The 57,671-nt window shown below is 45.9% G+C and carries 40 protein-coding genes and 1 pseudogene (1 of these 41 running past the window's edge); 17 read left to right on the top strand and 24 right to left on the bottom strand.

What is annotated here, in order from left to right; genetic code table 11:
* Positions 1-2,380, bottom strand: partial view of a T9SS type A sorting domain-containing protein gene (locus NT002_01095; GenBank protein ID MCX6827869.1) — the 5' portion only. 2,018 nt of this gene lie to the left of the window's left edge; 2,380 of the gene's 4,398 nt are visible here — the first part of the coding sequence; it begins with the start codon at positions 2,378-2,380; the stop codon falls past the left edge of the window.
* 1,200 nt (positions 2,381-3,580) lie between these two features.
* Between NT002_01095 and NT002_01090 the strand changes: the two genes are divergently transcribed.
* Together NT002_01090 and NT002_01085 are read left to right on the top strand one after the other, a co-directional pair.
* Positions 3,581-4,390, top strand: a complete 810-nt coding sequence (locus NT002_01090) for a glycyl-radical enzyme activating protein (protein MCX6827868.1) — start codon at positions 3,581-3,583, stop codon at positions 4,388-4,390.
* A gap of 6 nt (positions 4,391-4,396) precedes the next feature.
* Positions 4,397-6,760, top strand: a complete 2,364-nt coding sequence (locus NT002_01085; GenBank protein ID MCX6827867.1) for a glycyl radical protein — start codon at positions 4,397-4,399, stop codon at positions 6,758-6,760.
* A 433-nt stretch (positions 6,761-7,193) separates the two neighbouring features.
* Here the strand turns inward: NT002_01085 and NT002_01080 are convergent, their stop codons facing one another.
* The 15 genes and pseudogenes from NT002_01080 to NT002_01010 all read right to left on the bottom strand — a co-directional run bounded on the left by NT002_01080 (position 7,194) and on the right by NT002_01010 (position 22,519).
* Positions 7,194-8,384, bottom strand: a complete 1,191-nt coding sequence (locus NT002_01080; GenBank protein MCX6827866.1) for a hypothetical protein — start codon at positions 8,382-8,384, stop codon at positions 7,194-7,196.
* Between the two features lie 209 nt (positions 8,385-8,593).
* A complete protein-coding gene (locus tag NT002_01075; protein ID MCX6827865.1) occupies positions 8,594-9,052 on the bottom strand; it encodes a hypothetical protein in 459 nt (152 codons plus the stop codon).
* 721 nt (positions 9,053-9,773) lie between these two features.
* Complete coding sequence (locus NT002_01070) at positions 9,774-11,660, bottom strand: nitrite reductase (GenBank protein MCX6827864.1); 1,887 nt, start codon at positions 11,658-11,660, stop codon at positions 9,774-9,776.
* Between the two features lie 419 nt (positions 11,661-12,079).
* The gene (locus NT002_01065; GenBank protein ID MCX6827863.1) at positions 12,080-12,403 is read right to left on the bottom strand and encodes a hypothetical protein; all 324 of its coding nucleotides are present in this window, start codon (positions 12,401-12,403) and stop codon (positions 12,080-12,082) included.
* A complete protein-coding gene (locus NT002_01060; protein MCX6827862.1) occupies positions 12,369-12,887 on the bottom strand; it encodes a hydrogenase maturation protease in 519 nt (172 codons plus the stop codon). The genes NT002_01065 and NT002_01060 overlap by 35 nt, the downstream gene beginning before the upstream one ends.
* Positions 12,887-14,368 carry a Ni/Fe hydrogenase subunit alpha gene (locus tag NT002_01055; protein MCX6827861.1) on the bottom strand — a complete coding sequence of 494 codons (1,482 nt, stop codon included), beginning with the start codon at positions 14,366-14,368 and terminating at the stop codon, positions 12,887-12,889. Before NT002_01055 ends, NT002_01060 begins: the two co-directional genes overlap by 1 nt.
* Positions 14,365-15,336 carry an oxidoreductase gene (locus tag NT002_01050; GenBank protein ID MCX6827860.1) on the bottom strand — a complete coding sequence of 324 codons (972 nt, stop codon included), beginning with the start codon at positions 15,334-15,336 and terminating at the stop codon, positions 14,365-14,367. Before NT002_01050 ends, NT002_01055 begins: the two co-directional genes overlap by 4 nt.
* A gap of 2 nt (positions 15,337-15,338) precedes the next feature.
* Positions 15,339-15,797: a hydrogenase iron-sulfur subunit gene (locus NT002_01045; protein MCX6827859.1), complete on the bottom strand. Its 459-nt coding sequence runs from the start codon at positions 15,795-15,797 to the stop codon at positions 15,339-15,341.
* Positions 15,794-17,551: a 4Fe-4S dicluster domain-containing protein gene (locus NT002_01040; protein ID MCX6827858.1), complete on the bottom strand. Its 1,758-nt coding sequence runs from the start codon at positions 17,549-17,551 to the stop codon at positions 15,794-15,796. The genes NT002_01045 and NT002_01040 overlap by 4 nt, the downstream gene beginning before the upstream one ends.
* Positions 17,552-17,561: 10 nt before the next feature.
* A complete protein-coding gene (locus NT002_01035) occupies positions 17,562-19,574 on the bottom strand; it encodes a 4Fe-4S binding protein (protein ID MCX6827857.1) in 2,013 nt (670 codons plus the stop codon).
* Positions 19,571-20,089 carry an NAD(P)H-dependent oxidoreductase subunit E gene (locus NT002_01030; GenBank protein ID MCX6827856.1) on the bottom strand — a complete coding sequence of 173 codons (519 nt, stop codon included), beginning with the start codon at positions 20,087-20,089 and terminating at the stop codon, positions 19,571-19,573. Before NT002_01030 ends, NT002_01035 begins: the two co-directional genes overlap by 4 nt.
* Positions 20,090-20,259: 170 nt before the next feature.
* Positions 20,260-21,054: pseudogene (locus NT002_01025) on the bottom strand (FAD-dependent oxidoreductase).
* Positions 21,051-21,932 (bottom strand): CoB--CoM heterodisulfide reductase iron-sulfur subunit B family protein, encoded by an 882-nt coding sequence (locus NT002_01020; protein ID MCX6827855.1) that lies wholly within the window; start codon positions 21,930-21,932, stop codon positions 21,051-21,053. The pseudogene NT002_01025 and the gene NT002_01020 overlap by 4 nt, the downstream one beginning before the upstream one ends.
* Positions 21,932-22,084, bottom strand: coding sequence for a hypothetical protein (locus tag NT002_01015; protein MCX6827854.1), 153 nt, complete (start codon positions 22,082-22,084; stop codon positions 21,932-21,934). The genes NT002_01020 and NT002_01015 overlap by 1 nt, the downstream gene beginning before the upstream one ends.
* Before the next feature lie 69 nt (positions 22,085-22,153).
* Positions 22,154-22,519 carry a 4Fe-4S dicluster domain-containing protein gene (locus tag NT002_01010; protein MCX6827853.1) on the bottom strand — a complete coding sequence of 122 codons (366 nt, stop codon included), beginning with the start codon at positions 22,517-22,519 and terminating at the stop codon, positions 22,154-22,156.
* A 721-nt stretch (positions 22,520-23,240) separates the two neighbouring features.
* Here NT002_01010 and NT002_01005 point away from each other — a divergent pair.
* From NT002_01005 to NT002_00975, 7 genes are all read left to right on the top strand, one after another.
* Positions 23,241-23,885 (top strand): helix-turn-helix domain containing protein, encoded by a 645-nt coding sequence (locus NT002_01005; GenBank protein MCX6827852.1) that lies wholly within the window; start codon positions 23,241-23,243, stop codon positions 23,883-23,885.
* 1,125 nt (positions 23,886-25,010) lie between these two features.
* Positions 25,011-26,285 (top strand): HlyD family efflux transporter periplasmic adaptor subunit, encoded by a 1,275-nt coding sequence (locus NT002_01000; protein ID MCX6827851.1) that lies wholly within the window; start codon positions 25,011-25,013, stop codon positions 26,283-26,285.
* 10 nt (positions 26,286-26,295) lie between these two features.
* A complete protein-coding gene (locus NT002_00995; GenBank protein MCX6827850.1) occupies positions 26,296-26,961 on the top strand; it encodes an ABC transporter ATP-binding protein in 666 nt (221 codons plus the stop codon).
* A gap of 9 nt (positions 26,962-26,970) precedes the next feature.
* Positions 26,971-28,200, top strand: a complete 1,230-nt coding sequence (locus NT002_00990; protein MCX6827849.1) for an ABC transporter permease — start codon at positions 26,971-26,973, stop codon at positions 28,198-28,200.
* Positions 28,197-29,411, top strand: a complete 1,215-nt coding sequence (locus tag NT002_00985; GenBank protein MCX6827848.1) for an ABC transporter permease — start codon at positions 28,197-28,199, stop codon at positions 29,409-29,411. The genes NT002_00990 and NT002_00985 overlap by 4 nt, the downstream gene beginning before the upstream one ends.
* Before the next feature lie 42 nt (positions 29,412-29,453).
* Positions 29,454-30,836 (top strand): sigma-54 dependent transcriptional regulator, encoded by a 1,383-nt coding sequence (locus NT002_00980; protein ID MCX6827847.1) that lies wholly within the window; start codon positions 29,454-29,456, stop codon positions 30,834-30,836.
* Complete coding sequence (locus NT002_00975; protein ID MCX6827846.1) at positions 30,820-32,139, top strand: ATP-binding protein; 1,320 nt, start codon at positions 30,820-30,822, stop codon at positions 32,137-32,139. The genes NT002_00980 and NT002_00975 overlap by 17 nt, the downstream gene beginning before the upstream one ends.
* A gap of 916 nt (positions 32,140-33,055) precedes the next feature.
* Here NT002_00975 and NT002_00970 read toward each other — a convergent pair.
* Positions 33,056-34,795 carry a serine/threonine-protein kinase gene (locus NT002_00970; GenBank protein ID MCX6827845.1) on the bottom strand — a complete coding sequence of 580 codons (1,740 nt, stop codon included), beginning with the start codon at positions 34,793-34,795 and terminating at the stop codon, positions 33,056-33,058.
* 311 nt (positions 34,796-35,106) lie between these two features.
* On the opposite strand from NT002_00970, the gene NT002_00965 reads away from it, so the two are divergent.
* Entirely contained in the window at positions 35,107-36,078 is a 972-nt protein-coding gene (locus NT002_00965; protein ID MCX6827844.1) for a hypothetical protein, read from the top strand.
* Here NT002_00965 and NT002_00960 read toward each other — a convergent pair whose 3' ends face one another.
* On the bottom strand, positions 36,079-38,079 hold the full coding sequence (locus NT002_00960) for a PKD domain-containing protein (protein MCX6827843.1): 2,001 nt from the start codon (positions 38,077-38,079) through the stop codon (positions 36,079-36,081).
* Between the two features lie 682 nt (positions 38,080-38,761).
* Between NT002_00960 and NT002_00955 the strand changes: the two genes are divergently transcribed.
* The 3 genes from NT002_00955 (at position 38,762) to NT002_00945 (ending at position 42,390) form a co-directional block, all read left to right on the top strand.
* Positions 38,762-39,151 carry a hypothetical protein gene (locus tag NT002_00955; GenBank protein MCX6827842.1) on the top strand — a complete coding sequence of 130 codons (390 nt, stop codon included), beginning with the start codon at positions 38,762-38,764 and terminating at the stop codon, positions 39,149-39,151.
* A 313-nt stretch (positions 39,152-39,464) separates the two neighbouring features.
* On the top strand, positions 39,465-40,268 hold the full coding sequence (locus NT002_00950) for a hypothetical protein (protein MCX6827841.1): 804 nt from the start codon (positions 39,465-39,467) through the stop codon (positions 40,266-40,268).
* 520 nt (positions 40,269-40,788) lie between these two features.
* Entirely contained in the window at positions 40,789-42,390 is a 1,602-nt protein-coding gene (locus tag NT002_00945; protein ID MCX6827840.1) for a hypothetical protein, read from the top strand.
* Positions 42,391-43,432: 1,042 nt separating this feature from the next.
* Here the strand turns inward: NT002_00945 and NT002_00940 are convergent.
* The 6 genes from NT002_00940 to NT002_00915 form a co-directional block, all read right to left on the bottom strand.
* A complete protein-coding gene (locus NT002_00940; GenBank protein ID MCX6827839.1) occupies positions 43,433-45,307 on the bottom strand; it encodes a hypothetical protein in 1,875 nt (624 codons plus the stop codon).
* A gap of 1 nt (position 45,308) precedes the next feature.
* Positions 45,309-46,115, bottom strand: coding sequence for a hypothetical protein (locus NT002_00935; protein ID MCX6827838.1), 807 nt, complete (start codon positions 46,113-46,115; stop codon positions 45,309-45,311).
* Positions 46,112-47,431, bottom strand: coding sequence for a hypothetical protein (locus NT002_00930; GenBank protein MCX6827837.1), 1,320 nt, complete (start codon positions 47,429-47,431; stop codon positions 46,112-46,114). The genes NT002_00935 and NT002_00930 overlap by 4 nt, the downstream gene beginning before the upstream one ends.
* A gap of 44 nt (positions 47,432-47,475) precedes the next feature.
* Complete coding sequence (locus NT002_00925) at positions 47,476-48,618, bottom strand: hypothetical protein (GenBank protein MCX6827836.1); 1,143 nt, start codon at positions 48,616-48,618, stop codon at positions 47,476-47,478.
* A gap of 55 nt (positions 48,619-48,673) precedes the next feature.
* Positions 48,674-49,348: a hypothetical protein gene (locus NT002_00920; protein MCX6827835.1), complete on the bottom strand. Its 675-nt coding sequence runs from the start codon at positions 49,346-49,348 to the stop codon at positions 48,674-48,676.
* Between the two features lie 325 nt (positions 49,349-49,673).
* Positions 49,674-50,711, bottom strand: a complete 1,038-nt coding sequence (locus NT002_00915; protein ID MCX6827834.1) for a hypothetical protein — start codon at positions 50,709-50,711, stop codon at positions 49,674-49,676.
* 352 nt (positions 50,712-51,063) lie between these two features.
* Between NT002_00915 and NT002_00910 the strand changes: the two genes are divergently transcribed.
* From NT002_00910 to NT002_00895, 4 genes are all read left to right on the top strand, one after another.
* Complete coding sequence (locus NT002_00910; GenBank protein ID MCX6827833.1) at positions 51,064-51,489, top strand: hypothetical protein; 426 nt, start codon at positions 51,064-51,066, stop codon at positions 51,487-51,489.
* A 90-nt stretch (positions 51,490-51,579) separates the two neighbouring features.
* Positions 51,580-52,641: a hypothetical protein gene (locus tag NT002_00905; protein MCX6827832.1), complete on the top strand. Its 1,062-nt coding sequence runs from the start codon at positions 51,580-51,582 to the stop codon at positions 52,639-52,641.
* 81 nt (positions 52,642-52,722) lie between these two features.
* Entirely contained in the window at positions 52,723-55,881 is a 3,159-nt protein-coding gene (locus NT002_00900; GenBank protein MCX6827831.1) for a CHAT domain-containing protein, read from the top strand.
* Positions 55,882-56,005: 124 nt separating this feature from the next.
* Complete coding sequence (locus tag NT002_00895; GenBank protein MCX6827830.1) at positions 56,006-57,613, top strand: tetratricopeptide repeat protein; 1,608 nt, start codon at positions 56,006-56,008, stop codon at positions 57,611-57,613.
* Positions 57,614-57,671: the final 58 nt, after the last annotated feature.

Below are 57,671 nucleotides of genomic sequence, written 5' to 3'. Positions count from 1 at the left end.
TGATACCAATTGAATCAAACACAGTCCCGGCGGTTCTCCGAGCAACTATATAATGAGAGACTCCGGTTTTATCGTAAGCTTTCGCCCAATCAAGCTGAATCCGGCCGTCGCAATCGACATCGTTGCGGGCTATCAAGCGGGTTACCGGATCCGGAGGCGTAACATCCCTAATTACCGAGCAGGGATTTGACCAGGTGCTGACCGACCCATCCGGGAAAATCGCTCTGACCCGAACGACATAGGTTGTATCCTTTGTCAGCGGCACGCCCAAATATTCCAGAGCGGGATTATCCTGATAGTAAGCATTCCCGGCGACATCGACCAGATATTTCGAAACGCCGGTATTATCATAACCTTTCCAGGACACGACCACCGGATGATTCCCGACATAGCAGCGGCCGCTGATAATAGTATCACATTCAAGTGCGATAGTCGGACCGATCGGCGGTCGGGCGCATATCTCCCAGGCAGTATGATTCAGATCCCTTTCATTCCCGACAAAATCAACCGATCCGATCCGGTAACAGATTTGTTCACGCGAAGCAACACCGCGGCAGTTATCGCTGTAGAAGGTCGGATTGGATATTGAGGTCGGTATGGTTGCAATCATGACATACTCTCCCCCACCGATCTTTCTGTAAACATAATAGCTTTTCACGCCGCTGACCGGGTCAATGGCCGGTTCCCAACTCAGATCGATGAAAACGCTGTCGCCGGCCCTGTTGATTCTCGGCCGGGCCGTCAGATTCCTGATGTCGCTCGGCGGATAAGCATCCTGCCAGGCGCCAATCGGCGATGACCAGTATTGCACGACGCCGTTATTGATCCAATAACTTATATTGCCCAGGGAATCCTTGGCCTGGGCGCGATAGAGGTAGTTATGGCCGTGCACATATGCGGTATCATCATTACGGGGCAGTAGATTGATTTCCCATGAGACACTGTCGCCGGGATAAGGAAGCCACGAGCTCTCGAAGAAATCCGTCCCCGGCTGCCATTGCGAATCAAAATACTTCACGCTGTCCCTGACCGCCTGAAAACGAATAAAATGGGTTGTACTCATCAGGCCGGGGCAGTCGGCGCGGGCACGAGCCCAGACTTGGCATTCGACTCCCTTAACAAAGTACTTATTAATGAAACGCGAATCAAAATCGACCCTCTGTTCGGGAATGCAGGGAGGGGTGGAATCGGGCACCACCGGTCCGGCTTCGATCCCGCCGCCACGGTTGCCGACCACATCAATCGCAATGACCTTATAGAAATAAGGTAAACCCTCTATCAGGCCATTATTGTCGCCGAGCCGTTCCTCATGATGATATTCAGTGGCAATGCTATTATCGGGTTTTGCCGGAAAAGTCAAAATCGAATCATAGTCCTGACCATCCTGCTTCCGATAGAGTTTATAATAAGCCACATAACTGACCTTGTCCTGAACGCCATACCAGTCAATATTTATGACCCCGGCGGAGTCGGCGCGAACCACGGTGGAATTGACATCATCAGGCGGGCTGGCATCCTGCGTGGATGAAGTCGTATCGGATCGAACAATCGAATCCGACGCGAAATACGCCTTTATATAATACACATACCGGTGGCCATCGAGAAGGTTATCTACGACCCAGCTGAGAGTGTCGGAGGATGAAAGAGTTCGCTGCCAGGGAAGTTCCATACATCCCCGAATGGAATCCGGTGCATCATAATCAAAATAGCAGACCTCATGGGTATAAGCCCCGCAGGCCGGGATATAATATATAGTGTTCGAGGTCCCCGCCGTGAACCTCGGCTCGGGAATGATTATGGGGCGGGAACAATCTGTGCCGGTCGTATCGACCGTGATTTTGACCGAATCCAATGAGACACACATGCCGTGCGTTATCCGGAAATAAGCATAATGCACGCCCAGATCGGCGCGGGTCGGAGTCCATGCAAATCGTCCTTGCCATAAGCCCACTTCAAAAGCGGCGCCATGATTGAAGGGATATCCCCAGTATTCCCATTTCAGGATCTTGCCCGGGGCGCAAATCGTATCGGGGTCGATCGCATTGACATTGAACGCCAGTTCATTTCCTATGGCCACGCGGCGATCGGGACCGGCCTCAACCTGACACGGGCCGTCATTGTCCAGTACATGCAGAAAATAGTGCAGGGTGTCGCTGAGGCCCCGTTCATAATCGGCGGTTCCGATAAAGGCGATATCATAAACACCGGCATCGCAGATACTCGGATTGAAAGTAATAGTGTCGGAGAGAGTGCAGTTTCCGCAAGTAACCTGATTGCCCGACCACCCCGATGAAAACGCCGGGAGATCAAGAGCCAAAAGGCTGAGAATCCTCGGCGGGCCGTCATAAGAGACGTTGATAATAACCCTCAGAGATTTCATTTCCATCAGTGTTTGTGGCGATGATGGATTGGCACTCACAACAACTTTGCACGATGCCGTCTGACCGGATTGCGCGAAAGCCTGATTTGCATCAATAATAATCAAACAGGCTGATAAGAACACCATCAGACAACAACAGAACCGCGAATAATTTTTCAAGTACATATTTTCAACCCCTTGTTTATGCAAAGGTTGATTCCCGCCGCCGGGAATACGAAATTTGAAATAAAAGCTTAGGTCCGCACTAATGATGTCAAAATCAATGATGTCGCACAGAAAATAGAACGAAACCTATATCAATGGCTCATATCAATGGCTGCCGATTCCCTCCAGATTATTAAGGTCTCAATTTTTGGATATATTTCAATAATGCTTTGTCACCACCCGGAAATAATGTGTTGATAATTTCCTGTATGTACGGATTTAATTTATACCTTCTGCGGAAAATGTCAAGATATTTTTTGCATTAACTCTCGCAGCCAGAAGGGTGTAAAGCACTTTTGCCCGCCGCGGAATCAGAACCTGTTGCACACCTGCGGTCACATGGCACAAAGACCTATTATTGTGAAAATATTTGCATGGCCACCATTCGACCGAGACTATGGCTGCCGCTGATGCTGTCACCGGGCTATCTCGAACCTTATGTTGAGTGTTCTTAATCTAATTTGCACCAACGGATTACGCGGCATTAGACCGTCCTTGGCCGCACAAAAGACAATTCGACCGTCGTTCCAAAAAGCTCTTGGCTGCTGACAATGAAAAATCTGCCACCTTTAAAAAACATATCCTCGCGTCTCTATTCCGGACTGTCTTATATAATGAATGCAATATGTTTCCCGCAGAAAACAAGAGGAATTATGAAGAATCCCGTTTGATTTGCTTAGAATAAGGTCTTATGGCCTCTTGCCGAACCGGGCTGACAGGCGTATAATCAGCCCACACTTTCTGTTCCGCGTGGGCGCCGCCGGACCAGGCTTCAGCAATGACGGTAACCCCGGCATCCCCATGGATGACATTAAATTATGAGGCGGCCGAGGATTTTTATTCCGCCCGCCTGACTCCAATCCGCCCTGATTATCCGTGAAGCGGCAAGGCCACAAATATTGCATGGCCACTTGTCGTTAAACTATGGTCAGACTATATTGAATTGAAAATGAAACGGAATTATCTTTCTGCATAAAGAATGCAGGCGGAGAAACTGTGGCGGCCACAGGAACAATATTCGAAATTAGAAGATTCGCCATTCATGACGGCCCCGGGATCAGAACGACCGTTTTTTTAAAAGGTTGTCCCCTCGATTGCTGGTGGTGCCATAATCCGGAGGGACGATGTCCCGATGTGGAAAATTATAATCTGCGGGTGAGGGATGATGGTCGGGTTTCAGTTCCAAACGACGGAAAGGTCAGAATCGGCCGCACTGTCACGGTCGAAGAAACAATGGACGAGATAATAAGAGATGAAGCTTTCTACGACCAGTCCGGCGGCGGAGTGACATTTTCCGGCGGCGAACCGATGGCCCAGATAGAATTTCTTGAATCTCTATTGCTATCATGCAAAAGATACGGTTTGCATACTACCGTTGATACTTGCGGGTATGCGGCTTCCAACGATTTCATCCGCATTTACGATCTGGTCAGTCTTTTCCTGTTCGACTTGAAAATTATTGATCGTGCAGAGCACCTGAAATATACGGCGGTACCGAATGACCTTATTCTTTCCAACCTGATCTTACTTGCCGATAAGGGTGCTAAGGTGATCATACGGATTCCGATGATACCGGAAATTGCCGACACGGCAGCGAATCTTGCCGCGATAGTGTCTTTTCTCGAGCCGCTGAAGTCGATCAATCAGATAAGCCTCTTGCCTTACAACAAGCTCGGCGAGGATAAAATCGATCGCTATCAGCTGAATCGGCACCGGCTGCAACTGGAACCGCCATCCCCTGCCGGCATAGAAGAAAAGGCGGCCTGGCTTCGCGCACTCGGATATAATGTCAAAATTGGAGGATAGAAACCGATGAACGAGAGAATAAAGCGCCTCTGGGAACAGAGCCTTAATGCCGTTCCCACAATCTCACTGGAGCGCGCCCGATTGCTCACCGAATTCCACAGGAGTGGTATGCCCGAACGGGTTTCGGTGCCGGTCGCCCGGGCGTTATCCTTCCAATACATTCTGGAAAACATTACTATCTGCATTAATCCGGGGGAATTGATTGTCGGTGAGAGAGGCCCTATGCCCAAGGCCGCCCCGACTTATCCCGAGATATGCACCCATACCTTGAAAGATTTCGACATCCTCCATACCCGCGAGAAAATATCGTTCAAGGTTGATGATACAACACGGCAATTGCAGAAAGAGGAAATAATCCCCTTTTGGTCGGGGCGCTCAATCCGCAACAGAATATTCGACGCGGTTGATCCGGAATGGAAATCGGCCTATGAGGCGGGCATTTTCACCGAGTTTCTGGAGCAGCGGGCGCCGGGGCATACCGTGCTGGATGACAAGATATATTATCAGGGCTTCCTCGATTTCAAAGGCGCCATCCAGAAGAGCAAAGATAATCTTGATTTCTATTCCGACCCGGAGGCTTTCGATAAGCGGGAGGAATTGAAAGCGATGGCGATTGCGGCCGATGCAATCATACATCTGGCCGAACGCTATGCTCAAAGGCTCTCGGAATTGGCCTCGTTGGAATCAGATCCCATCAAAAAATCCGAATTGGAGGAGATGGCCGCAATCTGCCGCCGGGTTCCGGCCCATGCGCCCCGTACTTTCTGGGAGGCTTTGCAGTACTATTGGTTCGTCCACCTGGGTGTCATCATTGAACTCAACACCTGGGATTCGTTCAATCCGGGCCGTTTAGATCAGCACCTTATGCCGTTCTATCGGGCCGATATGGAAGAGGGGATATTGACCGGAGAACGTGCCACGGAACTGCTGCAGTCATTCTGGATTAAGTTCAACAATCAGCCGGCGCCCCCCAAGGTCGGGGTCACGGCGCAAGAAAGTAATACCTACACCGATTTCTGCCTTATTAATCTCGGCGGCGTGACCGTGACGGGCGAAGATGCCTCCAATGAAATGACCTATCTCCTGCTCGATATAATCGAGGAGATGCGCCTGCTGCAACCGAGCTCCATGGTGCAGGTCAGCAAGAAAAACCCCGATCGCATGCTCTTGCGGGCGCTCAAGATAATCCGCACCGGATACGGCCAGCCTTCGCTTTTCAACGCCGATGCCATTGTTGCCGAAATGCTCCGACAGGGAAAGTCAATCGAGGATGCCCGCAACGGCGGCGCCAGCGGCTGTGTCGAAACCGGTGCTTTCGGTAAGGAGAGTTATATTCTCACCGGTTATTTCAATCTGGTCAAAGTCTTCGAAATCACGCTCCATAACGGTGTCGACCCAAGAACCGGCCGGACCATAGGTATCCGGAGCGGGGACCCAACGACCTTTCAATCATTTGATGTATTCTTTGAAGCATTTCAGAAGCAGTTAAGGCATTTCATTGATATCAAAATCAAAGGCAACCTGATAATCGAACGTCTTTGGGCGAAATATCTTCCAGCCCCTTTCATGTCTCTGCTGATCGATGACTGCATTCTCAAAGGCAAAGATTATCACGAAGGCGGCGCCCGTTATAATTCATCTTATATTCAGGGGGTCGGGCTGGGGACCATCACCGATTCCTTGACCGCGATCAAATACCATGTTTTCGACCAACAGGATTTAACCATGGACACTCTGATCAAGGCTCTCGAGGCTGATTTCGAAGGATACGAATCGCTTCAGGAAATCTTCTCGAATCTGACGCCCAAATATGGCAATGATAATGATTATGCCGACGATATCCTCCGGCAGGTCTTCGAAAGCTATTTTGAAAACATCGACGGTCGTCCCAATACCAAAGGCGGCCATTTCCGGGTCAATCTTCTGCCCACGACGTGCCACATATATTTTGGGAGTGTGGTGGGCGCCACACCCGATGGGCGAGGATGCGGCGAACCGTTGTCGGAGGGAATTTCGCCGGTGCAGGGGGCCGATCGTAAGGGGCCGACCGCAGTGCTGAAATCAGCATCGAAAATCGATCATCTCCGCACCGGGGGGACGCTTCTCAATCAAAAATTCACGCCTCAGGTGCTGGCTGATGATGACGGCTTGCTGAAAGTGATGCAACTGATCAGGACTTATTTCAAAATGGACGGCCATCATATCCAATTCAATGTGGTAACCGCCGAGACCCTGCGCAAAGCGCAGGAGACTCCGGAAAAGTATCGCGATTTAATCGTCCGGGTTGCCGGTTACAGCGACTATTTTGTTGACCTCGGTACAAGCCTCCAGAATGAGATAATCAAGAGGACAGAACACAGCATTGACTGATTTGACCGCTCGGCGGTCTTCCCGGGTCTTCCCACTTTATCCCTGCGTTCAATGAGGCTGACGCGGATAGATTCAGATCGTATTCTCCGTTCAAGCCAAGAAAGACGACGGAAGTGTATGCGCCAGATATAGGAATGTGGCAAACAGTACAATGAGATTAGGAACCCGGCCGGGAATAACTGACTTCAAAAGAAGAGCGGCCAGGATGAGGACTGTGAAAATGGCATAGGAGTACCGCAAAGCCTCGTGTGTGATTTGCACCTCTCTTTCATCCAGTTGTTCGACACGGGCCTGAGCTACTTTCCATAATCATGTTCTGATATGATAAAGATACCATGTGAAAATGCCAACGGCCAGCGAGTAATCAGTAACTTGGGCAACAGCATTGATAATGGCCAGCCCCAATAGCGTTCTTAACAAAGCTCTAACGATTTTACTTGCTAATACCAACATTGATATATTCTAATTCTATTGAATTTGCATCAGGTTCGGCAAATCTAAATAGGTTGAAACTAATTGCCGAAGCGGATTGGAGAGGAAAGATGACACCATTTGCGCCCAGGATCATTCCATTTAGCATCGTGCTGTCTGGAATTTGAATTAGTGCACTTGTAAAGCGTAGAAGCGAGGATTGCGTCTGGTAATGATAATAAACAGTGACAGATGACCCCTCTACATCATATCTCGGATAAAACGGCATGTTTACGGCACCGAAGGGTAAATGCATCGACTTTGTAGCAATAATATATCCGGTGTCCACTTTCTTATAAATATCAAGAACTGGCCCTGAAGTATCAGTATCAAAGCAAATAATTGATTGACCCAGTTGTGAAATAATGGGACGAGTGAGAGTCGTTGAGCGTTGTTTCCTGATTACCCACTGTTTACCCGAAGATAATTCAATGACTGTCATGCAATATGAGATATTGGCAGTAGCCATGGATTTGTCAGGACTGACAGCCAACTTGACTTCAAAATCGGGTTCTTCCATCCCTTGGACGTTGATCGCTTTTAAGACTTTAAGGCCTGGATAAGAAATAAATTCAAGAGTATTGCCATCCAAAAAAAGAATTGTCGTGTCATCAATCCTGGTAATATCCCAGACCCAAGAACGATGAGGAATATCGCCCAGCTCTTTTCCGTCTTGTGAATAGATTGTGGGGTAATTAGGTTCAACAACATCAAATGCTGATGCGAAAAAATTCCAATCAGACTCAGCGACTATTGGCCGTCTGGTTTCAAAACATAGAATCTTTGATTGAGAGGCTATATCATATACTTCATTAAGGAATCGGCGTTCATTAATACAAGTCGTTATCAGTACCCTTGTCCCATTAGAAATCAACTGCGGGAACTTTGTATTAGAATCGCAGGGAGCTGTCAATAGAGTGTTACCCTGTCGGTCAATTACGTTAAGAAAAGTTTGGTTATTTATTCTTGATAGTGTGGCAATCTTCCCAGAACCCACACCGATTCCTTCAAAGGAGGAGGGTGACGCCGAGTTTGATACAATCTTTGATGAGTCAACCTGATATGAGATCACTTGGAGTTCGGCCGACAATGAGCCGAAGAAAGAAAAAAGCAATACCCAGAAAGCCTCAAAACAAATGATCTTGACCGACATAGCTGAATTTCCCTAGATTAAAATGCTATATAATTTTAATTCATTTTTCATTACTGTCAAGTGTTTTTTGCCTTTGAAAGTGAAATAATTCGCGCCCAGGTGAATTGGCCCCTGTTTCCTGATAGTTATTCAATTAACCTATTGAGCAACTGTAAATTATAAGATTAATAGGTTTTGGGATATTATAAGGCTGAAGATCGAACTCAGACTTATCGGGCAGTTTCCAGCTCTACTTCAAACCATAGGCCACTCCATATCAAAACCAGTATCCCACGCACATCCATAGGCCAGTCGGGTCCAAGCATAAATAGATAGCAAATCAGGGTCAATCCGAAGAAGAGTTTTACCATCGCCGTGCGGAAACGTGCCATCAGGAGGCTAAAAGCTCCGAACATCAGGTAAAGGACTATCAATGCCGGGGCCAGGAATTGAATCAGCCATTGCCAGAAGCCGATATTGATGGAAGGGGTTGCATCTTGCGGCAGGTTCCACAGGAGATACCCATGAACGGAAAGGAAAAATATGCCGATCAGAATATAGAGCAGTCCAAAAAAGTCCTCATGTCTCAATTCCCGAAAACCCACCATAAAGCAGAAAAGGGCGCTTGCCAGCAGGGCCGAAAGTTGAAAACTGGTCAGGTCAATAAAAGAAATGCTAATCAGATTCATTGCATTATCTCCAGGCAGTTTTCCCGCAATAGATATGCCAAACCGCGATTCGATATCACGGCACTCCATCTTCAAGTCTGACAATTACTTGACTCTGGATTTGATCTGGAACGCGGTCAGGAATGAAAGGCCGGGACAAAAAATATGCAAATTAATAGAACCTGCCTCTTTGAACTACGCAGACAGGAAAGGCAGAATCTTCTGAGCTGAAATAAAGAACCTGCAATGAAATTAAGAAAATGCAGATTGGATAAGTGAAAAGCGTATTTCGATCTGTTTTGTGGTGGAGTTGTCACAGGACAGACATGGGCTTGAGGATCGAGAGCGAATAAGATTTGTCTGTCACCGGCCTCTTTCATGTGCGGACATGTGAAGACCCGGTGCTCCAAGAAAATTATGGTGCTCTTGGAATATCATCAGCCACCTTTTCCCCGTGAAAAGCAGATACCGTAGAAGGAGTGTTGGCGAATTTTGCTATTGTTGCAGACAATCAGAGCTAATAATGCCAAATGCAAAGGTCTTTTCGGCCAGAGTAATTCTGGATTTAATTCGGAATTAATGGTTTTTGACTGCAGGTTAGCTTGCATGTAACAATTACTTTTAATAGATGGCGATATGATCGCAACCTGAAATAAGAACAGATAGTTGATTATCTGAATCAACCCCTCCTTGGTCAGGCAGCCATGAAACCGGAGAGGGAAAATTAAACCACCCGTGAAAGTCATTGCATCCGCGGTTCCTGTAAGGAGATAATTTCTTCCCGGTCATACCCCAGTGACTCAAAATCAAGGACACCTGACTGGGAGTGGCAATTGTTGCAAGAAAGGGCCCCGGTCTTTCGTATGGCGTGGCTGATCTCCAATGAAGCATCCTGCGGGATCCAGCGCGGTTCGACTTTCCGCAAATGACGCGCGTCATCGTACGCGGAACCATTCCATCCGGCAACGTCCATAAATGACATAAATTTGTCCATCATGTAATATTTGAAAAGCCACCCATACATCATCTTCATCATGGGATGGGCCATTTCGGCCGCCGCAGCGCTATCGGGATTGCCGGTAGTATAATAAGTGGGAAGATTGTATGGCAGATACATCCCGCCGAACGGCCCGATATTCTGCAAATCGATATGCTGGCGGCCGTTGAATAGTTTCATTGCATAGAGTTTCGACGGACGCCCTTTCTGGGCGATCGGTCGCATCACTTTCTCATACCATCCAGCATAATCAAAGTCATTGAATTCCGGCCAGGCATGCGTTGGGTTGTAAAAGCGATATAAGTTCTTGCCGTTGGGATTATCGCCGATCGGGTTGCCCAGGAAAGTGGCATCGCCGTTCCACCAGACATATACAATTCCTTTTCCCGGTTCAGTCTCCTTGGCAATATCGGTATAGACAAAAATACCGGGATTCTCTTCATATTCCGGTTGAGCAAAATCCCTCATGGTGGCATTATCCGGATTCAAGCTGGGAATATGGCAGGTAACGCAGGCGATTTTGTCGATATGGCCATTAAGATAGTCGGCCATATCGGGATTTGACTTATGCGGCGCATCGGAGTGGCATGTCTCGCAGGCGACTTCGACACTGGGCAGGTCATTGGCCATCATAGTCGTTGTATGCGTTCCTTTGGCGATATAATGTCCTTCGGTTATATGGCAATCGATGCATTCCAGACCGGCGGCGGCATGGACATCCCACGATGGGGAAAAAGGTGTCCCGCGTTTGCTCCCGGGGTGCAGAACCCGCGGCCGATTTGTACCGGTGTTCAGCATACTTTGAAAATAGGACGAATCGGTGGCATCAACATATATATCGCCGCCAAGATTATGTTGATGGCAGCGCAAACAGGCTTGCGCTGCAGGACGCCCGACACTCAGGGCGGCGCGGAGCGAACGATCCTGGCCCCAGTATTCGCGACCATCCTCATCAACTATCACCTGCTTGCGATTCATATCATAGGCGGTGGCATGACATATCAGACAATCAATAGTTTCCTCCTCAATATCGAGGGTCTTATACCCCGGCATCATTTCTCCCAGGGGCGGAGCCACCTGCCCCCCAATATGACATTGCCCACATCCTTCAGAAAGGGTATCGCCGTCTTTGAGAACGACCAGTGACGCCCAGGCAGTCATGGCAAACGACCCCGGCTTGGGACAAGGACGGTTGATTTTCCCCATCGCAAAATTATCGGCCAATTTCCCGTTGAATCCCCAGACATTAGGATGATGTTTGGTATAAAAACGGAAATGGGCGGAGGTTGTCAAATTAGCCATCAGGTCGACATTTTTCTTGAACTTCGTGGCAGGTTCTTCGACTTCAATGGTTTTGTGGCAGGATAGACAGGTTTTGGGTCCCTCATAGGCAAGAATTCCGGCCGCGCGAAATCGTTCCATATGGGGGAATACTTTCCCAAAATCTGCGGTCAATTTTGCGGCAATGGTGTCATATTGTTCTGAAGTAACGCCCTCTACCGGGAATGAAACCCTGGCCGGTCGGCTGTTTGCCGGCAACATCAGGTTAATTAGATTCGACCAATTAATATAGATTACTCCGGCAATAGCAATGATAAGGAAGTAAATAAGCGATGATTTTCTGGCTTTCATATTAGTTCCTCATTTACAAAGGCGCTACATCAATATATTCGTTAGATAAGAAATTCCAGATAATTATTCAACCGTTTTTAGTGCGAATGATAGGAAATTTCTATCTGTGGTTTATCAGAAAATTAGAGTCGAATGACTTGCTAAAAATAACCAGGGGCAGGACAATAGCATCAAATTTTCCAAATGGACGAGTGAAAAAGCCAAAAAAACCAGAAGTTCTGCCGACCTGCTGAATCTGTATAACTCAATTACATTGAAAGGAAAAACGAAGGGGTATCCGCTCTAAAAGGAAAACGGCGGATTATACAATAAAAGGCGGGCAGCTAAATGAGGGGGCAGGTGTTAGAAAGGATTGTGATTGATCACCTGCCCCTTGAAGGGAACGCTTGTATGATCGTTTCAGTCGTTTCTATTCATTATCAACTACCACCCAATTTGTGTTTCCCCCCCGGGCGATAGGCGAATTCTTTCATGGTCATTGATTCCGGCACAGGATAGACACCCGCTCCCGCACAAAGTGGACAGGGATTGATATCGACCTTGCGAATTTCAATCTGCCCCGTACCGTGACAAGCGTAGCAGGTATTCTCAAGCGCGTCAAATCCTTTGCCGTCGCAATATGTGCACTTGTGGGCATGATCAGGTGTAATACAGCGATTATCCACCCAGCCGCGCCCCTGACATTCCGGGCAAGTTTTCGGCTCTCCTTCAGGAGGAGGCGCTTTTCTTTTCTCCGTATCCATCTGATGATATCTCCTGATTTCCAATAATTGTCCACCCTTTAACATATGCAATTGCTTCCGGCAATGCTGCCTTCACCGGCTCGGTCATCTCTTCACTTAAGGTCTGAACATCCTGGGCCTCCACCGCCAAAACATCAATATCTTCCGGTGTTTCTATTTCCATCAACTGGGCAAGTTTAAGAGCCGTGGGAAGCGAGATCTCATGACTGCCGGTCAGGTTGCGCGATGGTATTAGTTTTCCCATAGGGAAGAAATGCATTGTCCCCGGTTCGGCACTTCCGGTAATAATCGTGTCAACAATCAAGACTTTCTTTCTTCCTTCGAGTAGATTTAAAAGATTAAATCCGGCCAGCGAGGCGTAGATTACCTCCACCTCTTTACCCAATTCATATTCCATCTCCCCCAACATTCCGGCCACTCGGAATCCAAAGGCATCGTCGGATAAAACTTCATTGCCAAGACAAAGAACTAACAAAGGCCTCATTAGTTCCTCCTTCTGGTTTGTATTATATCGCCGCCTTCAGCGTCATGGACAATTAATTCCATCGGCATCTGTCCCGGCAGAGAATGTGTGGCGCATCCAAAACATGGGTCATAGGCGCGGAAGGCCATTTCTATCCGATTGAGGATGCCGTCTGTAATTTCCTGCCCCTTCTTAATCAAGCCTTCAGCCGCTTTTTTAATCGACATGGATATGGCGGCATTATTATTGGTTGTGCCGACAATAAGGTTCGCCTCAGTTATAATTCCATTATTGTCGGTTTTATAATGATGAGTCAGCGTGCCGCGAGGGGCTTCGACAATCCCGACCCCTTCTCCGACAATGCCGGTCGGGGGGTCGAGGATATGATCGGACGTTATTTCCTCATCTTTGGCTTGCATCAGGGTCGCTTCGCACGCAAAGACAAGCTCCACGACGCGGGCCCAGTGTGTCGCCAGAGTGGCATGAACCGGGGTCTTCCCGGAACGATCGCCGGTCAGAGTCTCATAAAATCGTTCATATTCAGCCTGAGCCTGGGGAGTGGTCATACCATCGGAGACATTGAGGCGGGAAAGCGGACTGGCCTTATAAACACCGGAATCCTTACCATCCACAAATCCTTTCCATCCCACTTTTTTTAGGAATGGATATTTCAGATAACTGTAAGGCTCAACATGCTCGGCGACATAACTGAGATAATCTTTCGGCGCATATTTGGCATGCTCGCTTCCGTCGGGGCCGGTTACCCTGACCATGCCGTCATAGAAATTGACCTTTTTGTTGGCATCCACCAAACCCATATTGTAAGTTTTGTGAGCAAACGTATCGGAAAGGATAAGGTCAACATAAGCCTTATTGGCCAGGACAACATCATTCAAAACCTTAATGGTGAATTTGGCAAATTCAACCATCTCTTCGCCGATTTTAATCATTTCCTGTTGTTCTTCTTTGGTGATTCGCTTGGACATGCCACCCGGAAGCGATGTGACAGGATGAACCTTTTTCCCACCGATTATTTCGATTACTCTCTGGCCGCGGGCACGCTGGGCAATCACTTTCTTCCCGGCGTCAATTCCGACTTTGGCAATAACCCCCAGAATGTTTCTCTCAGCCGGGGGAGCATCTGGACCGCAAACAAAATCAGGCCCGCCGAGGGCATAGAAATGGGTTGTATGATCGCCCGCATAGAAGGCGTTATACATTAATTCGCGCAGTTTCCGTGCGGCCGACGGAATAGTTACTCCATAAACGGCATCCGCCGCTTTGGCCGCCGCCATATGATGGGCATCGGGGCATACTCCGCAAATTCGGGTGGTGATCCGGCACATCTCTTCAACGGGACGTCCCACGCAGAATTTCTCAAAGCCTCGCAGTTCCGGTACCTGAAAATAGGCGTTGGCCAAACTGCCGTCATCATTAACAAAAAGGTGAATTTTCCCGTGACCTTCCAGGCGGGTTATGGGGTCAATAAGAATCTGTTTCATCGTTGCGCCCTCCTTAAAAGGGAATCTGGGAGACTGAAACGGTAAAAAGTCCCGACCGGATCGGGAATGGTAGCGATAATCCTATCGATTTCTTCGGGATCGGTGGAGTCGATAACGCTGGCCAGGGCCGAAGCCATTTTGGCTCCCTGGTCTCTTATATTGGCGGGCAATCCATAACAGCCGCGACACGGGACACAGGCATTGACGCATTTGGCTCCGCAGCCGGAACGGGTGGCCGGTCCCATACAGACAATGCCCTGCTCCAGAAGACACAAATTGGGATCGGTGACCTTTTCGAAGGGCCGAATGAATTTCTTTATTTTCTTAATATTCCGGTCCCGTTTGCATTCATCGCAGCAACTCTTTTCGCTGGCACCCAGGACAGTCCCTTTGGGAGGCAGCGGCTTGCCGTGGCTGAGAATATCGATGACAGCCGCGACTACATCGGCAATCTGATTCGATTGCGGGGGACATCCCGGGATAATATAGTCAACATCGACCGTCTGCCCCAACGTTCGAACCGTGTTCCACATTTCGGGGATGGTCAGGATTCCTTCCGGCACCTTGTATTCGGTAGAAGGAATCACACCGTTCGGATTATCCACCGAAGGCGACTTCCTGTAAACATAATCTATTATGGATTCCTTGTCATACAGGTTGGCCAGCCCCGGAATACATCCTTCCGATGCACAACTCCCGAAAGCACAAAGGACGACCGATTTCTGCCTTAGCAGTTTGGCGATTTCATAGTTCTCCTCATTGCGGATGGCGCCATTAAAAAGAGTCAAAGTGATTGATTTATCCGGCATATTGCGGACATCGTTGTATTTGATGTCCATGGCGCACGGCCAGAAGACCAGTTCAAAGAAGTTGGCCACATCCAATATTTTCTCTTCAATATCCAGAGTGGCGATATCGCAGCCACCGCAGGAGGCGGCCCAATAAATGGCCAGTTTCGGCTTCACCATGACTATATCCTCCCTGCTTCGCCCGCATGTTCAGATTCATGGGGTTCAAAAACCATTTCCTTCAACTGAAGCGGGCCAAGAGATCGAATTTGCTCCGTGAATTCAGATACAATTTGCTGAAAACGGGCTCCTTCCGATGCCGAGACCCATTCCAGACGCAGGCGCTCCGGTGCAATTCCCATCTCCTGGAGTAATCTCTTTGTAAGCGGTATGCGGCGCATACATTTATAATTACCCTCGACATAATGACAATCGCCGGGATGGCATCCGCACACCAATACCCCGTCCGCCCCTTTGGCGAAAGCGCTGAGAATAAAACCAGGGTCGATTCGGCCGCTGCACATGACCCGAATACTCATCATATTGGGAGGATACTTCATGCGGGCCGTTCCGGCCAGATCGGCTCCGGTATAACTGCACCAGTTGCAAAGAAAACCGATTATCTTTGGTTCGAAACTCATAGCAGCATCCCTTCGATTTGGGCATATATTTGCTCATCGGTAAAGTGTCGGGCCACAATGGCACCGGATGGACATGCGGCCACACAGGTGCCGCAGGCTTTGCACATCGCCGAATTTATCGTGCTGACCTTTTTGTCACTGAGATAATTGATGGCGTTATACGAGCAGAGGTCATTGCAGATACGGCAGCCGCTGCAGAAGTCTTCGCGAATTTCGGCGTATGCGGCATCCATCATTATTTCTCCCAGACAAAGAAGTTTCATGGCGTGCGACGCGGCGGCGCCGCCCTGCGCGACAGTATCGGGAATATCTTTGGGCCCCTGACATGTTCCCGCCAGAAAAACCCCTTCAGTTGTGGTTGAAACCGGACCCAGCTTGGGATGAGCCTCGATAAACCAGCCGTCGGCGCCGGTCGAGATATTCAATTTGCGGGCCATTTCTTTGGCGTCTTGCCGTGCTTCCAGAGCGGTGCAGAGGATTACCATATCAACCGGTATTTCACGGAATTTCCCTATCAGAGTATCCTCACATTGCACCAGCAAATGCCCCTCTTCCCCTCGCCGATAGCCCGATGGCACCACTTCGGCGCCCTTGCCGCGAATAATATTCACATCTTCATCAAGAATCCGCTGATAGAATTCCTCATACCCCTTGCCGAAACTTCGAACATCAATATAGAGCTGATATACTTCGGCGCTGGTTTTTTCCTTGACCAGGTGAGAGAATTTAAGGGCATACATACAGCAGACCCGACTGCAGTACTTATGATAATTCTGGTCACGGCTTCCAATACAATGCAGGATGGCAATGGCGCGGGGCTCTTCGCCGTTTTCGAGAAGAATCTTGCCTCCGGTCGGCCCGGCGGCGTTATTCATCATCTCAAACTCCTCGGCCGTGATAACGTTCGGATATCGGCCATAGCCGTACTGCTTGAGAGGGGTCGGGTCGAAATTGTCAAATCCCGTCGCCATGATGACGGCGCCGATTTCAAACTCCTCCGTCTGCTCGGTATCATCATAATGAATGCATTCCTTGGGACAGACCTTCGAGCAGACCTTGCACCCCCCGGTATTGAAATGAATGCAGTGTTCGGGATTAATACGCGGCACATTGGGGACCGCCTGGCGGAATGGGAGAGAAATGGCGGCGTTGGGACCAAGGTTGATTTCATTATGAATTATCTGTCGTTTATCTATATCTTCCATCACGATATGCCCGGTGGGGCAAACCTTGGCGCAGGCGCCGCAAAGAATGCAATCACTGCTTTCCCCCTCAAAAGGGGTCGCCACCCGGCGATAGATTCCCCGATCACTGAAAGCCAGGGCATGGGCGCCTACCACTTCATCACAAACCCGGACACAGAGACCGCATAGGATACAGGTATCCTCTCCAATACCCCAGCGGGGCTTTTCGATACCCATCTGATCGGCAAGTTGCTGCAACACCGGAACCGGCGCACATCGGCTCATGAGCATCTCGAGATTGGTGCGCCGCGCATTTAATACACGGGGAGTGTTGGTCAATACCTTCAAACCATCCCAAACAGGATAATTACAGGAAGTTACGATTTTTGACCATCCCTTACTGTCGCGGGCTTCGACGGCGCAAATGCGACAGGCGGCGTAGGGGGTCATATATGGGTAATAGCAGAGAGAAGGGATATATACCCCCAGACTTCGCGCCGCATCAAGAACATATGACCCTTCATCGACTTCAATCGAATGCTCATCAATGGTTATTTTCACTTTATTCATTTTCTCGCTCCTACGCCATGTTGACCGTTTCGAGTTTGGCCGATGGCCGCCATATTTCGCGGGCGCCGGTTTGAATCGAATCGCCCATACCGCGTTTTACTCGTTTGATGGCGTCATACTGGCATATCTGGTAACAGGCACCGCATTGGATGCATTTGGCCTGATCGATATAGTGCAATTCCTTTGGTTTTCCGATGATGGCGTTGGTCGGACAGGATTTGAAACAAGCATGACAGCCATTGCATTTGGAGTCGATGGCATGCGATACCAAATCCTTACAGACTCCGGCGGGACAGCATTTCTCATTAATATGGGCCAGGTACTCCTGACGAAAATATCTTAACGTGGACAGCACCGGGTTAGGAGCGCTCCCCCCCAACTGGCAGAGACTGGTATCGATAATGACCTGTGATAGATCCTCCAGAACCTCCAGATCCTCGAGCCGGCCTTTTCCCTGAGTAATTCGGGTCAAGATTTCCAGCATGGTTCGAATCCCTTCCCGGCATGGCAGGCATTTACCGCAACTCTCCTCCTGCAGAAAGTTAAGGAAATATTTGGCCACATCGACCATACAGGAATCCTCATCCATTACAATCATTCCCCCGGATCCCATCATCGATCCGGCTTTGGTCAACTCATCGAAATCAACCGGCAAATCCAGGAGATTTACGGCCTGTTCATCCTTGCGGATATCACCATGGGCGACCATGCTGTCATGAATCATCGGTTCGCCCACTTCTACGATAAGCGTTCCGCCCGATGGTCCCCCCGTCTGCACCGCCTTGAATTGCTTGTTACCGCGAACTCCTCCGCCGATATCATACAGAATTTCACGGAGAGTGATACCCATGGGGACTTCTACGAGGCCGGTATTGTTCACTTTACCGGTGAGGGCGAAGATTTTGGTCCCTTTGGAGCCGGCCGTCCCAATTTTGGAATACCAGTCCGCCCCTCGGTCGATTATCAGAGGGACATTGGCCCAGGTTTCCACATTATTGAGATTTGATGGCTTATCCCAGAGTCCGGCTTCGACCGTGTGTATATATTTGGCACGAGGCTCGCCGGTTTTTCCTTCCAAAGAGGCCATCAGCGCCGTAGATTCACCGCAAACAAAGGCCCCACCGCCGCGGGAAACCTCAAGATCAAAATTGAATCCGCTCCCCAGGATATTATGGCCAAGAAGACCGTATTCCCGCGCCGCCAGAATCGCAGTCATGATATGCTTGGCTGCCATCGGGTATTCGTTGCGAACATAGACATAACCATACTCGCTCCCGATGCCGTAGGCGCCGATCACCATTCCTTCAATCACGGAATGAGGGTTTCCTTCCAGAAGGGAGCGGTCCATAAAGGCCCCGGGGTCACCTTCATCGGCATTGCAAATTACATATCTAGGGGTCCCTTTGGCTTTGCGGCAGGAATCCCATTTTTTCCCGGTTAGGTATCCACCGCCGCCGCGGCCGCGCAATCCGGATTTCTTTATTTCATCAATAATCTTTTCCGGATTCATAGTCGTCAGCGCTTTGGCCATCGCCTGATAGCCGTGCAAGACGATATAATCATGAATAGAGGTAGGGTCGATAAGATTATTCTTACCTATCAAATGGCGCATCTGCTTCTTGAAGAAGGGGACTTCATCCTCGCGCTCAACGCTCTTGCCGGTTACCGGGTCCTTATAAAGAAGTTTATGTACCACCTTGTCGGCCTTGATGGTCTGGTCGACGATCAGGTCGACATCCTGCGGCTTCACCTTCACATAGAATATTTTCTTAGGATAAATCGTCATCAATGGCCCCAGTTCGCACGGACCGGGGCAGCCGGTGGCCTTGACTTCCACCAGTTCGTCAAGACCACAGGATGTGATCTTATTGCGGAGGGCGCTGATGACCTTTTCACAGCCACAGGCAAGGCAACCTGTACCGGCACAGATTGAGATAATGGTTTTATTTCCCCGCCTCTGCTCGACTAATTTCCTCGCCAGGTCGCTCAGGTCTTTCGGTGAGGTCAATTTTGACAATTTCATACCGCCTCCTCACTCTCATCGGCGCCTTCATCTTTGCTGCGCAATTTCCGCATAATGGAATCAGCCTTGGGTACCGTCATATTCCCATAATATTCGTCATCGACCGTTATGAGCGGGCCGAGCGCACAGGCGCCCATGCAGTTAACCGTTTCAAGACTAAAATCCAGATTGGAGGTCGTCTCGCCCGGCTTGATGCCAAAATCGCGTTCAAATTTATCAACAATGACATTGGCTTGACGAACGTGGCAGGCAGTGCCGGTGCATACGCAAACATGGTGCTTTCCCTTCGGCTTAAGACTGAAAGCACGGAAGAAAGTCGCCACTCCAAAAATCTGGGCGATGGGAAGATCCATCTTCTGCGCTACCAAATCCAGTGCCTCCTTTGGCAGGTAACGGTAATGCTTCTGAATATCCTGCAAGACCATAATCAGGGCTGTCGGCTTGGCCTGATATCGGTCCACGATATTATGAATTGCCTGTTCCAGACTATATTGCTCATTGACCGCGATACTCATCGGGCACCTCCTTTGGTCGGCACGGTAGAAGCTTCCGGCATCGGCTGTGCGCCGGTCAGGACGGTCAGGTCATGTTCCGGTCCCATAATGCCGGGATGACGAATTTCCAGCGCTTTTCCTTCTTTGATAATCTGCTTACCAAGCATCAACCTGCGTGATGTCGGATAAGGACGACTGGGGCAGGCTTCATAGCATGAGCCGCAACTATTGCATTGAGTTGGATCGACATAGCGGGCTTTCTTTCGAATCTTCACTTTGAAATTCCCCACATATCCCTGGACATCCTCAATTTCGGCCCAGGTCATCAGCCGAATGTTGGGATGTTTCCCTACGGCGACCATTTTCGGCGTAAGAATGCAGGCTGCGCAATCGAGAGTGGGAAAGGTTTTATCAAAACGGGACATATGGCCACCGATAGAGGAGTCTTTTTCCACTAGAATCACTTCGAAACCGGCGTCGGCAATCTGCAGTGCCGATTCAATGCCCGCAATACCGCCTCCAATAATGAGAACGCGTTTTGTAATGGGGACACGGCGCATTTCAAGCGGTTCGTGAAATTTGATCCGGGCCACCGCTCCGCGAAGAAGCCTTATGGCCTTTTCGGTTGCGGTTCGGGGGTCAATGGTCACCCAGCTGACCTGTTCGCGGATATTGGCCATCTCGAAGAAATAGCGATTCAGGCCGGCTGATTCCACCGCTTTACGGAAAGTAGCTTCGTGCATGAGAGGACTGCATGCGGCTACTACAATGCGATTCAGGTTCTGCTCTTTAACATCTTTTTGTATCAGTTCCTGACCGGGATCGGAGCACATAAAACGATAGTGTCGCGATACGACAACCCCGGGCAGATTCTGCATCGCCTCCGCCGCCTTAACCACGTCGACCGTCTTTGCGATATTTGTGCCGCAGTGGCAAACATAGACACCGATTCGAGCATTACTATTGCTAGAGGGAACAACGCTCATATTTTTACCTCCCCGGCAATACTCGTGAGTTTATCCGGGCTGATGATAAATTGCTCGATTCCCATCTGGTTGGGCTTGATGCCTAAGGCAATGCCCAGAAGATGGCTGAAATAAACCACCGGAATATTGAAATTACGATTGAAGGCTTTATTGATCTTCTTCTGATAAGCTTCCAGATTCATCTGGCAGAGCGGACAGGCGGTGGCAATCATGTCGGCGCCATTGTCCGCAGCCGCCTCCAAAAGCTTCAGATTCAGGGCCAGGGCAATATTCTGTTGAGTGGTCATCAACATCCCTCCGCAACAGCGCACTTTACAGGGATAATGGACTACTTCCGCGCCAATGCGAGAAAGGAGTTGATCCATTTTGACCGGGTCATCGACATCATCAAATTGCCCGTGGGGTCGAACAATCTGGCAGCCATAATATGGCGCCACTCTGAGGCCTTTAAGGGGGGTTACAACCCGAGCGGCAATGGCATTCAGTCCAATATCGTTTGACAGGATATCAAGAGGATGGCGGACATCAACATGGGTATCGTAGGAGAGATCGGCGGCCTTAAGGGCCTCATTTATTTTGGCTCGCTCTTTGGGATCCCAGGCAATGTGACGATTGGTCTTTTGAAGGATGGTATAACAACTGCTGCAAGGAGCACAAATCGGCATCCCCATATTCTGCGCTATGGCGAGATTGCGCGCACTGATAGAATAGCCGACAATCTTCTTGGTGGACATATACATCGTGGCGCCGCAGCAATTCCAATCTTCGATTTCATGCAAGCCGACTCCCAGCGTTTGGAAAACGGCTCGAATCGATTTATCATAGGGGCTGGCCGTGTGCTCCAGGCTGCAACCGGGGTAATAAGCATACTCTAACATCAGGCCTCCTCGAATTGATTGGCTTTCTCAATAATAGCCCGGATCTGATTGATCCGTTTGAGCTTTTTCGGGATGATGGCGAGACGACCCCGTTTTATCATCCTGAGACCATAACCTATATTGGAGAATAATTTCACAATGTCGGTCGACAAAAGATACCTGATGCCCAGACCTAATTCATAGTATCGTCCATATTAGTAGACATTATTTGCAAAAGCCTCTTACAGCGAGTGGACAGGGAAACGGCGCGGGTAGATTTCCTTCTCCATGGCCAGCCTTTTGAGGGCATAGAGGGTGTCGGTGATTTTGATACCTGCCGGACAGCGCACCGTGCAGGAATAGCAGGATGCGCAGAGCCAGATGGCACGGCTGCTGAGAATTTCCTCAATGTGTCCCGCCCGGAAAAGGGCGATAATTTGCCGGGGACTGATATCCATCGCGTAAGAAACGGGGCAGGTCCCGGAACAGGTCCCACATTGAAGACAGTGCTTGATTTTATACCCCTCGGGGAAACTACTAACCTGGTTCCAGAAAGCCGCCCGTAATTCGGCTTCAGCTTTTGGAAGAGGAACTATTTCATCTTTCATATGACCTCACTCAGATCGCTTAACGATTCGGACTAAATAGGACGAATTTTGTAATAAATAGAAGTCGTCCGTTTTATAGAATCTCTATTTTGGAATCTACCTTGAATCAAAACAGCGTCAAGAGAAAAGTTATTTGTCACATTTTGGCCGAAGGGGGTTTACAGCACAAAAAAGAAAGCACAATTGCATAAAGGGATAAAAATAGTATACATTATCAATAAATATATGATACTAACAATCCTGTTTTATGTCTTTATTGGATCTCGATATGAAGTTGTTGAAAACCATATGATTAATTAATTATGGGTTAAAGCAATGTAACCGGGCAGTATACCAAATGCAGTCGCGGTGGGCTAAGATTTAAGGCCACTCATGGTCATTAGTAACCATACGGTAACGTATTCCCATGCGCGTTACCCATTGGTTACATAAATTTGCCTCAACACCTTACAGATTCTGTCTTTCGAATAATAAATCCCACTTCGCGGCAGGTCTGATGGTTATTTGCTAAAATCTCTCTTACATTTTGGTGTCGAAATCAATGCTGAATATATGTGGTGTTTAGGAAAAAAGTCTTTATCTTTCAGTTGACGCGATTCGGCATTGTATCCAGAAAGGCGTGAGAGTGCTGAATCCCCGGCCTTTTCATTTGAAAGCCGTCTTAGACAGAGAAATTCGGGAAAATCCGACATATTATTTGACAAATTGGCAGGAGTGACAAATGGAGCGTGATAAGGAAATGACTCGAGAAAGAATATTGCAGGCTCTGGGGCGTCTGTTGTCGCAAAAGGGATTCGAAAACCTGGGAATTAATTCGATTGCCCGTGAAGCCAAGGTCAGCAAAGTTCTCATCTATCGTTACTTCGGTGGCCTTGCCGAGCTTCTTCGCGCCTTTGCGCAAGAGGGGGGCTATTGGCCTTCAGCCACTGAGCTTCTCGGCGCCGATATTAATTTACGACGTGTTACCAATACCGAGCAGATCAGCGTTACTCTGCTCAGCAATTATCTCAAAGAGATTCGTCGCCGCAAAGTGACCCAAGAAATCATGCGCTGGGAATTGATTCAGAAAAACGAGCTGACCGAGCAATTGTCCCGGATCCGCGAAAAACAGCGGACCGAGATATTGGGGGCACTTCCAATAGATGCCGCTAAATACTGCGATATTGACCTCGGTGCCGCGGCCGCGCTGCTCCATGCCGGCATTACTTTTCTGGTTCTGCAGTCGAAAGTGGCCGATGAATATATGGGAATTGACCTGCATTCCAATTATGGTTGGAAACGATTGGAGAAGGCTATTGAGGCTCTCGTAAATGGATATTTCGGCCAGCATCGAATCATGACGGAACTCGGGAATACCAAGAAATGAGAGATTTTGAAGGATTATCTCCTTATTCTTGGGATCCACGCAAAACACAGTCATTCCGCTAAATTTATTCAGTTATCAAAAACTTCTTCACTGAAATTAGCCGGATCTATCCCTTTCCTTTCAACCGGCAATTATCTCATATTTATCATTCCTTCGAATCTGCCCGTCATAGAACTGCCTATCACCGAATTCATGTCTTGCATGAACTGCACGAGGATTTTGTCATCGTTGCCCGAGAAGGATTTCAATGGCTCGCCGAGAGTCCGCTCAGCATTGTCAAATTGATTAGTAATTCAGCCATTAGCTTGGAGTTCACCATTAAGATTCCTTTCCCCCGACCCTTGCTTAACGAAGAGCATCCGTTCTGCCAGAGCTTAAGTATCTTTAATTTGCAGTTCATAAACTCTTATTGGTTTCATGGACCGGGAATTTCACAAACCATTCAGATAAGTGGCCGAAAACCTTCGTTCAGAGGCCGTTGCCGGACTTGAACACAATAATTGATATATATAATCTATCATTGGCCAAGTATGGTTTTGTATTGCAATAAATAGCGGTGCAGGGACTCGAACCCCGGATTCGCAAGGACCCATTTTCGCAACCTGTTAGTAATCAACGAATTCCGCCATAACTTTAAATATGCCAATAAATTCGGTCTTTGATGTGCTTTGATGTCTTTTGATCTGTTTTGATATGTTTTGTATTGAAGTTGTCACAAATCTGGCACAAATCATTTGGTCGCTGTCTTGAGCAATTCTGGGTATGATTGTCTATATTACACATTTGGCAATTTCTGCTCCATTTTTAACTTCATCAAATTGATCCGAATCTTCTCTACTGCCAAAACTTCTGTCGCGTCTATAAACGAATCTTTTTCGCCGTGGCTTCTGGACTCGGCTATGTTTGATAATCAAGCGGATATGAAATCTACCGGTCGACGCTAATTTTCTTCGTCCACCTTGCTCTGAGTCTTAAGCAATTATCAAATATCGTGCAAACTGTCCATTTCCGGACAGTATTTTATCCGGATGCCGGACTTATTATATTGCCATACTGCAACTTACCCGTTGGCACAGATATTGATATTGATTAAGCAGAAATTAAATTTTCTGAGGATAAAATTCTATGGATCGACAGTTGCCAAAAGATATCATATTAAAACAGCGGCGCAAACGCTGGATAGTCGGAATATCCATTTTTATTTCATTTCTATTAATAATTTTCATCATCAGGCAATTCAGTACCCGTTCGGTGGAATGGGCGCGGATAAGATATTCGGTGGCAGAAAGTGGCGATATTGAAGCCACTCTCAATGCCAGCGGAACGATTGTCCCGGAAATAGAACAGGCCATTACCGCACCAAATAACAGCATTTTGCGCAAGTGTCTTCTTCGACCCGGCGATAATGTCAAGGCGGGGCAGTCAATCCTCGAATTGGAAAAAGATAATCTTCAAATTGAATATGATAAGACAAAAGAGCAATTGGAATTATTGCGGTATAAGAGAACTCAGATGGGGCTGGAGCTGGAGCGAAAACAGGCGGAATTGCAGGCCTCCAAGGAAGTTAAAGAACTTCAGGCGCGATTTGTCAGAATTCAATATGACCGTATCAAACGGCTAAATGAGATCGGGGCCAGCAGTGAGGAAGAGCTGCAACGAGCCGCGCTTGCTTCAGAAATCGCGGATCGCGAACTGGCGGTCTTGAATCTTCAGATCGATAATCAGCGCGCTTCGATGGAAACGGACCTGCAATCCCTTTTGCTGCAGGTTCATCTTCAGGAAAAAACATTAAACGAAATCAGCCGCCGGCTGGCTCTCTCGAATGCCCCCTCGACGCTCGACGGAATCGTCACCTGGGTGAACGATTCCATCGGATTTCCGATCAGAGAGGGAGACGTGGTGGCACGGGTGGCTGATCTTAGCCGCTATCGGCTGCAGGGTGAGATATCCTCTATCAATTCCGGTCTGATCGCGGTCGGTCAGATCGTGCGAATAAGGATTGGCGAGAAAATAATTGACGGCAAAATCAGTTCTATTTCGCCCCTGGTCCGCAACAGCCTGACTTCCTTTGATGTCCAACTGGATAATCCCAACGATGAAATTCTTCGTCCCAATCTCCGTACTGATGTCTTTGTGGTGACCTCGAGCGTCAATAATGTTGTACGTGTCTCAAACGGGCCCTTTTACGAAGGTCTCCATGATCAAACCATCTTTGTTATTAATGGAAATCGAGCCCAGTCCCGCAAAGTCGATATTGGCGCCGCCAATTTCAACTGGGTGGAGGTACAAGGGGGAATCTCTCCCGGTGATACTGTAATTGTCTCGGATATGAAAAAATATCGGGAGGCGAAGCTTCTTACGATAAAAAACAGAAAAGATGCAATTTCTCAAAATAGATAAGGTTATGGACATGATTAGTCTGAATCAGGTTGAAAAAATCTATCGCACCTCCAGCGTGGAGACACTGGCACTGCACAATATCAATATTGAAGTGCCGGAGGGATCATTTCTTTCGATTATGGGGCCATCGGGCTCGGGCAAGAGCACGTTGCTTAACATTATGGGGCTGATCGATGCCCCGACTGAGGGCGAAGTGCTGATAGGGGGCAATAATGTGGTGGGGATGAGCGAAAAGGAGATGGCGCGTCTGCGGAACAAGATGATCGGTTTTGTATTCCAAAGCTTCCATTTGATCGCCGATCTCAGCGTCGTGGATAATGTCGAATTGCCTTTGATTTACCGCAAGATGACTGCCGGTGAACGACAGCGAAGGGCTTTGGACGCACTGGCGAAGGTCGGCTTGAGCGCCAGAACCAAGCATTTCCCGACACAGCTTTCCGGCGGTCAGTGTCAGCGAGTGGCCGTGGCCCGTGCAATTGTCAGTGATCCGAAAATAATTTTGGCCGATGAACCGACCGGCAATCTCGATTCCAACATGAGCAATGAAATAATGGAAATATTGCTCACCCTGAACAAAGAAGAGAAAGTCACGATCGCGATTGTTACTCATAATGAAGAGATCGCCGACCGCACCAATCGAATAATTCGCCTCTTTGACGGCAGCCAGGTGTCTTAGGAGAACTATATGCTGAGGAATTATTTTAAAATCGCGCTAAAAGGACTGCTGCGGCAAAAATATTATACTTTCATCAGTCTCTTTGGGATTATCATTACCCTGTCCGTCCTGACGGTTTCGGTCGCTCTGATGAATCATGCAACATCTATGGGGAAATCCGGCTCCCGACTGGATCGATGCATGATTGTAAACCGTATCGAGGCCCGTTTTAAGAAAGGCCATATTATAAGCTATCCCAGCTATTACGTGCTCGATCAATATGTCCGCAATCTCAAGGGTCCCGAAGCGATTTCAATTTTCTCTGAAGCCCATGAAGCGGTTATATATTCCGAAAATAAAAGAATTCCATTAAAAATAAAATACACCGACGACGTTTTCTGGGATATTGCTGAATTTCCTTTTCTGGAAGGAATGTCTTTTAAGAAGGAAGCCGTAGACAGGGCCGAAATGGTGGCGGTCATTACCGATCGCGCCGGACAAAATATATTCGGTACAAAACCGGCTCTTGGCGAATATCTGGAGACCTCCAAGGGGACGTACCGAATTATCGGGATTATCCCTTTTCGAGAAATAAGGGCGATATTTCTCAATGCCGATATCTTTGTTCCTCTTACGACTTCCCTCGGAGCAATGAACAGCAAAGAATTATGGGGCGATGAATTCGCTTTGATGCAAGCCGCCGACAAATCGCAATTCGCACCGATAAAAAATGAATTCCAAAGTCATATGGAGCAATTGATTAAAGACCATAAGGATGCCCTGCAAATCACCTCGCTTGACTGTTTTATAGGTACCATGTCTGAATCATTTATGACGGAGGCCGGTCAGAGCGAAATCGTCACTTTCTTAGGCATCATTGGCATGATGATCCTCTTTATGCTCCTGCCGGCCGTGAATCTCACGACCGTCAATATCAGCCGCATCATGGAGAGATTCCCCGAAATTGGAATAAGAAAGGCTTTTGGAGCTTCGTCATCGACTTTGATGGGTCAATTCATAATAGAAAATGTCATTCTTACTCTTATCGGCGGGCTGATTGCATATATTTTATCGTGGATAGCGCTTTTGCTCATAAATGCCAGCGGCGTGGTTCCATGGGGATACATCGAACTTGACATGAAAGTATTTTTCTACAGTATGATCGTCACCGTTTTCTTCGGTATTTTCTCGGGAGTCCTGCCATCATATCGGATGTCGCGTCTCCATCCCGCCGAAGCGCTGAAAGGAATAAGCCGATGATACGCCATATTATAAAACTGATCTGGAACAGAAAGAAGAGCATGTCCCTGCTTCTAATCGAAATCTTTTTGTCGTTCATTGTTGCCTTTGTAGTATGTGACATACTTATATCGGGTATGTTGAACTATTTTAGACCGGTGGGTTTTGATTATAAGAATCTCTGGGATGTCCGGCTTGAAGCGACTAAAGGCGAATCCCTTGGAAAGATGGGCGCCGAGGACGCCGCGAAATATCGCCTCTTAATAAGTGAAATTAAATCGTTTCCTGAAGTAAAGGAGGCGGACTTCATCATCGGCAATATCCCCTATGGCAATATGCGGTTTAATAACTCATTCGATTACAACGGCACTTCGATATATTCCGGCGTCAGTTATGTCGGTGACGATTACTTCAAGACCATGCAGATGACTCTGGTTGAGGGCAGGTGGTTTGGCCCCGAAGACAATGCGGCCGTCAATGAGCCGATCGTAATAGATGAAACGCTTAAAAAGAGGATCTTTGGCGATAACAGGGCAATTGGCGAGGATATCCAGGACCTCACCGACAGTGAACAGAATCAGAATGGTAAAAAATACAATATTATAGGCGTTATCAGCACCTTTCGTCCCAGAGGGGAATTGAATGAGCCCGAAGGCGAACTCTTTATGCGCCAGTTATGGGATGATTCTTCAAGTATTCCTTACGCCGCGATGGTTCGCGTAAATGAAGGGACTTCGGTTTCATTCGAACTTCAATTGCAGCGGCGCTTATCATCGCTGGCACCCGATATCAATTTTCGGATAACACCGCTTTCGGAGGCGCGGGATTTCAGATTACGGGATATGGCAATAGCAATTTTAACCCCTATGATCATCGCGGTTTTTCTACTATTCAACGTCGTCCTCGGACTCTTTGGTATTTTTTGGCAATCGATCAGTCGCCGCCGCGGCGAGATCGGCCTGCGGCGCGCTATGGGAGCCGATTCCCGATTAATACCTTTCCAAATATGGGGTGAGACAATAGCCCTGGGGACGCTGGCCATCCTGGCTGGAATTCCGATTGTAGTGAATCTGGCGGTGCTGGGAGTCTCTAAACCTATCGGCAGCGGCATCTTCTTCTTATCCCTTGTGTCTGCCGGTGGTTTGATATATCTTATTTTGACAGTATGTGCGATTTATCCCAGTTTGCTGGCTGCGCGGATTCAGCCGGCAGAAGCGCTTCACAATGAATAGTCAGGATGATGCTTGGATCATTGCAATAGGGAAAGTACTGTCATGATATTAATAGTCGATGATGATGAGGCGATTCGATCCTCACTTAATCTCCTTCTCAAAAGAGCCGGCTTTGAAATGATCATGGCCGCAAATCCGGAACAGGCCTTGGAAGCCATCGAGAGGAGCACCCCTTCGCTCTGCATCCTTGATATGAATTTTACCCGCGCCACTTCCGGCGAAGAAGGCCTGAAACTTTTAGAACAGCTTAAAGAAAAATGCCCCGAACTGCCGGTCATTCTCATTACCGCCTGGGGCTCGATACCGCTGGCGGTGGAAGGTATGAAAAGAGGGGCATCCGATTTCATAACCAAACCATGGAATAACGATTATCTTCTGGCCTCAATTAAAACGATCTTACAGCTATCCCGCCGGGATGGCTCTTCCGCACCATCGACATATGATCGCGTTAAACTAAATCAATTATATAATTTTGAGAATATTATCGGTGTCAATGATAAATTGCTCTATATATTAAATATGGTTGGACGAGTGAGTTATACCGATGCCGCCATTTTAATTTTGGGCGAGAGCGGGACCGGCAAGGAACTGGTGGCGGAGGCCATTCACGCCAACAGCCAGCGCCGCAATGCTCCCTTTGTTAAAGTCAATCTTGGAGGAATTCCATCGGCCCTCTTCGAGAGCGAGATGTTTGGCCATAAAAAAGGAGCCTTCACCGGCGCCGTATATGATCGTATCGGACGCTTTGAATCGGCCCACGGCGGCACTATTTTCCTTGATGAGATCGGCGACCTCGAACAAATTAATCAGGTGAAATTATTGCGGGTTCTGCAGGATAGAGCTTTTAATGTCTTGGGAACAAGCATCACGAAGACCGTCGATTTTCGCCTTATTTCCGCCACTAATCGGGATCTAGAACAGATGGTTGCCTCCGGACATTTCCGGGAGGATCTATTTTATAGAATTAACCTCATCTCCTTGCACATTCCGCCGCTACGGGAACGTCCCGATGACATCGCCCTGCTCGTTCAGAATTTTGTCGATAATCTCAAACAACTCTACGGGCGCCCCGGTTTGAAGGTCGCACCCATGGCCATTAGTTGGCTGAAAACTCTCCCCTGGCCCGGGAATATTCGTGAGCTAAAAAATCTGGTCGAGAGAACCGTTCTGGTAACGGCTCATGATATAATGGAAGTAAACGATTTTCAGGATCAATATAAACAATCGCCGCGGCAATCCGAGACAATCACCATCCCTGCTGTAGGAACTGTCACGTTGGAAGAAGTAGAAAAATCAATGATTCAGAAGGCCATGCAAATTCACCAGGGGAATATCAGCCGTGTTGCCCGTTCCCTTGGCCTCAGTCGCGGCGCCCTGTACCGCCGGCTGGATAAATACGGAATCCCTTATGAAACTGCGCCGTAGATTTATATTCTTTGTCATAACCATTCATCTGCTCTTGACCATTCTGGCTTATCTCCTGCTTACCTATAACAAAATATTCTTTTTCGGCATTCAAATATTGGTCTTGATTAGCGCCTATATTTCGTACCGGCTCTATCGCAATTTTGTCCGCCCGCTTGATATCCTCGCCTCGGGCGTCGAATCAATTCGGGATCGTGATTTCAGCTCTACCCTGATTAAAACCGGCCATGAGGAATTGGACTCTCTGATTGATGTCTATAATCGAATGATCGAGCAATTGCGAAAAGAACGCCTCATCCAGCGCGAACAGCATTATTTCCTGGAACGATTAATCGAGGCGACCCCTATTGGCTTGGTAATATTTGATTTGAATGGCAATATCTCCCTTCTTAATCCCGCCGCCGAACGGATTCTGGGATTGAAGGTTTTGGACTCCGAAATTCTCTCCCCGAACTGTCTTGCAAACAGTCCCTGGAATTGCCTGCTTAATTTAGATGAGGGGAAACCATTGGTCGTCAGAATCGATGGCATTCGGATGTACCGTTGTCACAAGTCGCATTTTCTGGATCACGGTTTTCATCGCCAGTTTGTTATGATCGAAGAATTAACTCAGGAGATAATCGAAACTCAAAAAGGGGCCTATGAAAAAGTTATCCGCGCCATGTCACACGAAGTCAATAATTCGGTCGGCGCGATCAATTCGATTCTCAATTCCATCCTTGATTATAATTCGCAACTGAAAGAAACCGACCGGATCGATTATACCGATGCTATCAATGTTGCTATCAAGAGAAATATGGGACTGAGCCGATTTGTCGGAAATTATGCCGATATCGTGCGGATGCCGGCGCCACTCAAAGAGAAATATGATTTACATAAATTGCTTGAATCAATTCATACCCTGATGCAGGCCGAGTGCCAGAAAAGAAATATCGAATGGCGTTGGGAGCTTGCGCCGGGCACGCTTGATGTTGAAATCGATGTCGGCCAGATGGAACAGGCGCTGGTTAATATCGTTAAGAACGCCGCCGAATCGATTGAATCCGACGGCAACATTACAATCCGCACTTTGATCGCACCCAAGACTCTGCAAATTATCGATTCCGGTCACGGCATTGATCCTCAAGTCGCCGCCGATTTATTTATCCCCTTCTTTACGACTAAGAAGAACGGCCAGGGTATCGGCTTAACTCTCGTCCGGGAAATCCTCGTCAATCACGGCTTCAGTTTTAATCTTCGAATGAACGAAGAAAAAAAGACCGAATTCAAAATTGAGTTCAACCCGGCAGGAAATAATAAATGAAGCAAATAGTATTCTGGTTAAAGTATATTTTCTCGGAGTGGCTTTGCTTGTAATATATAATGGCTCCACTTCGCCTAATAGGTAACAGAATGACAGTGTATGAGTATTATTTAAATCAGAAAATACCTATAGAAAAGAGATTCCATAAATTTCTTCTTAATATCATAATTGCATTTATCATACCCATGGACATATTCTATATGGGCAAAATGTTGGGAAAGAATCCCACCTTGGAATAGAATTGCTGGCGGAGCATCACGATGGAGCCAGGCCGAGCGAAAGAAATGCCACAATTCTGTCACACGTGTCCAAAAAACTGAAATTGATCGCCGTAACACATTGTCAGTCATTAGCTTAGATTTAATAGCGGTGCAGGGATTCGAACCCCGGATTCGTAAGGCAGCCTTTTCGCAACCCCTTGATAATCAAGGAATTCCGTCATAACTGCAAAAATGCCAATGAATTCGGTCTTTGATGTGTTTTGATGTCTTTTGATATGTTTTGATCTGTTTTGTATTGGAGTTGTCACAAAACGGGCACAAGCCTTCAGGTCACTTTCTTAATTAAAAGTGGACATTAATATCCGGGTATCTTATTTGGCCATCATTTTCTGCCGCCTGAGTAATCTATGCATAGAGGTTTCACTGGGAAAAAATGGCTCCCTCTGGGTCCCAAAATATGGCCGCTCCTGCTTCGTTTTTCAATTTAACCAAATTCTTCGGCGCCTCCTCCCGGCCCTATATTTCCGCCTGGAATGTCGCCGGATCTCCCATACCACAGAAACCACAGATTCCAGGCTTTGGCCCTGTTTGAAATTAATAGATCACTCCGTTCGTCACACCTGTACGAAGTCGACTGGCAAGCCCGGTTACACGGAGTCTATCATATCAAGAGATGTGCTGTTAAATGACAAATGTCACTGCTTCTGAAGTGACCAATATATCTTCAGAATCACAAGATTGTTTGAAGTGAGTGAACCAAGATCTGCTATTCCCTCAGCCCCTGCGAAACCTGAAATTCTCTCATTTCCCTTAATTTGAAACATGGCACATGAATCCGGAACCATGAGGTGCCCAGTCTGTCCTAGATCACTATTCAAGTCCACCCGGATATCATATCGACCAGAGTGCAGACTTATTGTTTCTGTCGGAAACTCTGTAAAAAATTGAATACGACCGTTGATTCTAAGGCTCGCTGTAGAATTCGCCCCAGGGGGAACAAGAACGAATTGAATCGGAATAACCGGAGTGTCTATGAATTCTTGCTTAAGATCCTTTCTCAGAGTAATCTCAGGTTGGTCTGATACAAAAGTGTCTATCAAAATTGGCCAATTCGGATTAATCACTTTAATATGATGAATGCCCTGTCTCGTCTCAAAGGCGGAGCCTATCGGGCGAATAGTATCGTCAACCGACAAAATCGTATTATCGCTGGGAACAATAAATATATGGGTTTGAGTTGTTCTCGGTTTCATCACTACCAGAATTTCTGGGCTCTGCTTGCTATTATCAACAGGAAATGAAACCTTATCGGGCTTTGCTTCAGCAACAGCGTCCTTCACGCGATTACTTGTCTGAACAACCTCTTCTTTCTTCTCTATTTGTTTCGGTTGAGGAGGTATAATAACCGGCAGTATGGAATCCCTTTTGACGAAATTCGTCGAATCCGTCTCTACAGGAGAAGAAACAACCGGTCCTTTCTCAGGCGACCGCTCTTCTTTCAGTATGAGAAAAACGCCTGCAAGACCTCCCAATATTATGGCAGCTGTGACTATGCTCTTGAAGGAAATCCTTTTCCTTCTAGAATATAACCTCTTGATCTTAGCGAAATCACTTTCCATCGCCGCGACTGACTCATATCGGTCATCCGGATGTGGACTGCTGGCCTTTTTCAGAAAACGCTGAAATTCGGGTGTCAGAAGTGAAGCTCGGGTTCCCCCCCATTCTTTTGCATTGGGCTTCTCAGGATTTACATAAGGTATACCACCTGTCGCCAGTTTGAAAAGCGTGCCGCCTAACTCATAAATATCTGCTCGCGCGTAGTCATATTTCCTTATTCCCGAACGACGTTCTGGAGCAGCGAAATTCGGGGTGAAGGCGCGATCACTTGTGGACGTCCTGTCATCTAATAGGCTCTTAGCTATTCCAAAATCAATGAGATAGACATTCTTGTTGGCATCAATGAGTATGTTATTAGGGTTTATATCTCGGTGGTATATTTCCTTCTGATGGACGTAATCAAGAGCATTTAGCAACCCTGTCGCTACACGGTGTAAGAGTGGTTCAGGGAAACGTTCCTTTTCAGTTTCTCTCAGCATATCCCCACATGTCTTGCCTTCAATATAAAGCATTACCAGGGCATTGCAGTCATCCAAATAGCCAAGGATTTTACTGATATTGGGATGCGCAAGTCTGCTGAGGATTTCAGCCTCTCTCCGACTCCGCTCCTGATTTTCAGGATCTTTAAGGAATTTAAGCACTACCTTGGGGCCAAAGGGTCTGGTGTCCTCGGCCAGATAGATATGTCCAAATCCACCGCCGCCCAAATATCCCTTAACATAATAATTTTCCCCAACTATATCCTGCAAAATACCTAACGGGTCCCTGGAACCCTCAGGTTCCTGCTCAGCCGAATAATCGTTCTGCAAGTCAGACATTATCGCTAATTCCTCTTTTAGCTCCAGAATTGCTCTGGGTAGAAGCTACGAAATGCAACCTCAACCGCTAAAATCAGGTTATTCGGATTACCTTTTTGTCTAATATAGCCATTGGCCATATTCAGCGCAATAGACCCATTTGATTATCAACAGTTTTTTCCATTGCCAATTTCAATTCCGAACAATATATTGGCTGCCAAGAATTTTCAAACTTTTTTTACGGTCATTGATAATTGCTTATGACTCAGGAGAGAATGACAGAATCTAATAGGATCAGCATAATCTACTCATTTTTCACGAGAACAAGATGTATGAAAATATGGAGCATCTTTCTTATTCTATCTTCTGTTATATTGCTTCTAAGTGGGTCATCATGGTCACAGGCAGAATCGCCCTGTTCCTTTGTTTCAGCCAAACCTTCATATCAACGTGCTGATACTTCTTTTATGGAAGGGGATTATCATTGCGCTGAAATGGAAGCCAGATCAGTAACGCGGTCATCGAGAGCTGGTGGGTTGGAACGCGCTTTTGCATTCCTCATTCTCGCAAAAATCCATTATAAGACGATAAATGACCCAAGTAAGCAGCAAGATTCTGTGACAGCGGCTTTTGAAGCTGCCCTCCGTGCCCAAATCCGCGTCGCCAATCCGGGACGACCTTTCAACTCCGCTTATCAGCAAGAATTTGAGAATATTCGCAACCGACTGTTGAAGCGGATGGAGCATTTCAGTTTGGCGGTTGGCGCCGGAACTACTCTGCCCATCGGCAAATTTGCGGATCATTATAATTCGGGGAAAGTAGTCTCTCTATCTGGAATAATGCGCTTCGCCCGCCTTAGAGCCTTCGCCGGCTTTGACAGGCTTACTCATAAGCGCAACGTCTCATATATATTCAACGATGTCGGCCTTCATGACCATACGACCTTACGGGATCTTATGATTATTGCCGGCGTCAGATATGATCTTACTGAACAAATAGATGCTCGACTCCTGCCTTTCATGCAGGCTGGCGTCGGTCTCACTTTTACCAACTTCTCTTTTGATTTGACCTATGACCGAACTGGAAAACGATTCCAGCAGGATGTCAGCGACACCAAACTCGCACTTTGTATCGGCACTGGAGCCAGATTTAGGATATCGCAACACTATGGCGTTGAGTTCCTACTCCGACACATTACCAAGACCAGCGGCAGCAATGCCGACGCTATTGAAGCCCTCCCCCGTTTTGATTCCGGGTTGGAGAGCTTCTTGTCTTTATCTTTTGCTCTAATCGGCTACTTATAACTAATGCTCAAAAATAAACTGTATCTGATAGAGTTTGGCAGCAACTTTATTTTGCGTATCGATTTGACCAGTCAGATATATATCATCCATGCCGGCATTATTAGCACTTCCGGCTACTTCAAGATAGGCTCGGTAGGCATGATTATGTTCCAAAGGAACCTGGCGGACTAGGGTATCCGCTCTCGTATAATAACGCTGCTGATATGAATATAATTGAGTACTTCCATATCTAGAAATCGTTGAAGATCCCAAATTAGCTGATACAATAGGGACTTGCTCGGTGATATCCTCGATGATAATTTTCACGGATGCGCTAATTGTGTCTCCCGTGTACTGACTATGGTTATTGAGGTCAATATAGTACCCATACAATATCTTAACAGTGGCTGAAGCAGTGGAATCACCACCGCAGCTGCGAGTGATAGTAAATTCAATTCCATTATCAACAACGGTCGTTGCTTTTTCCTGGTAGCCAGGATGCAGATCGATTACAACCTGACCGTCGGATGGTGAAGTAACCGAGCAGTTGGAGGTCCCCGGACAAGATAAATCAACATCAGTATATGTAAAACTTCCGGGGTCAAAATTGATATTTTGATTCAAATAGATGGTATTCCCTGGAGGTGTGCTGGTGACAATAGTTACGGTGTCCCTGGCCGAATTGCCGGAAGTATCGGTGATATGCAAAATCGCCTTCCAGATACCCTGCTGGCAATATTCATGGGTTGTATTTACTCCGGAAGAATGCTGACTGCCGTCACCGAAATCCCAATCATATGCAAAGGGCGGACATCCGCCATCGGGGCTGGATATAAGCGAAACCCTGGCAGGGATGGTTGATGATATAGTATCACGCAGAAAACCTGAGGAATCCGCCCGGGCCGTGACTCTCAACGGCGAGCAGGTCACTATTATATCCTGATAACTAACACAGATACCGGAATGGGCATCGGTTGCGGTCATACTGATATGATAAAGACCCGGCTCATTAAATACGGTCGTGTCGGTCTGCCCGCTACCAATCGAGCCATTCCCGTAATCCCATGAATAACTATACGGCGCCGTGCCATTCGAAACTATCCCCGTGAATACCGCCGGGACACCGGCGCGTATCTTGGTCGGAACCGATATCGCACAGGAAAAATTATCTACCCGTATCAATGTCGAAGACTGACATATCTTATTATTAACATCGTTAACCGTCAATTGAACCGTCATCGGTCCCGTCGCATCATAGCGATGGGTAACATGCTGACCGGTGCCGGTATTATTATCACCAAAATTCCAGGCATAGCTATAAGGAGGACACCCGCCCGAAACGGGAGCTTCAAATACAGCTGTCAATGGAGCCGGGCCCGAGGTGTCTGATAAGACATCAATCTCACAATCAAGAGAAAGATCCTCGTTGCAGCCAACCTCGATTTTGATATAATTCCGGCAAGTATCGAGTGCACTATTGATTGAGGTGCATTCCACCCAATATGTTCCAGGAACGGTAATAGTATATGACGGATTCTGTTCCAAAGAGGAGTCCTTGTTATTCCCAAAATCCCAAATGAAGGTGTGTGCACCCGGATCTGTAACACTGCCGGTGAAGTGGACCAGAAGCGGCGAATCCCCTGAGACCTTGTCGGCACTGCAGCTGCAGGAATATCCATATACCTCTATCCGGGTGGTGTCATTGCATTCTGCATTCCCGCTCTTGACGCGCAAAGTCGCATAATAAATGCCTTTTTGAAGATAAGTGTATATAGTATCATCTATCTCGAACTTACCGCTACCGCTATGAAAATATCGTTCATATGTGTAAGTCCCGTTACCCCCTGAGGCGCTGGCGTCAAAATGAACCTCCAAGGGGGCAGTCCCATAGGTGGGCGCAACACTATCTGCGCACTCCACCGGAATGGTATTATTGTTTGTTACCTTGTTATCCTTGCTGCACGACCAGATGATGGAGATCATGATTGCCGCGATTATCAAAAATGCCAAAGTTCGGGACATAATAAACTCCTTGAATTAATGATTCGCCTTAACACAGGACATAAATAAAAATATCAAATTTTAAAATGACTGCCTAATTATATGAATGAACCACCTTATTGTCAACTATTTCCTTGATATAGTTTAACTTAAGTCCATTGCTTTGGCTAATTGGAACGATTGGGCTGGGTCGATGTAATATATTGTGTTACATATAATTACCCCAACTGACAAAATTGCTGGGGCGAAAAAACCTCGAATGATTCCTTGGTCTGCTATTCGGATTGTTCCAATAAGCGGGCTCCTTAGGGATATGGTCAGACTATGGGGATCAAAGCTGTTGTAAATGAATTAAGTCAAATGAGGGAGCCTCATCCCCTTGCCACCGTTTCCTGCAATGAAACCGGACAGCTTCCAAAAAGCTATTGACAATGGATATCCAGTGCATTAATCTTAGGTATTGAGTTATCAACCCGGTCTGATTATATATAATTCGAATTTTAAGGAATCGTGATTATTGAAGTGCTCTTTGGTGGAGGTCCGAATAACTGGATATATTAATTGCGTGCCGGCTTGCAGTTTCATATTCAGAAGATAACATTATCAGCGGTTTGCCAATGATAATTAAGTAATATTTCAAGATAGCATCTCACAAAAACAACTAATATAGGAATCATATAAGTCTGGCTAAGGGAGGAATAGTATGAGCAAGGTTACTGGAAAGACCGATGGCGTAGCAAAAGATGTTATGGATTATCTGAAAGCGGTTGCCGAATACTACGGCAAGGAGATAAAGATAAATAGCGGTAAACGAACTGACATGTATAGCGCAGAAGTAGTTTTTAATAATTGGACATCCAATGTTGATAGAGGACAGATTTATTTAACGGACACACTTTCGACGGCAAATAGAACGACGCTGAATAATTATTATAAGACGGCCGAGGAGGACTTAAGGGCCAAGGATCCAGATAAGAAGAAAGCGAAAGATGACTTTCTGAGTCTGGCTGCTTCGACTATAGGGAAAAATCGTTGCATTTTACGGGGCGTGCAGTTGATATTATCAAGTCTGATCTTTTGGATGATAAGATGAGGGCAGCAATTCGCCTGGCGATGAGTGAACTAACTGAGGGTCTTTGCTATCATTATCAAAGCGCATCGACAATTCCTGCAGTGACGGAGGAAAAGAAAAAGGAATGGAAGAAATAGTAGATTCACTTTCCCGGAGATTATGCAGTGAATATGGCAGAAGCATTGATGGTGAATAGTATTACTGAGAGTATTATGAATTACGAATAACAGAATTTCATTAATCAGCAGTGCAATATAGATTCAATAAATCAACCGATACGCCGCACTCTGTGATTCTGGAATCTTCACTAATTTCAGCATCCTGGCGACTTGGCGTGGCTCATATCGGAGCGCCGGCAGTCTTTGAAGTGCTTACAGCATTCGTTGGAAATGGTGCCGGCATAAATATAATAGGACATACTGAAGACGGCAAACAGCTTGGCAAAATCAAAGGTCAAATTTACAATAACAGATATGTCGGGGAGTTTGATATCCCTGATAATTTGACCCTTGACGATCATATTTACTTCGAGGTTAATATACCAGACAACGAGTTATCCGCAGAATCAGATCATATTGCCGTCAGACCACGGATAGAAGTCACAAACTTGAAGTGGAGCGCACAGGATGCACGACGTGGAGATGTTATTACTCTCTCGGCCAATGTCAGCGAAGTGGTTAACGATACTGAAGCCCAAATCGTTATTTATGAATATGACCGCAATAATATTCATGATAAGATAGCGACGCTCAATACACTTGTTGTTGAAGGCAAAATTGAGGTAGACTGGGAATATCAATATTATGAGGATACGGACGAAATACCTACAAACGATGAACTCCACAAATATGGCAGGAGTTACAATCCACCTGAATACTTCTTTATAATAGAAATCGCCACACAAAGATTCGGAGAAAAGCAGGAATCAGGCTTATTGAAATTTTGTGATTCTCTGCAAATCAGGGTCGTTGGATCTAACGGCCTGCCACTTTGCGACACTACTCTGTGTCTAATATTCCCCGACGGTAACAAAGGAGACTTTAAAACAGATAATTTTGGTTTTATCAGAATCGATAATGCTCCGCCAGGAAAATACGAATTGGAATCAGATGATTACCAGTTGACAATTGAGGTATAATGTGAATGAGTGGTACTGCATCATATAGCGCAAGCGCAAAATCCGGAACCGTGACTACCGTTAAAGCAGTGGAGTCCCATCTCGAAATTACCGACTTTTATTTTCGTGAATTTCCCAAAGGAAGTGAATCGGCCAAGGGCAATAAATATATCTCATTACAAAAGTGCCGACCCGATAAACCAATAGATAGAAAATTGCGAACCAAAGCAGTAATCACATGGGCCGCCGCAGGAGCTAAGAACAATGTTAATTACAAGATATATATTATTGGCGAGGACGGGAGAGATGTCCCGGTAAAGTACGATGATAATAATAATCTTCCCACTTTCAGTTTCTTTGGCGATGATGAATTTCACAATATGGATAATCCAGAGGGGTCTCAATATTGGGAATTATGGAATATATTATATAGCAAAGTCCATATAAATGCAAAATAATCATAAAATATAGAAATGAAGAACCTCAAGAATGGACTTCCGAGAATAGTATCAAAATAATTGGCGATCCCCCGCCTAAGGAATTGACGATTACGGATTTCTATTTTCGGGAGCTCTCTGGCGATATACCGACCGATAAGGAATCAGAAAGGCGGGCAAAATACATCAAAATGCCTGTATGTGATGACAGTGTTCCCATAGATAGAAGACTAAGAGAAAAAGCCCTAATTACCTGGGTTGCCGCCGGCACCAGAGACGATATTAAATATAAGATGTATATTATAGCTGAAGGTGAAAAAGATGTCTTGGTCAAGTATGATGATAAAAATAGTCTTCCTTCTTTCAGCTTTTTTAAAGATGATGAATTTCATCCGATGAATGACGCGGAAGGTCCTCACTATTGGGAGTTGTGGAAAGTATACTATAACAAAGAAAGAAAGTGCCAGAAATTAGACTTGTTACCTGCTGGAATATATAAATGCAAGATGATAACCCAACATAAGGACGAAAAGCCACAGGAATGGATCTCCAAGAATAATATCAAGATCATAGGCAATCCCTTCTGTGTAACAATTACATGCACTGCGATGGATAATAATGAATTGGCAAAGGAGGCTGAATCGGCATCAAAGTCAAAACCAGAAGATGTTCACTATCTGGATAACATTGGAAGACGAATTGCCAAAGACAGCAATCTCAAAGTATATAGAGGAGATTATGATTCAGATTCAGTACTGATCGGTAGATTCAAGGCATTAATGATGCCGACTCAATTGAATTATGTGGCGACTCCAAAAGGGAGGTATTTTGGTTACCGGGATCGCCATAAGAACGAGTATGCATGCATCGAATTAGAGAGCGAGCAAATTGATAGCGGCAATGGCACTATAATACTTCCCGAAGACTGTATAAACCCTGATACGGGAGGCCACTATAAAGATGACGTCCAAATTCATAAGAATCCAAATAAGAATCAGGATTTTGTTTCTGGTGGCTTATCCCAGGGGTGCATCGTGGTTCCTGAAGATATATATAGCAAAGACGATGACATCTTCAAGAACAGACAGAACAATCCGGATGGGAACCCGCCGCATTACAATTCAATATTGATGACAGCAATATTGGGTGGATATGACGAATATATAATCCCGAGATTCGATGATCATAAGCGGAAATTACAAATTCAAATAATATTAAATGAGCCCGTTCAAATAATATTAAATGAGCCCGATTCGAAAGTAAATAGCAGATACTTGATGATGCATTCTGATATCGTTCAGGATATTGTCGTAAAGAAGAATAGCGCGGGCCTTCCAGAAATTGTTTTCTATGCTCCCCAAGGAGTTTTTAGAGATTATTACGGTGGTCAGTATTTATATGATGTTCTTACTTGTGCTAAATTGAAATTGTTTATTGCAAAAGATGACGAAAAGGGCGGATATGCTCAAATCCGGCTATTATATATGGGAAAGCTTGTTCCTGGCAAGAGAGCCTATTCTTGGGATGGTTATGATAGTCCGCCTAAGACTAAGAACCGTAAGTTGCAGCAGGCGGGCAAATATTTTCTTGTTATGGAAAGTACATTTACGCCAAGTCCTCCGAACGGAAGTGCGCCGGAAGAAAGGACCATAGAAAGAAAGAATCCATGGGTCTTTGAAGAATTTGAAATTAAGGCTATTGCCTGACAACAGGTGGATGATTATCAAGGACTATCCCATCTCTAAGTCTCAACTACCATTCGAAAATGGGAAAGTCGGGATGGCTGTCTACTTTTCTTTATCGGATTTCCACTTCTGTAATTGCGAGTTTATGGAAATGGATGGACGCCTCGAATAGAGTATAAAAATCAAAGATAATAAATCTAGTTTAGAAACCAGTGCACAATGTCCGGGATGATCATCTTCGAACCTATGGCTCTTTGTCCATAAGCCGCGCATCGCGGAGCTCTGGTTCCCTTGTAACCGAGTGATGGAACATCATGACATAGCCAGGCCGCGGGAGAAAAATGCTCCAATTCTGTCACAAGGGCCTAGAAAGTATTTATTTGTCGCCGTAACTGATTGTAATTCCACGACTTAGATTCAATAGCGGTGCAGGGATTCGAACCCCGGATTCGTAAGGCACCATTTACGTAACCTATTAGTAATCAACGAATTCCGTCATAACTGCAAAAATGCCAATGAATTCGGTCTTTGATGTGTTTTGATCTCTTTTGATTTGTTTTGATATGTTTTGTATTGGAGTTGTCACAAAACGGGCACAAATCTCTTGGCGGCTTTCTTGATAAATATTGGATATAAATATCCGTATTGCCCGACAGTCGTCATTTCTACCATCAGAGTAATCCTTGCCATAGAGGTTTCCCGGGCAGAAAATAGCCCTTTTTAGCGCCTTTATTCGGCAATTCCTGCCTACTTTTCAAACTTAGCAAATTGACCCAGACCATCTCCCCTGTTGTTTACTTCAACTTGGTTTGTTCCCGGATTTCCTATACCACAGAAACCATATAATCCGGGCTTTGGCGCTGTTTGGCATTAATGGGTCACTCCTTTCGTCAAGTCAAATTTACTATGGCCGCATCTGAGCCAAAAGCCCTTTCTTGTCCAATTTCTGCTGAACCACAATAGGAAATAGAAGCTATCGGATCTAGGGCAAATTTCATTACCGCGATGGAGACTCTATTGAGGGAATGTCCCTCAATCAGATTATTATAAATAAGGCATTTGATCACCTCCCCATCTGTATCAAGTCGTATTGAATACTGGGTGAATTGAGTTCTTCCTTCAACTCATTCAATCTATCATATTTCCAACTCCATTTTTGGTAGTTAATCCGATTAACAATATAATTCCAAAGACCGTCAGCAGCTTTGTCCACAGCTTCATTCCACTCTTTCATTAAGTCCGGCGTATAGTAATTTCTTGAAGTCGGAGGATATCTATGAGTAATATCCGCGTCCCATCCATCAATCAGAGGCGGGGGGAAGTCCTGACCACTGATCTTCTCGACATATTGACTGCCTTCGTGGGAGTTTTCCAACCAACTCCTAAATCCCTCTTTATTGCCAAAGCTCATCTCTAACAGCCTTAGTCCTCCATCTTCAACAAACCCTTTTTCATAGACTTCTAATGCTTCTGCAGCTTTTCCTGCATGCCATAAGTCCATCATGACAGCGATTGGGGCACAGCCTATCTTGCTAACTCCGATGGACAATGCTACTTCAACAGCAGCTCTCCCTACCGCCCCATTCGCTGCCTTATACGCCATATCCATTGCAAATTGCTCTGCCGTTTCATTATCAATACTTGAACCACACACCAGAAGATCTTCATATTTCATCGACTGGGCCGCACATTCTGCCAAGGAATTATCGATAATCCTATTAAGAAGCCCGCCGTCCACACTCTTAATTTGATTTGCGTCCAGGGGGAATATCTCACGCTCCGGATTATCATATGAAGAGATTATGGACCCCGATGAAGGATCGACTACAAAATTTGATTTACCGGTTTCATTATCATTTAATTGTTTATTCAACATATCTGCAAACTGCTCCCGAGGGATATCATAATGATCATATATTGGTCCTTCATCGTTACCATTTTTAATTCGCAAATCTATAACGCCATCACTTTCAGTAATTTCTATTTGTGCTGGCAATGATGTTTTATTTTCCAATATTTTCGCGATTTCATTTCTAACTATCGGATTCACTTCATCTGGCTTATTTGCCGGTAATTCTGATCTATCATCAGCATATGAAGGCTCATCCATTGTGGTCTTTAATTTACTTTGTGCACCCGATTCAAACCAATCCACATTTTGTTGATTCTCAAATGGTATATATTTATCATTGGATAATTGCGATTCCGCACTTTGAGCATTATCAGTTTTGAATTGCTGGCTTCTCTCCTTTTGCCCATTATTTGCTGACTGCGCAGGATCGTCCAATAGAGATGATAGTTCAGGACCAGTATTCAGAAGTGAAATTGGGGGATTAGAAATATTACTTTGATCACCCCAAATGGGATCCGGCAGCGTCGCTTTGAAGGCGCCTTCGTCTGTTGGAAGCATCCATTCTGTCTGATTCACTGGCTGTAGATTTAGATTTTGATAAATGCTCGGGGAATTATTCCAAATGTCAGCTGAAGATTGTGATGTCGACGCATTTTCTTTGGCTGATGATTCATTATTAGGAAATTTAGCATTAACGGGTGTTTGATTAGCACTATAATCATCAAGAAATGATAAATCACTCTTGCAGTTAGTTGCTTCATCTGATTCCGGGATGTCGGAGCTTGCTAAATTACCATTATTATGTCCCGTTATTTCAGGTGTTCCGGGTTTGGGGAGATCATTCAGTCCATTCCCAGGCTGATTTGATTGTGTGCTCTGGTTATTGTCATCGGAAGTGCATAACCATTTTTCGCCACATGCAATATGCCCGCACTCGTTAAAAGACCTGCCATTAGGACATTTCCAATTTGGGTTAGGTATTTTGGCGGCATAAGCTAGGTTGCTCCTGTTTATGGGAAATGGGGATGCCATTATTAGGCCAACCAGTATAATAACGCAATTCTTAATAATCTTATATGTCAACATACTATTCCCCTTTCTCTGATTCAGTCGTGTCTCCCGGCTTTCTGATCACATTGGCAGTCTTAGGTGACGGGTTGTTGGGTAAGAAGAGCTTCTTTACATTGACATTATCCCATCGATGTCGCTGGGCATCAAATCGTCCCGGGGGAATGATAATCGAATTGCCCGAACCAATCTTGGATGGCAGATTTTGCATAAATTCATCCATGGCTTGAGAGCTTGATTGGATGCGCTGTTCCAGGCTTTGCTGTATTTCGATCCTTTGCCTTTCCAATTCTACCTGCCCCTTAATTGCCTCTGTCTGGCATTTTTGGTCATCCAATACGCTCTGGACTCTCTCCATTTCCAAACGATGCGCCTCATCAGCCTGCTTTTTCTTCTCCACTTTTTCACTTTCATCCTTCTGAACCGCAATTCTTTGCTTACATTGAATCTCCAGATCGGCAAGTGCTTGTTTGTAATCTCTTTCTATTTCAAGGCGTTTCAATCGGGCAATCTCGATGTAAGGATTATCTCTTTCATTGGCTTCATCTCGTAAGCGATCCCAGTCCGATTTATTGTCTATTATCCAATCTTGTGTTTCATCTACCAAATGCGGGTCTTCTTTGGGATTTGTGACACTATATTTTTTTATTGAATCCTCAATTTGTTTCATTTCGTTATTATACTTCGATTCAATTTTGATTTTTTCCTGTTGGCAGATGACTTCAATATCTCTTATTTCATTTTGTCCGACCGATGTCTCCCAGAATATCATTGAAAGCATGGCAATCAGCAGGAGCAATCCCAATCTGTCATATTTTGCATTCATTGGCCACCTCCATATACATTATCATCGCGAATTGGCGTTCTTCTTAGTAAGCACTTATCGCCCCTGGAAGGCGAGTGTTCTCCATTGAATGAGCATATGGACACTCTATCTCGGACATCAATAACTGTAAGTATCCCTCTCGAAGCATTTATGCTGCCGAGCGAGGCACCTGTTTCTGGGTCAATCAGGTCATCAGAGGATTTTTGGAGCTCCAATCTATCGCCGACATGCAATCCGACATCTTTGCCACCGCGGACAATTACTTTTTCATCAACTACGGTTATGACGACGCTGCTCCAAGGCACATTTTCATTATCAGCGACCATCTTCGATACCAATTTGTTAATAACGATGCCGAGCACTTCAGCCAATGGATTTTCATAATAAGAGCTGTTATTGAATTGGGCTCCGGAGCTGGCAATCCCATTCAGGGCATTTAGGGCTTGCAGATCAGTTGTAAATGATGAGAGACTCGAAACCAGACCGGCGGGGTTGAGGGAAAAGGCTGAGCCTTTGGAGCAAAAAGCAATGCTGTGTGTATAGGATTTGGTAATTGTTCCGGTAGATATTTCCTCAAGTGTCAGCTCCATCCGCAATGTGATCTCGCTTTTCTTTGATCCTATCTTTACACCTAAGGCTCCAAACCCGCTGCCTTTAGAGCTTTTTTGCCCGAAACTGAGAATATGTCCCTTAACGATATATTCAGCCGGTATTTGGCGGCCTACCTGGCTTGCCAATTCTGAATTGCTATATATGGACTGCTGATAATCGACCTCATTAAGAATCTCATCCCTAGAGCGAATATCTACGACCTCGTATCGATTAGTGGCCCGCAGGGCTGCCAGGAGTATTGATTCAGCCCCACTTTGAAAATCAACACTTGATTGGATTTTTCCGGCAGGAAGATCACCCATTCTCAATCTCCCGACAGCAACTCTAACCTTCAATCCGTCGTACTTGGGAAAGGCAATCACGGTAGGAATACCCAATACCTCAATCTTTTTCAGTCTATCCCCACTATTTTTGAGACGCACTTTCCATCCTAATTGAAGGTCCTGAACGGTGAAATTGTATCCTTCTTTTTCCACTTTGGTATTGTCATCATAGAAGTAAGTCCGACCGTTGACAACAATTGCATTTCCTCTGATTTTCTGAATAACGTCCTTACCAAATCTACTGAGGAAATTTTCTTCAAGATCGTTGATGTCGCAATATCCCTTAAAGGGAATGATTACGAATATCGCTGCGGTAATAATAAAGAATACCAGAGCGAGTATCTTTGTGTTCCTTAGTCTGCAGAAAGCAATCGGTTTCATGACGTTTTCCTTTCTTGTTATTGATTCACAATTATTTTTTAATATTACTTATCACGGCCATCTTTTCCTTGAGACAGCAATAATTCTCTTGCCTGTCGCATATTCTCCAATTTCATTATTATGAGGGAATCATTACCACTTGGCTGGCAAAGTTCTTCAAGCAGCTCTATATTGTGCTGTAGCCAGGCAAGGGAATCATCAAAGGACAGGACAGTCTTATACTGGTAATTTCTATTCATCCGGTCATTAAAGATATTGCCAGAATTGGTCATTGTATCATTGTTTACCACGGCTGATATGCGAGAATACTCCCTGCTTCTATTTTCCAGGGTCTCGTGAGATTCCCATTTTCTACGCGACGGATAGAATTGCTCAGGAGGGATGACCATCTGACCAGAGTTATCTTTGGAAATAGCTGCAAAATCCTCAATCTGTTTGAGTACACTATTGTCATTATTATTTTGCCCCGGGTCTTGAAGTCTGCTGCGATAATAATCTACCTGCTTCTCATGCAATTGCCGCTCTTCATCCCTCAGTATTTTTGCATTGTCGGCTATCTTTTTATCAATTTTCTTTTTCTCATCATCCCTTTGTTTTTTCTCTTCTTCCAGATTCTTTTGATATTGATCTTCTTCTACTCTAGCTTTTGAACAGGCCACACGATATTTAATTTCATCATCAGCTTTGAGTTGCTCAAAATCAAACTGCCAAGTTCTCCTCTCCATGTTATATCTATCAGCAGCACGCTGGGGACATCCATCATCGCCTTCGGCGCAGTTATTACAAGTGAAACTGTAGGCTTCCCAAGCTATCTTGAGACGATCATTCAAGGCCTTGGCCAACCCTTGTTGGTTATGTTTATGAATTTCATCGAGATATTGCTGTTTCAGCGTCGGGTCATAGGTTAGGAAATTATACACAAATTCATCTATGGGCGGCTCCTTCGAAGCGACATCAATTGGCGGCTGATTACTATTCTGATTCGCGGGCGAGAAAATCAGGTCTTCTGTGGGCTTTATCGTAACTACTTTATACTCAACATCCGATTCTTGTGCATATGGACTTGGTTCTGGCGACAGACCTATGAAGAAAGCCATAATGAGTACAGCCGCCCATTTTATTTCGAAGCCAAGAAATCTTTGCAACATCCTTTGATGTGCTTCTGAGTTACTGTCATTGATATACATTTCGTCCTCCTGGTCACATTGAAAAATTCATTTGCCATCGTTTTCATTAGCTTCTTTAAAATGTCAGTCCAGCTACCAGTGAAATTGGCTGGCGTTCAAGGTCATCTCTGTCTGATATGACCAAATTGTAAGAAATATCAAACGTTAAGAAGCGGATCTTGATCCCTGCGCTGACAACAAAAGAAATAGAACTATATGGCACATAGTCCTCATTTACATAAGAATATTGATCGTCATAGTTCCATTTCTCCGACGCAACGGTCTTTTCCCCACTTGAATATCCAATGTCAAAATTGACCGTTGGCGTAATTGAGCAGTCAAATAATGCTATATGAGTATTCAAAAGGAACGTCAATGCTATATTTTCGCCGGAATTGAGGATTCCAGCCCCTAGACCCATGGCGAAATTATCGCCAAATTTTAAGCCATGAACTGTCGATAACTCCTGATTCGAACTGGGGAGAAAATTGAACCTATTAAGATTATAATAGCGAACGCCAGCGCCATTATGTTCTTCTCCCATACGTGTGACCATTTCAATATCATTCTCATCGATCTGAACAGTTTCTCCCTCTTCTGTTAAAATGCTTACAGAATCGCCAGAGTTATTGTTTACTAATTGTCCGGATAATGTGCTTCCATCTTTCAGGTATATGACATATCCAGCTTCGGAGAAGGCGCTCGGGAACATCCCCAGGGCGACAACCAGAATGAGACCAAGTAACTTCATTTTAGGACTCCTTTTTGTTGATTGTTTCGTTACATCATTAATAATGTCTGGAATGGAGTCTTTTCGGAGCGGCTGGGCACTGAATATTCTAAAATAATGCTGAATGTCATATGCGAGATCATATTGGTACGTTTAACAATAATTGCCAGAAAATCACTATTAATGATAGAGTGCTTGAAAGCAGAATATTGTGAGTATCAGCAAACTCAACAGGAAATGATTACGATATCTTGGAAATGGCAGGCTTTATGCGGGCATAGCCCCTTTGCAGTTGCTCAGTGCAAACCTGTCATTATGGCTATAGATATTCATGTTATTAATTAATCTATTCTCGGGCGAGAGTTATATCCCATTGTTTTCCACCAGGGGTGTCAATTATTTTGTAATGTACCCCTGGAGTGACTTGATATTGGTCCCAACGGCAATTTGTTCCAATGCATTCCCATAAATAAAGAGCGGCACTGCTTTGCAATGAGAATACTTTTGTCTCACTTTGGTTAATATTGTAATTTGCATTCTGAAAATTAAAAGTAATTCCATATGGATAGGAAGAAGCATCTCGGATCCAAAAGCGATAATTGAGCATATTGCAAGGTTTGTAATAGGCATCTCCGGTATAAAGGCTCTGTATCGTCAATATGTCACCATTCGAAAGAGTGGAATACTTGTTCGAATAATACATTACATCGTCAGGGTTTAGACTATGACCACCTTGGCTATTCCAGGAAGTAATGCCAAAAGCATGCCCAAATTCATGTGCCATGGCATTCATATAATCATCCTGGGTCATTGTCCGATATACTCCATTAATATCTTTGGCTCCTGTTGCAATAACAATATCAATTCTTGCAAAGGTCTTTGCCGTTGAGTTATATTCCGAAACCCTGGCTGTGCCTCCATAAGACATTTGGTCTTGATATGTTATATCTATTCGAGGTTTAGTGGAGGTCATGAGATCTCCTTCAGATTCAAAAAGCGTGATAGATTGCCAGGCCAGCCCAGTTGCTTCAATGGCTGCACGCCAAATATCACGGCCGTTGATTACAGCAGCTTTTGCGGCCGAGGCATTGAAATTTGAGGGCACGTGAGCTGCGGCATCATGAACATTAATATAGACTTTGCAACCTCCATTGGAACCTGAACCTTTCCACGTATGGAATATCCATCGTTTTAGACCGCTGTCCCATGTGATTGCCTGTTCAAGGTAGTTTGGAGTGCAAATGTTGCGCTTCTCTTCTTGGGGCTTGGTCGGCACCTTCTCACAGCCAGTTGAAACCCACCAGCCGGCAAGAATCAGAACCAAAATCAGCGAGATAAACTGATTCAATAATCCTTTTTCACTCGATTTGAACAATGCCATCATATTCTTCTCCTTTTCTATGATTCACTTTATGAAATGCGGAAAGCCCCCGAATTTCGGAGTGACATAATGAAAATTATTGACTTTCCGAACGTAATTGATTGTATTTCTATTGATATAACTCAACGATTTGCCGGACAGTGTATAGATGAGAGCTGATTATAGCCAGAGTTGGCCATCATTCTTGGATTTGCTGGATGCGGATCCAGATAAGGCTTTCAAGGAATTCTATCAATTTGCCATTGGATTCATCCGAGCAATGCCGCCCCGGCCGATGCGTTGCCTATCAAGAGAAGATCAAGGCGAAATTCTTAATGAAATAATTTATCACTGTGTCAAGAATGACTTTCATGTTTTGCGTCAGTATATTAACCGGGGCCAGCCTTTTGCCGGATGGCTTTATTTGGTGGCCTATAACAGGACTCTGGAATTAGCCCGGGCAAAGAAAAGAGAGCCACAATTCGTTTCTATCCATAGTGATGAGAGCGGCAAAGGTCTGGAGCATATTTTTCAAGATAATACTGAGGATCTGCTCAACCTGACGGCGTGGAAACAGGTTGCCGGCAAAGTCTATGAAATAATCAAGCAATTGAGCCAAAAATGTCGGCTCCTTCTAGAGATGGCCGCCGATGAATATAGCCCCCAGGAAATGGTTGATACTCTTAAACTTCCGTCAGATTATAATAAGAAAGTGTCAGACGATTTGAGAGAATGCCGACGACAGCTGAGGAAAAGATTATCTGAGTCGGGAATCGATATGGCAGCACTATTCGAATCATAATTAAATTTCGGATTGCGCACCCCGAAATTGACAGGAATCAGCATTATATATTTTGACTAACCTCAGTGAAACTGGATGGTCGGAGACGTTATGAGCGATAATGGCAAAAATGAGGACCTGGAAAAGGATATAAAACTGGATAGGCTGATCAAACAAGCGCGAGCCTCTTCGACCGAAAAATTCATTCGCCCTGATGACGCAACTATAAATGCCTATCTTTTTGGAAAGGCCAGCGAAAAAGAGGAAGCGATCATATATAAAGCAATGATATTATCCGCTGATTTCCGTGACCAAATGCGGGACATGATAAAGGATCTCAATAATATCTTGACCGCTTCTGAAGGCATATCAGCTTTGCCAGATGCTGAGACTCCAATTCCGGACCGACAGGTATTTCTGAGAAGAATGGAAAAAATGGGAATTGAGGATAGCTTATATAAGCGACCGCTTAATGTGGCCAAGAAATCATCCTTGCTCACCACGCGGTGGCAAAAGCTTCAGGATTTCATGACCCCGGCGAAATTGATTCCTGCAGCAGCTGTGGCAGGAGCTTTCGTCATAATGATCGTCGCTTTCAGAATGTATGGACTAATCCCAGGACTCGAACCCGAAAGACCGGTTACTGAAGGAATGGCCGGGTCCAAACCTGTGCTCGCTTCGATAGAAATCGTCGAAAATCATGTTGACCCGGGATTGCTGCGCCAGGTGCGCACCCGAGCGATGGATAGCAAACAACCATCCATCAATAGAAAATTCGAGGACTCCCTGGCCCTTGCTAGCCTATCAGAATATCTTGTTTTCGATGAGGAAACCTATCTATTCCATACTGTTCAGAATCCCGGCCAGCCGGGACCTCGACCGCAGGATTCGGTCACGATTATAGTGATGCAATTAGTGGATTCCACAATGTCAACCATAGGTGAGTTCACAGCATCTATCCCGAAATCAGCAGATAGTTCCGGAAGGCGGGTTTCTGCGTGGTTATTGGGTTTGCCGGGAGGCCCGAATTACAAATTGATGCGGGCAGAAATCATCTCTGACACCGTCCGGGCAATCTGGACGCCGGAATTGGGCAAAGAAGGAGCGGTAGTATTCATATACAGAGATGGAAATCAGTATCAGGCCGTTCCAGGATTCACATTTCAGATTTAGTTCATTGAGTGACCAACAAATGAACATCAACTCCATATCTTTCACCAGAACCAATAATGAGATAGGAGAATTAAGGTGTCTATGAGGATTTTTTCGATTTTGGGATTTGTTCTGCTCCTCTCCTTGAGAGTCGGCGCGGCCGAGAGCTGGCAGGATCTGTTAAATCGGGCAGATTCGCTATCAAAAGCACAATATCAAGACTCAGCCATCTTCATTGGTAGGCTTGCACTCGAAAAGACGCGGGAAGAATTTGGCGGAAATGATACTGCTACGGCCAGAGTATTATTCCTGCTCGGGATCTACCATTATCACAAGGCTGCCTACGGTCAAGCTGACACGTTATTGCGTCAGGCCATAACAATTCGGGAGAAGGTTCTTGGTCCAAATGATCCTGACGTGGCGAAAGGTTTGAACAATCTCGCCTTGGTTTATTGTGGCCAAGGACGCTATGTCGATGCGGAGCCTTTATACAAGAGAGTACTGGCGATTTTTGAAAGTGCTTTTGGTATAGATAATCCATATGTAGCGTTTTGCGTGAACAATCTCGCCTTTGTCTATTATCTCCAAGGACGCTATGCCAATGCCGAACCTCTATACAAAAGAGGACTGGCGGTTCTAGAAAAAGCTCTTGGCTCGGATAATTTGGCTGTAGTGCAAAGTGTGAAAGGTCTTGCGGATATCTATCTTGCCCAGGCACGCAATGCTGAGGCCGAGCAGCTATATAAACGTGCGCTGGCAATTAAGGAAAAAGCTCTTTCTCCGGATCATCCGGATGTAGCGATGGGCCTGAATGATCTTGCAAATGTCTATCTTGCCCAGGCACTATATGCTGAGGCCGAGCCGCTCTATAAGCGCGCGCTGGCGATTCTTGAAAAGACGACTGGTTCCGATCATCCACGTGTGGCAGCGGTTTTGGGCAATCTCGCTGTGGCTTATCGCTACCAGGGACGTGACGCCGACGCTGAGCCGCTATACAAGAGAGCCCTGGCGATTAGGGAAAAAGCTCTTGGTGCGGATAATCCAGATGTATCGGCAAGTTTGAATAATCTTGCTAATCTCTATAGTGACCAGGCAAAATATGCTGAGGCCGATCAGCTTTATAAACGTGCTCTGGCGATTAAAGAAAAAGCTCTTGGTCCGGACCATCCGGACGTAGCGCTAGGCTTGCACAATCTTGCATGTAATTATTATGACCAGGGGCGCTATGCCGACGCGGAGCCGCTTTACAGAAGAGCGCTTGCGATTGATGAAAAAGTCCTTGGTCCAGAGCACCCGAATGTGGCAAGATGCCTGCTCAATCTCGCCCTGGTTTATCATGCCCAGGGACGTGACGCCGACGCGGAGCCGCTTTACAAAAGAGTGTTGGCAATTGATGAAAAAGTTCTTGGTCCGGATCATCCACGCGTAGCGGACACTCGGGGATCATACTCTGCCTATTATCGCGCCACTCAACAATTGGATTCGGGAATTGCGGAAGCGGCAAAGGCTTTCAACATTCGATTCAGGAATTTCCGTAACAACGCCCGTGTACTTTCTGAAAAGGATGCACTTACGTACGCTCAGGCCGTTAAAAAAGCCTTCAATAGTTACCTCTCCTGTATTTATGACCTTGGCAAGGCCGACTATGGTCAGCTGAATGAGGAGAATGCTGTTGTTCTCTCATCTAAGGGAATAGTCTTTGAGGGAGTGATGCAGCGACAGCAAGCGTTGGCAACTGAGAAGGATTCAATAACACAGATGCTAGCGCAGTCACTTCGAACTGCAAAATTGCAAATCTCCAAGCTATATAGCGCTGACCCCGGCGATGATACCACGGGCGCCTACAAAATAAAACTTGATTCCCTTTCTAGGGCTGCAAACGATTTCGAGGCTGAATTATCACGGCGCAGTATGAGTTTTCGGAGAAGGCAAGAGATTAATAATATCTCGGCGGCGAAAATTGACTCATTATTACCGGCCAATACGGCGTTTATCGAATATCTTAAATGGGATTATCGCCAAATAAAGCCCGATTCCGTTATTCCGAAATACCTAGCGCTAATTATTAACAAGGGCGGAAAGACGGAGATTGTGCAGCTTGGAGACGCCTCAGATATCGATCCATTGGTTGATCGCTACTTAAAGCACATGCAGAGCGAAGCCTCCGCCGGGCAGTTGCCAAACAAATCCGATATGGTTGAATATCAACCGATCAATCAAGCCCTTTATGAAAGGATCTGGAAGCCGTTGGAAAGGCATTTTAAGAAGGAGCAGACAATATTTGTCGGGCTCGATGGCTCTTTAAACCTTGTATCGCTGGCTGGCCTGATGGATGAAAAGGGAATTTACCTGGTTGAGAAATATCTTATCCATCACCTTTCTTCAGGCAGGGACCTAATTAGACTACAGGAGGCACCTGCTCAAGTAACAACAGGGCTCTTTGCACTGGGAGATCCCGATTACGACGCAACTCCGTCGATCCACCGGGTCTCAGAGGCGCTCGCGCAAGAAGTCGATAGTATCGCAGGCTATTCCGAGTATGCGACGCACAATGTACGATCCGGATGCGGGGATTTGAAGAATCTCCATGTTGCGTCGTTACCAGGAACAAAAAGCGAGATTAACCAAATCGTGTCCAGATGGCGGTCTGCTTGGGCAGAAACAACCGCCGTGTTCTTCGACTCTCAGGCCAGCGAGGATAATTTCAGGAAGGAGGCGTCGGGGAAGAGGGTGATTCACCTGGCCACTCACGGTTATTTTCTTGAGGGGCGGTGTCGACCTTCAATACCATCAACTCGGGCAGGCAACGAGGAGACTTGGGTGGGTGAAAATCCCCTGTTGCAATCCGGCCTTCTTCTGGCGGGTGCCAACCGGCATGGCGATGACGCGGATAGTTTAGGCGTAGACGATGGCATATTGTCAGCCTATGAAGTATCTTCTCTAGATCTGAAAGGAACGCAACTGGTCGTTCTTTCCGCATGCGAGACTGGTCTTGGTGAGGTTAAGCAGGGTGAAGGAGTATTCGGACTACGGCGAGCTTTTCAGATGGCGGGAGCGCGCACCGTGGTCAGTTCTCTATGGCAGGTTGACGACAAAACTACTGCTGAGATGATGAGTCGGCTATATATGAGGTCAGACAAATCGATCCCCGAGAGACTGCGTGAACTACAACTCGAGCAAATCAAGAAACTTCGAGCCGGCGGATTCTCGGATCATCCATATTCCTGGGCTGCCTTTATCGCGCAGGGGGATTGGCGATAATGACAAGTATAGGCACTCGAATAGATTTAGTTCATTTTCTTAATGAGATAGGAGGAAGAAGGTGTCTATAAGGCCTATTTCAATTCTGGGGTTCGTTTTGCTCCTCTCTTTGAGAGCAGGTGCAATGGAAAGCTGGCAGGATCTATTGAATAGAGCAGACTCATTGTGCGACATATATGAATATGATTCAGCGCTCTCTCTATGCAGAATCGCGATAAAAGAAGTGCACAATGAGCTTTCCCGGGAAGATACCGTCGCGGCGGCCATAATGGACCGTCTTGCTTCTTCCTTTATGAGAGTTGCGGGCAATTCTGCAGGTCAGATTGCTGATACTTTAATCAGAAAGGAATTGGCAATCTGGGAAAAGACCTTGGGACCCGATCACCCAAAGATCGCCGATATTTTGATGAAATTAGGCATTAATACTGGGAGTATAGGGAGTCTTTCAGAAACTGAAGAGGTCTATAAAAGAGCGATAATGATTAGAGAGAAGACTCTAGGGCCAGAACATATTGATGTTGGGCGCGCTCTTATCAACTTGGCAGGCGTTTATAGTTTTTATACTCGATATGCTGAAAGCGAATCGCTATATATAAAGGGGATTGAAATAGAAAAAAAGGCACTGGGATTAAGTGATCTGGAAGTCTTATGGTCTATGCTTTATCTTGGTAAATTATACTTGCGGCAATCATTCTATGAAAAGGCCAAGATGCAAGTAGAAAAAGTATTAGGGGCAATAAGATATAATCCCGAATCAGTGGCTTCATTGGACAGAAAAGAAATATATTTAGTAAGCATAGTGCTCAACATACTTGCGGCTGCTTATTTTGTCGAAGAAAGATATTTAGATGCAATTTCGTATGAAAAACAATCTCTTGCCATAAGTGAATTAATTTCTGGCCCGATGAGTCTCTCGGCTGCGAGAAGTCTGGCAAACCTTGGTTCTCTTTATACAATGCAAGGCAATTATACTGCAGCAGAATCTCTATTACTTAGGGCGCTGGAAATAGAAAATAAAACGTTGGGTTCAACAACCACTGATCAGTCAGCATATATATATCGGTATTTGGCAGACTTGTATCGAGGACAGCGGAGATTTCAAGAAGCGGAAGCGTATTACAGACTTGCTTTGTCAATTACAGAAAGCTCCGCGGGTCCTGACCATCCGGAAATTGCCAATGATCTTAACGGCCTTTTTAATTTATACTGTGATCAGGATAAGCTTAGCGATGCAGAGCAATTGCTTTTAAGGATGATAAGGATAGATGAAGGAGCATTTGGGAAAGATGGCAGGAGTTACATACTTGATTGCCTAAAATTGGCCCGCCTGAAACAAGACCAGGCAAAGTATGCGGAAGCAGATTCTATTTATCAAGATATAGTAGGAGGTCTACAGGATACGCTTGGGGCTAAGAGCCTAAATACGGCTTCTTGTTACTATGGCATAGCGGAGCTTCGTTATGCCGAGAATAGATTGGCTGAAGCGGAGAACATGTTTAATAGGGCTTTAGCGATCTTGGAGAATAATTCTTATGCTAATCCATATGTGTTAGGGTCGTGTTTATTGGGCCGAGCCAGATTGTATAATGCACTCGGCAACAAATCGGCTTCTCTTAGGGATGCCTACAAAGCGTATTTAATTCGGAGAGATTCGGTAATGTCAATATTAGTGTGGAAATTGGTATATCCTTTTTTTCATTTATTTAGGCTGCTTTTTGTATCATGTTTTTGATGGTTTTTATTATTTCATTGTTTCTGTGCCATTTATGATTGAAATAGTTGAATAAAGC

Source organism: Candidatus Zixiibacteriota bacterium, from assembly GCA_026397505.1.
Classification (GTDB): domain Bacteria; phylum Zixibacteria; class MSB-5A5; order GN15; family PGXB01; genus JAPLUR01.
Note: the sequence above shows the minus strand (reverse complement) of the source record. Positions and strands in the feature narration are given on the sequence as shown.

Bases quoted from the DNA above. Each gene is read 5' to 3' on its own strand.
- NT002_01010 (MCX6827853.1), bottom strand. From the start codon at position 22,519: ATGAAAGATGAAATAGTTCCTCTTCCAAAAGCTGAAGCCGAATTACGG.
- NT002_00975 (MCX6827846.1), top strand. From the start codon at position 30,820: ATGAAACTGCGCCGTAGATTTATATTCTTTGTCATAACCATTCATCTG.
- NT002_00925 (MCX6827836.1), bottom strand. From the start codon at position 48,618: ATGTATATCAATGACAGTAACTCAGAAGCACATCAAAGGATGTTGCAA.
- NT002_01080 (MCX6827866.1), bottom strand. From the start codon at position 8,384: ATGTCGGTCAAGATCATTTGTTTTGAGGCTTTCTGGGTATTGCTTTTT.
- NT002_01040 (MCX6827858.1), bottom strand. From the start codon at position 17,551: ATGAATAAAGTGAAAATAACCATTGATGAGCATTCGATTGAAGTCGAT.
- NT002_01060 (MCX6827862.1), bottom strand. From the start codon at position 12,887: ATGAGGCCTTTGTTAGTTCTTTGTCTTGGCAATGAAGTTTTATCCGAC.
- NT002_01085 (MCX6827867.1), top strand. From the start codon at position 4,397: ATGAACGAGAGAATAAAGCGCCTCTGGGAACAGAGCCTTAATGCCGTT.
- NT002_00980 (MCX6827847.1), top strand. From the start codon at position 29,454: ATGATATTAATAGTCGATGATGATGAGGCGATTCGATCCTCACTTAAT.
- NT002_00900 (MCX6827831.1), top strand. From the start codon at position 52,723: ATGAGGATTTTTTCGATTTTGGGATTTGTTCTGCTCCTCTCCTTGAGA.
- NT002_00955 (MCX6827842.1), top strand. From the start codon at position 38,762: ATGAGCAAGGTTACTGGAAAGACCGATGGCGTAGCAAAAGATGTTATG.
- NT002_00995 (MCX6827850.1), top strand. From the start codon at position 26,296: ATGATTAGTCTGAATCAGGTTGAAAAAATCTATCGCACCTCCAGCGTG.
- NT002_01055 (MCX6827861.1), bottom strand. From the start codon at position 14,368: ATGAAACAGATTCTTATTGACCCCATAACCCGCCTGGAAGGTCACGGG.
- NT002_01050 (MCX6827860.1), bottom strand. From the start codon at position 15,336: ATGGTGAAGCCGAAACTGGCCATTTATTGGGCCGCCTCCTGCGGTGGC.
- NT002_01075 (MCX6827865.1), bottom strand. From the start codon at position 9,052: ATGAATCTGATTAGCATTTCTTTTATTGACCTGACCAGTTTTCAACTT.
- NT002_00960 (MCX6827843.1), bottom strand. From the start codon at position 38,079: ATGTCCCGAACTTTGGCATTTTTGATAATCGCGGCAATCATGATCTCC.
- NT002_00895 (MCX6827830.1), top strand. From the start codon at position 56,006: ATGGAAAGCTGGCAGGATCTATTGAATAGAGCAGACTCATTGTGCGAC.
- NT002_00915 (MCX6827834.1), bottom strand. From the start codon at position 50,711: ATGATGGCATTGTTCAAATCGAGTGAAAAAGGATTATTGAATCAGTTT.
- NT002_00940 (MCX6827839.1), bottom strand. From the start codon at position 45,307: ATGTTGACATATAAGATTATTAAGAATTGCGTTATTATACTGGTTGGC.
- NT002_01045 (MCX6827859.1), bottom strand. From the start codon at position 15,797: ATGAGTTTCGAACCAAAGATAATCGGTTTTCTTTGCAACTGGTGCAGT.
- NT002_00935 (MCX6827838.1), bottom strand. From the start codon at position 46,115: ATGAATGCAAAATATGACAGATTGGGATTGCTCCTGCTGATTGCCATG.
- NT002_01065 (MCX6827863.1), bottom strand. From the start codon at position 12,403: ATGGATACGGAGAAAAGAAAAGCGCCTCCTCCTGAAGGAGAGCCGAAA.
- NT002_00970 (MCX6827845.1), bottom strand. From the start codon at position 34,795: ATGTCTGACTTGCAGAACGATTATTCGGCTGAGCAGGAACCTGAGGGT.
- NT002_01005 (MCX6827852.1), top strand. From the start codon at position 23,241: ATGGAGCGTGATAAGGAAATGACTCGAGAAAGAATATTGCAGGCTCTG.
- NT002_01020 (MCX6827855.1), bottom strand. From the start codon at position 21,932: ATGTTAGAGTATGCTTATTACCCCGGTTGCAGCCTGGAGCACACGGCC.
- NT002_00990 (MCX6827849.1), top strand. From the start codon at position 26,971: ATGCTGAGGAATTATTTTAAAATCGCGCTAAAAGGACTGCTGCGGCAA.
- NT002_00920 (MCX6827835.1), bottom strand. From the start codon at position 49,348: ATGAAGTTACTTGGTCTCATTCTGGTTGTCGCCCTGGGGATGTTCCCG.
- NT002_00905 (MCX6827832.1), top strand. From the start codon at position 51,580: ATGAGCGATAATGGCAAAAATGAGGACCTGGAAAAGGATATAAAACTG.
- NT002_01000 (MCX6827851.1), top strand. From the start codon at position 25,011: ATGGATCGACAGTTGCCAAAAGATATCATATTAAAACAGCGGCGCAAA.
- NT002_00985 (MCX6827848.1), top strand. From the start codon at position 28,197: ATGATACGCCATATTATAAAACTGATCTGGAACAGAAAGAAGAGCATG.
- NT002_00930 (MCX6827837.1), bottom strand. From the start codon at position 47,431: ATGAAACCGATTGCTTTCTGCAGACTAAGGAACACAAAGATACTCGCT.
- NT002_01070 (MCX6827864.1), bottom strand. From the start codon at position 11,660: ATGAAAGCCAGAAAATCATCGCTTATTTACTTCCTTATCATTGCTATT.
- NT002_01030 (MCX6827856.1), bottom strand. From the start codon at position 20,089: ATGAGTATCGCGGTCAATGAGCAATATAGTCTGGAACAGGCAATTCAT.
- NT002_00965 (MCX6827844.1), top strand. From the start codon at position 35,107: ATGAAAATATGGAGCATCTTTCTTATTCTATCTTCTGTTATATTGCTT.
- NT002_01035 (MCX6827857.1), bottom strand. From the start codon at position 19,574: ATGAAATTGTCAAAATTGACCTCACCGAAAGACCTGAGCGACCTGGCG.